This window comes from Deltaproteobacteria bacterium, assembly GCA_016208165.1.
Classification (GTDB): Bacteria; Desulfobacterota; Desulfarculia; order JACQYL01; family JACQYL01; genus JACQYL01.
The window spans coordinates 1-51,014 of sequence record JACQYL010000034.1; the positions used below are offsets into that span (position 1 = coordinate 1).

General features: G+C 55.1%; 41 protein-coding genes and 1 pseudogene. 14 read left to right on the top strand and 28 right to left on the bottom strand.

Translation table 11 applies throughout. The features are described 5' to 3' along the window. Positions 1-365 precede the first annotated feature (365 nt). The gene (locus tag HY788_07635; GenBank protein ID MBI4774035.1) at positions 366-2,303 is read right to left on the bottom strand and encodes a CZB domain-containing protein; all 1,938 of its coding nucleotides are present in this window, start codon (positions 2,301-2,303) and stop codon (positions 366-368) included. Positions 2,304-3,424: 1,121 nt separating this feature from the next. Between HY788_07635 and HY788_07640 the strand changes: the two genes are divergently transcribed. Continuing rightward, on the top strand, positions 3,425-5,116 hold the full coding sequence (locus tag HY788_07640; GenBank protein MBI4774036.1) for a PQQ-dependent sugar dehydrogenase: 1,692 nt from the start codon (positions 3,425-3,427) through the stop codon (positions 5,114-5,116). Between the two features lie 63 nt (positions 5,117-5,179). Here the strand turns inward: HY788_07640 and HY788_07645 are convergent, their stop codons facing one another. The 8 genes from HY788_07645 to HY788_07680 form a co-directional block, all read right to left on the bottom strand. After that, positions 5,180-7,237, bottom strand: coding sequence for a hypothetical protein (locus tag HY788_07645; GenBank protein MBI4774037.1), 2,058 nt, complete (start codon positions 7,235-7,237; stop codon positions 5,180-5,182). Between the two features lie 31 nt (positions 7,238-7,268). Next, positions 7,269-8,666, bottom strand: a complete 1,398-nt coding sequence (locus HY788_07650) for a sigma 54-interacting transcriptional regulator (protein MBI4774038.1) — start codon at positions 8,664-8,666, stop codon at positions 7,269-7,271. A 444-nt stretch (positions 8,667-9,110) separates the two neighbouring features. Next, entirely contained in the window at positions 9,111-11,690 is a 2,580-nt protein-coding gene (locus tag HY788_07655; GenBank protein MBI4774039.1) for a tetratricopeptide repeat protein, read from the bottom strand. A 585-nt stretch (positions 11,691-12,275) separates the two neighbouring features. After that, complete coding sequence (locus HY788_07660) at positions 12,276-14,249, bottom strand: thiamine pyrophosphate-binding protein (GenBank protein MBI4774040.1); 1,974 nt, start codon at positions 14,247-14,249, stop codon at positions 12,276-12,278. Positions 14,250-14,439: 190 nt separating this feature from the next. Next, positions 14,440-15,207, bottom strand: coding sequence for an SDR family NAD(P)-dependent oxidoreductase (locus HY788_07665; protein ID MBI4774041.1), 768 nt, complete (start codon positions 15,205-15,207; stop codon positions 14,440-14,442). A gap of 164 nt (positions 15,208-15,371) precedes the next feature. Beyond that, the gene (locus HY788_07670; protein ID MBI4774042.1) at positions 15,372-16,154 is read right to left on the bottom strand and encodes an enoyl-CoA hydratase/isomerase family protein; all 783 of its coding nucleotides are present in this window, start codon (positions 16,152-16,154) and stop codon (positions 15,372-15,374) included. 783 nt (positions 16,155-16,937) lie between these two features. Continuing rightward, complete coding sequence (locus HY788_07675; protein ID MBI4774043.1) at positions 16,938-18,296, bottom strand: sigma-54-dependent Fis family transcriptional regulator; 1,359 nt, start codon at positions 18,294-18,296, stop codon at positions 16,938-16,940. Next, complete coding sequence (locus HY788_07680; protein ID MBI4774044.1) at positions 18,293-20,560, bottom strand: GAF domain-containing protein; 2,268 nt, start codon at positions 20,558-20,560, stop codon at positions 18,293-18,295. Before HY788_07680 ends, HY788_07675 begins: the two co-directional genes overlap by 4 nt. A 371-nt stretch (positions 20,561-20,931) precedes the next feature. On the opposite strand from HY788_07680, the gene HY788_07685 reads away from it, so the two are divergent. The 3 genes from HY788_07685 (at position 20,932) to dctP (ending at position 24,229) form a co-directional block, all read left to right on the top strand. Next, the gene (locus HY788_07685) at positions 20,932-21,834 is read left to right on the top strand and encodes an alpha/beta hydrolase (protein ID MBI4774045.1); all 903 of its coding nucleotides are present in this window, start codon (positions 20,932-20,934) and stop codon (positions 21,832-21,834) included. Positions 21,835-22,200: 366 nt separating this feature from the next. Further along, positions 22,201-22,989: an SDR family oxidoreductase gene (locus tag HY788_07690; protein ID MBI4774046.1), complete on the top strand. Its 789-nt coding sequence runs from the start codon at positions 22,201-22,203 to the stop codon at positions 22,987-22,989. A 256-nt stretch (positions 22,990-23,245) separates the two neighbouring features. After that, a complete protein-coding gene (dctP, locus tag HY788_07695) occupies positions 23,246-24,229 on the top strand; it encodes a TRAP transporter substrate-binding protein DctP (GenBank protein ID MBI4774047.1) in 984 nt (327 codons plus the stop codon). A 148-nt stretch (positions 24,230-24,377) separates the two neighbouring features. Here dctP and HY788_07700 read toward each other — a convergent pair whose 3' ends face one another. From HY788_07700 to HY788_07735, 8 genes are all read right to left on the bottom strand, one after another. Further along, complete coding sequence (locus tag HY788_07700; GenBank protein MBI4774048.1) at positions 24,378-25,697, bottom strand: class I SAM-dependent RNA methyltransferase; 1,320 nt, start codon at positions 25,695-25,697, stop codon at positions 24,378-24,380. Between the two features lie 63 nt (positions 25,698-25,760). Beyond that, positions 25,761-26,012, bottom strand: coding sequence for a hypothetical protein (locus tag HY788_07705; protein MBI4774049.1), 252 nt, complete (start codon positions 26,010-26,012; stop codon positions 25,761-25,763). A 100-nt stretch (positions 26,013-26,112) separates the two neighbouring features. Next, complete coding sequence (locus HY788_07710; protein ID MBI4774050.1) at positions 26,113-26,616, bottom strand: hypothetical protein; 504 nt, start codon at positions 26,614-26,616, stop codon at positions 26,113-26,115. Positions 26,617-26,637: 21 nt separating this feature from the next. Beyond that, entirely contained in the window at positions 26,638-28,032 is a 1,395-nt protein-coding gene (locus HY788_07715) for a thioredoxin family protein (protein ID MBI4774051.1), read from the bottom strand. A 39-nt stretch (positions 28,033-28,071) separates the two neighbouring features. Beyond that, a complete protein-coding gene (locus HY788_07720; GenBank protein ID MBI4774052.1) occupies positions 28,072-28,428 on the bottom strand; it encodes a rhodanese-like domain-containing protein in 357 nt (118 codons plus the stop codon). Positions 28,429-28,509: 81 nt separating this feature from the next. Further along, a complete protein-coding gene (locus HY788_07725; GenBank protein MBI4774053.1) occupies positions 28,510-28,770 on the bottom strand; it encodes a hypothetical protein in 261 nt (86 codons plus the stop codon). Positions 28,771-28,782: 12 nt separating this feature from the next. Beyond that, positions 28,783-28,965, bottom strand: coding sequence for a hypothetical protein (locus HY788_07730; protein ID MBI4774054.1), 183 nt, complete (start codon positions 28,963-28,965; stop codon positions 28,783-28,785). An 18-nt stretch (positions 28,966-28,983) separates the two neighbouring features. Continuing rightward, positions 28,984-29,313, bottom strand: coding sequence for a winged helix-turn-helix transcriptional regulator (locus HY788_07735; protein ID MBI4774055.1), 330 nt, complete (start codon positions 29,311-29,313; stop codon positions 28,984-28,986). 386 nt (positions 29,314-29,699) lie between these two features. Between HY788_07735 and HY788_07740 the strand changes: the two genes are divergently transcribed. The 5 genes from HY788_07740 to HY788_07760 all read left to right on the top strand — a co-directional run bounded on the left by HY788_07740 (position 29,700) and on the right by HY788_07760 (position 32,719). After that, positions 29,700-30,017: a winged helix-turn-helix transcriptional regulator gene (locus HY788_07740; protein ID MBI4774056.1), complete on the top strand. Its 318-nt coding sequence runs from the start codon at positions 29,700-29,702 to the stop codon at positions 30,015-30,017. A 387-nt stretch (positions 30,018-30,404) separates the two neighbouring features. After that, positions 30,405-30,896 (top strand): thioredoxin family protein, encoded by a 492-nt coding sequence (locus HY788_07745; protein MBI4774057.1) that lies wholly within the window; start codon positions 30,405-30,407, stop codon positions 30,894-30,896. 105 nt (positions 30,897-31,001) lie between these two features. After that, entirely contained in the window at positions 31,002-31,421 is a 420-nt protein-coding gene (locus HY788_07750; GenBank protein ID MBI4774058.1) for a putative zinc-binding protein, read from the top strand. Positions 31,422-31,449: 28 nt separating this feature from the next. Further along, entirely contained in the window at positions 31,450-31,968 is a 519-nt protein-coding gene (locus HY788_07755; protein ID MBI4774059.1) for an arsenate reductase ArsC, read from the top strand. Between the two features lie 475 nt (positions 31,969-32,443). Beyond that, positions 32,444-32,719: a thioredoxin fold domain-containing protein gene (locus HY788_07760; protein ID MBI4774060.1), complete on the top strand. Its 276-nt coding sequence runs from the start codon at positions 32,444-32,446 to the stop codon at positions 32,717-32,719. 85 nt (positions 32,720-32,804) lie between these two features. On the opposite strand, the gene HY788_07765 is transcribed toward HY788_07760, so the two are convergent. From HY788_07765 to HY788_07795, 7 genes are all read right to left on the bottom strand, one after another. Beyond that, positions 32,805-33,992, bottom strand: a complete 1,188-nt coding sequence (locus tag HY788_07765) for a hypothetical protein (GenBank protein MBI4774061.1) — start codon at positions 33,990-33,992, stop codon at positions 32,805-32,807. A 40-nt stretch (positions 33,993-34,032) separates the two neighbouring features. Further along, positions 34,033-35,148, bottom strand: a complete 1,116-nt coding sequence (locus HY788_07770) for an SPFH domain-containing protein (GenBank protein ID MBI4774062.1) — start codon at positions 35,146-35,148, stop codon at positions 34,033-34,035. 221 nt (positions 35,149-35,369) lie between these two features. After that, positions 35,370-36,089, bottom strand: coding sequence for an ABC transporter ATP-binding protein (locus HY788_07775; protein MBI4774063.1), 720 nt, complete (start codon positions 36,087-36,089; stop codon positions 35,370-35,372). Next, positions 36,076-36,858: an ABC transporter ATP-binding protein gene (locus HY788_07780; protein ID MBI4774064.1), complete on the bottom strand. Its 783-nt coding sequence runs from the start codon at positions 36,856-36,858 to the stop codon at positions 36,076-36,078. Before HY788_07780 ends, HY788_07775 begins: the two co-directional genes overlap by 14 nt. Then, on the bottom strand, positions 36,858-37,883 hold the full coding sequence (locus HY788_07785) for a branched-chain amino acid ABC transporter permease (protein MBI4774065.1): 1,026 nt from the start codon (positions 37,881-37,883) through the stop codon (positions 36,858-36,860). The genes HY788_07780 and HY788_07785 overlap by 1 nt, the downstream gene beginning before the upstream one ends. Before the next feature lie 55 nt (positions 37,884-37,938). Continuing rightward, positions 37,939-38,865: a branched-chain amino acid ABC transporter permease gene (locus HY788_07790; protein ID MBI4774066.1), complete on the bottom strand. Its 927-nt coding sequence runs from the start codon at positions 38,863-38,865 to the stop codon at positions 37,939-37,941. Between the two features lie 70 nt (positions 38,866-38,935). Continuing rightward, entirely contained in the window at positions 38,936-40,102 is a 1,167-nt protein-coding gene (locus HY788_07795) for an ABC transporter substrate-binding protein (protein ID MBI4774067.1), read from the bottom strand. 449 nt (positions 40,103-40,551) lie between these two features. On the opposite strand from HY788_07795, the gene HY788_07800 reads away from it, so the two are divergent. The 3 genes from HY788_07800 (at position 40,552) to HY788_07810 (ending at position 43,931) form a co-directional block, all read left to right on the top strand. Continuing rightward, on the top strand, positions 40,552-41,499 hold the full coding sequence (locus HY788_07800; protein ID MBI4774068.1) for a lactate dehydrogenase: 948 nt from the start codon (positions 40,552-40,554) through the stop codon (positions 41,497-41,499). 526 nt (positions 41,500-42,025) lie between these two features. Beyond that, positions 42,026-42,973, top strand: a complete 948-nt coding sequence (locus HY788_07805; GenBank protein ID MBI4774069.1) for an HDOD domain-containing protein — start codon at positions 42,026-42,028, stop codon at positions 42,971-42,973. Further along, positions 42,951-43,931, top strand: coding sequence for a GAF domain-containing protein (locus HY788_07810; GenBank protein MBI4774070.1), 981 nt, complete (start codon positions 42,951-42,953; stop codon positions 43,929-43,931). The genes HY788_07805 and HY788_07810 overlap by 23 nt, the downstream gene beginning before the upstream one ends. A 77-nt stretch (positions 43,932-44,008) precedes the next feature. On the opposite strand, the gene HY788_07815 is transcribed toward HY788_07810, so the two are convergent. Both HY788_07815 and HY788_07820 read right to left on the bottom strand, forming a co-directional pair. Further along, entirely contained in the window at positions 44,009-44,251 is a 243-nt protein-coding gene (locus tag HY788_07815; protein MBI4774071.1) for a thioredoxin family protein, read from the bottom strand. A 295-nt stretch (positions 44,252-44,546) separates the two neighbouring features. Next, entirely contained in the window at positions 44,547-45,689 is a 1,143-nt protein-coding gene (locus HY788_07820; protein ID MBI4774072.1) for a hypothetical protein, read from the bottom strand. Between the two features lie 75 nt (positions 45,690-45,764). Between HY788_07820 and HY788_07825 the strand changes: the two genes are divergently transcribed. Then, positions 45,765-46,142: a hypothetical protein gene (locus HY788_07825; protein ID MBI4774073.1), complete on the top strand. Its 378-nt coding sequence runs from the start codon at positions 45,765-45,767 to the stop codon at positions 46,140-46,142. A gap of 879 nt (positions 46,143-47,021) precedes the next feature. Next, positions 47,022-47,321, top strand: a complete 300-nt coding sequence (locus HY788_07830; protein ID MBI4774074.1) for an Hsp20/alpha crystallin family protein — start codon at positions 47,022-47,024, stop codon at positions 47,319-47,321. Positions 47,322-48,231: 910 nt separating this feature from the next. Here HY788_07830 and HY788_07835 read toward each other — a convergent pair. Continuing rightward, positions 48,232-48,801 (bottom strand): annotated as a pseudogene (locus HY788_07835) (transposase). Between the two features lie 416 nt (positions 48,802-49,217). Continuing rightward, a complete protein-coding gene (locus tag HY788_07840; GenBank protein ID MBI4774075.1) occupies positions 49,218-50,759 on the bottom strand; it encodes an IS1634 family transposase in 1,542 nt (513 codons plus the stop codon). Positions 50,760-51,014: the final 255 nt, after the last annotated feature.

Sequence of the window (51,014 nt, forward strand, 5' to 3'; positions counted from 1 at the left end):
TAAGCTTGGGTGAATCCATCACCGGCTGGAGCAAGATATCGATTTATTTAAGAGAATCGCCCAGAAAACGACTGCTACAGCAAGTGCAACTGCAAAAGCAAAGTAACATAGTAAACAGTTCTTAAGTTAGCGCTTATGCCCGCCCCTCCCCAAAACTCGGCTGTTGAAACTCGGACCGGCCCATTTTTCGAACGCCATGGTCCGCCGCGAAGCGGATGCTTTCAGCAGGCTCGCCTAACGTGAGGGCGAAGGAAACGACGCTCTTCCCAAGGAAGATAGGGGCCTGAGACTCTCCAGTTCAGGGCTCCTGAACTCATTTCATCGTGCCCGAACCGCTTCTTGGCCGCTCCACGGGAAGTTCGCTCTCACGTCTCTCCCTCTTCATGGTCAGCGCAGTCCCCTCCAGCCGACTTAAGAACAGGAGGCAGGGCCTTCCGGTTCACCGGCATGGGAAGTCGCGGAACACGAGGTCTTGCTTCGCTTCCGTCGTTGCCCGTAATACCAACCAATCGACCGAGGTCCAGGATCAGCATCCTCAACTGATCCGCCTGTGAATTCATTTCCTCCGACGCACTGGCGGATTCCTCTGCATTGGCCGCATTATGCTGAACCATACCGTCCATTTCGTTGACCGTCTTGGTAAGTTGAGAAATCCCGCGAGCCTGTTCGCCGGACGCCGACGCAATCTCCCCTACAAGGTTCGCTATTTCGGAAACATTGCCGGCTACTTCCCTGAACGCGCTGTTGGTTTGTATGACCAACTCGGAACCATCAGTCACTTGCTTCACCATGCCTTCAATCAGCGTAGCCGTGTTTCTGGCCGCGTCGGCCGCCCGCATGGCCAAATTCCGCACCTCCTCCGCCACAACCGCGAAGCCTGCGCCCGCTTCTCCGGCGCGAGCCGCTTCAACGGCCGCGTTCAGTGCAAGGAGATTCGTTTGAAAAGCGATCTCATCGATCGTTCGGATGATTTTCGACGTCTCTTTACCCGCTCTTGCCATTTCGTCCATCGAAGCCGTTAAATCAGACATGGAGCCGTTGGCTTTTCCCACGACCTCGTTAACCCGTTTCATGAGATCGTTCGCTCGTGACGCGTTATGGGCGTTCTGTTTCGTCATCGAGGCCATTTCTTCAAGCGAAGACGAAGTCTCCTCGAGGGACGCGGCATGCTCCGAGGCGCATTCGGCCAAAGATTGACTCGAAGAGGAAACCTGGCCGGCGGCTGAAGCCACCATGGCCGAGCTTTCGCCCAGTTGGGCAGAGACTTTACGGAGAAACCTTCCCGTGCCTCGTGTAATGAACTGAGCGAGCAGTAGGCCCACAATAACGGCGACAGCGCCCACCGCAATAACATTGACTTTGGTGCTCCGGGCTGCATCCAACATGACCTCATCACCCATAATGTGATTTCTGGCCTCGATGCGGACTTCACGAAGAATGGCCTGAACGGATTTCAGGGCCGGAATGGTCTCGTCCGCATAGACGACATAGGCGTCCTTCATGTGCTTCATCTGCCCGTCCTGCCATTCCAGCACGTCGTCGAGAGCTTCAAGCGTCCTGGAGGCCATCGGAGCCGTGGTTTCGTTGAATACGACCAGAGCCTTATCCCGATGTCCCTGGTCCAGGAGTTCCTGGATCTCCTGCGCGCTTTCATGCAGTTTGTTATGAGGCTCCACAACCTTTGCGAGGGCCGCCGAAAACTCCGGGTATGTCTGCTTCAACGTATCCACGTCGGAGGACAGCAGCCATCTCCCGAGGCTGCATTTGGCGGGGTCTTTTTCCACGCCCAGTTGCGTCAGCGAGGCGTCCGTGAACACATCCTTTGCTTTGTTCACCCAGGCAAGGTGATCCGCCTTCTTTTCCCGCAAGAAGTGTCCAAGAGACCCGTCCGCCTGCCGGAAGAGCCGTCCGATCTCAATGGCCGATTCATGCAACTTTCGATGAGGCTCTTCCAGGCTCTTAAGCAAGGGGGACAGGCTCGGCGCCACAGTCTCGGCGCGCTTCCGGCCGTCCCCGTAGAGCCATTCGCCGAATCCGCATTTGTGATCGTCCGTTTCCACATGGAGCGTAGTGACATGATCATCCGTCAGCAGGGCATTCACTTGATTCGCCCAGTTGAGATGATCAATTTCCTTTTGCGCCAGATTGGCGTCCAGTTGGTTTCCAAGAATAACCTGTTCGGCGTTGCGTACTATGCTCCCCACTCCCGTAAAGCTCAGGATGGACACCGCAACCAATAGGGCCAGCACAACACTGAAGCCTATTGTGATACGTTTTCCTATGGTCATGTTCTTCCAGCTCATCGGGTTGTCACCTCCTCGAAGCAGGTTACTGATTGAAACTACGCAAATCGCATCCTATCCGCCTTGAATGGGGCGAGAACGCCGTCAGGCGTCCATCCAGGATCTGTGTCGCTCAAGTTACTTTGGTCCCGTGGGAACGTTGTATCGAAGTGTGGGGCGCCGTTTTCAGCGGAAGCAGCGTTTCCTTCCGGCTAAGTTCACGGCGCCCCTTCCGACGCCGCCCCCCGTCACCGCCATTTTCGAAGGGATGTAGAGCGCCCGGGAGGCGTCCACACGGTCCGGCCGGATAACTACCGGCCCCATCCACGATCATCTAAAAAGCAGATTCCCGTTCGACTACCTGATCGTTTGCCGAGGCGTTGCAACAGATAAAGCAAAAACTGTGCCTTAATTATGAATGTAGGTAAGTCATTAATATTAAAGGTAAAAAATTAGAGGAAGCCCAATTTACGACCGGGACTGCTCAATTTCTGCGCAATGGCCCGATCCGCGGATTCCTTCGTTTTCAATCAGGATGGCTGAAGACGCTAGGCCCTCAACGGTTTTCCCCCTAGTGGCTTTGCGACGCTGACTGCTCAGTTTCTGCGCTAGGGACTCGGGTGAGGCCTTTGTGCTACCGCTCCCGTTTCCCGAGCCATCTACACTCCGTTGATTCAAGGTTGCAGAGCATCAATGCGGACGTCGAGCAGATTCGATTCCCGGAGCCGGATATTCAAAGCGCAACGCTCCGGAACGATGGCTGTTCCCGTCCAAAACCAAGTTCCGGGTTATGGTCAAGCGCAGCGGACTGTCCGGGACTGCGGGACAGAATCCGGGAATTCCGGACAAGACAGACGTCGAAGGGAGAGCGAATTACAGACTCCCCGGGTTGGATTCATCCAACCATTCGTCTATGGATTGACAACCCAAGGGTAGATGCACATGTTCACATAAAAGGACGTATCCGCCAAAGGCAAGCCGAGGGAGGGCATTCAACCCTGGGGCGCTTACGTTTGCTGCATATGAAGACAACCCTTCATAAGAAAGTACGGATGATGACAAATAGCCAACGAAACACTCGCGCGCCGCGGGGGCTACGGTGCACGGCGCGGAGGCGCGCGTACCGCTCGCGCCGGGAGGTAATGGCCGCCATAGGTTTACTGTTTCTGCTCATCGCATCGCTTCCTGCTTTCTCCGCCGGCAACGCCCGATTCTCGGCTTTAAGAAATCCCACGGTGTTGGAAGACCCCATACCCGATCGCATTCAACAGGGCGGCATAGAGGTCAAACTCGCACCGGTGGCCACGGGCCTGACGGCGCCCAACTGGGGGGTCTACGCTCCCTCGCATCCGGACCTGCTGTTCGTTTCGGATCAAAACGGAACCCTCTGGAAAATCGAGCTGACGACCGGGGACAAGACTCCCTTTTTGGACATGAGCAGTCGATTGGTGGAACTGGGTGTCTTCGGTCCCGACTCCTTCGATGAACGCGGATTTCTGGGATTTGCTTTCCATCCCGACTACGCAGCCAATGGGCGTTTGTATACGTACACCTCGGAACCCGCCATAGGCGCCCCGGGTGAGGCCAACCATCAGAGCGTACTTACCGAATGGCTTGTCCCCTCTCCCGGAGATCCCTCGTCGGTCGCGGACGTCGGCAGCGCCAGGGAGCTGCTGCGGGTGGACGAGCCTCAATTTAATCACAATGCCGGAGGCGTGAATTTTGGCCCGGACGGAAAGTTGTATGTTTCTTTCGGAGACGGAGGGGGCGCCGACGATCGGGACGGTCAAACCTTTCTGGGAGAACCGATCGTGGGACACGGCGCCAAAGGGAACGGTCAGGATCCATCCAATCTGCTCGGAACCATCATCCGCATCGATCCCTCCGGAAACAACTCCTCCAACGGTGCATATGGCATACCCGGCGACAACCCGTTCTTAGGCATGAACGGATTTCGAGAAGAGATCCACGCCTATGGATTCCGTAACCCATTTCGTTTCTCCTTTGACGCAGAGTCGGGGGAGTTATACGCCGCTGACGTCGGGCAAAACAGTGTGGAAGAAGTCGACGTGGTTTCAGCGGGAGGCAACTATGGCTGGAACGTGAAAGAAGGATCCTTTTTCTTCGAACACAATGATAACAATCCCGGATCCGTAACCGACGCGCCCCCTCCTGACGCGCCGCAAGGTCTGATCGATCCCATTGCCGAATACGATCATGATGAAGGCGTTGCCGTGATAGGGGGCTTCGTCTATCGTGGAACCGGAGTTCCCTCTCTGTACGGCAAGTACGTTTTCGGAGAATTGGCGAAACCGGGTTCAGAAAGCGGCCGGCTGTTCTACCTCGAAGGAAGCACTATATTCGAATTTCCGTTGCTGGGACGATCGGAACTGGGACTGAGGCTGCTGGGGTTTGGTCAAGATGCCGACGGCGAGCTGTATGTACTGGGAAACACCACGGGAACCCCCTTTGGAAGCACGGGCGAAATCCTGAAGATCGTGTCCAATCCGTCCTACGACTTGTCCGGCGGGCTGTTGCACATAGACGCTCTGGACGTTTCCGACGCGACGGGCGCCGCCGTGTTCCGGGCGGACATGGCCGTCGAGCCCGGCAGCGACCCCATCATTTTCGGGGTCGTCGCGGCTTCGGTTCTGTCCGAGCGTTTCAAAGGGAGTGGCGCTTCCTTTGATTTCGAAACGGGAGAACTTATGTTACCCATAGTCGATGTCTTCGATAGCCAGGGCAATCTTGGGACCTATTCCGCCGGATTGAAGCTGCTCGCCGATCCCGACCGCATCCGGTTCGAGGTCACGGAAGCGGCTATGGTCCCTTGACCTGAAGCGCTCCATGGGGGCTCTTTTTTGCGGCGGATCGTTCGCTATGGTGCGATGACGGCGTCAATCAACAGCATATTTTTTCTGCTTCAGGTAATCTACGACCACATATTGCGCCAGGGTTTCTGAAGCGGAAAAGAATGCTTTGCCTTTGTTCTTCCTGCCCATGGCGGCAACGAATTCCCGTAGATCCTCGTCCTCGGACAACATGAAGGTGGTGATCCTCACGTCGTTTCTCGTGCATTTAGCCACTTCTCTCAACGTTTGGGTCACAATGAAAGGAAGCGTTTGGCCTTCCAGATAGACGACGCCGTCCATTACGCATGCCGTCGGTTCGCCGTCGGTGATCAAAAAGATATGCTTTTCCGAGCAGGGTTCCCGTCTCAGAATATCATTGCTCACACGAAGACCTTCCTGAATGTTGGTGAAGTCCGCGGGAAACCCGAACTCGCCCCGTTCTTCTTTGACTCTCAATTCCCTGTAAGGGAGGCTCTTCGGATGGTTTTCCAACTGAAACGGCATGGCCTGTAAAGAGACCAGGTCCGCGCCTCTGATTTCTTTCGCCAGGGTATAGAAACCCACAATATGCAACCGATCGCCCGGAAAGCAGCGCGAAATCAGTTCTTTCAGGCTCAGAGCCACCTTCTTTGCATAATAAAGCTTCTCGACCATGGAGCTGCTCACGTCGATCAATAGAACAGTGCTGGTCCGGGCATTGTATTCGGGCTCGTACAGTTGGAAATCACGGGGAGATATGGACACCGGAATGCCCCCGGAAGGATTTCTTTTCATTGCGGACAACACGGTCGAGGAGAGATCCAGATTCCACGGATCTCCGAACGCATACTCTTTGACCGCCCCGGAAAGCGAATGAAACGCGCGGTTGGATCGCAGGCTCCTTCTGGTCCATCCCCGGAGATTCATCTGGGAGAAGGTGTCTTGAAGAGCAAATTGCCCGATCTTTCGCAGCGCCTTGGCCGTGAGCATAAAACCGCCCGTCTTCTCCGTCAGGTATCCGCTCCTCTCGAGGAGTTCGATGATCTGGGCTAGCTTGTCCAACGACGATTCGGCGAGTTCACCAAGCACGTCCTGAAGAAGATCGGAATTGATTCGGGACAGGTCCCCATCGATGCTCGAGCTTCGGATGCTCTTTTCCAACTCTTCTAGCTTGAGGAGCTTCTTCGCAACGGTAAACGCATCGTCCAGTTGGATCTTACGAGAACCGCTAAAGGTATACTGCCTTCCTTTCGGGAGAGGCTCGCATTGTTCCAGTTGGTTCCATAGCGCTTCGAGGGCGATTTCAACATCGCCAAGTCCCCATTTCTCCAGCGTACATGCTTCCAGAGCCAAACGATCCTTGTACGGAAGACAGGAAACCAGCAACCTCAGCGCGGCGCGGTTCTTTTGAACGGATTCCAAAAACGCGCCCATACCGCCCTTCAAGTCGAACACGTGGCCGTATTGGCTGAAGAATGTAAGTATCCGCGATCTATCCTGTGTTCCAGGATCATCCACGACTCGGATCAGGTCTTCCAGGCTCCGCACGAGTTCCGCCGGCGCGAGAGCAGGTGCATCGTTTACCAGAAATTGAAGCCCCGACATCTTTCCCACGATGTCCTGAACGCGCTCGGACAGCCTTTTCCCGACTTCCGTGTCTCTGATTGAACCGCACAGAATCGTGTTCATCCGGTTCGCCAAATCGTTGGGAAAATCGACGATTAGCATCCGGAGGGCCTCATATGCCGCAACCTCGGGACCGACGGAAGCGTTTTCGAACGCAGCTCCGCCGTCATCGGATACACCGGGATCGGGAGTGGCCTCGAATTCGAGCAAGGCGGCTTCGAGATCGTTTCGTAGAGGATGAAGGACCCCGTCCATACCGTACGTTTCCAGAAGGGAGATCCTAAGCTCCTCGATCTGATTCAACATCTTGGAAAGACCGTCCACCCTCTGCTCGTCGATGTCCAAGAGCCCGTCCCACTTCAGCCGATCCATGGCGGATGCAAGGTCATATTTGCGTAATAAGCGCTCCGACAACGCTTTGAGCAGCGTATCGGCTCCAAGGGACGATGCCTTTTTCTTGGAATTCGGCTGGGGGCTGAAGTATCGGAAGACCGTCATAGGATGTTCGATCAGCTCAAGATCTCGAATTTCATGAATGCCTTGCGCGGTACCGCACGGTATCGTCCATTTTTTCTTTTTCCAGTTCTCCCCGGATCCTAAGACCCTCCAATACGAACTCCAGGCTCGAAGCCTTTTGCTCGGGAGTTCCGGCCTCTAATCTCGCGTGTATATCATCCAGGCCCTCGAATCGAACGCTCTGTCTTTCATACTCGGAACCGAGCATCATTTCGGAAACCACAACGCCGTTCGAGTCGCGAAAGTTCCCCAAAAACGGCCTGAAATCGTAACCGTTCCAATACGCTTCGAAAACGTTCGCCACCGCTCGATCCACCAGTTCCTGGAGGAGACTTTCTCCGAGAGCGTCGCCGAATCCCTCGATTTCGATTTTTCCCATGGTGGAGGCGGAGATAAACTCGAGATCGGTAATTCGGGGCACGGCCGAGCCTTCTCCCAGCCGGAAATGTCTGCGCAGCGCATTGGACAGTACGTTCTCCATGTTGTGAATGGACACCCTGACACTCACTCCCGAACGCTGATCGATTTCGCTATGAATTCTGGCCTGCCGCGAGATCTCCGCTACGATCTCCTTCATATACGAAGGCACGTCCATGTCGGCTTCCTCGGGAAACGTGCGCCGCTCCTGTTCCATAATCGTGATCTCGTCTTCCCTGAAAAGCGGATAGTGCGTCCTCACCTGAGAGCCGAAACGATCTTTCAACGGTGTGATGATCCTGCCCCGGTTCGTGTAATCCTCCGGGTTCGCGCTAGCGATGAAATAGACGTCCAAAGGCAGTCTGAAGGAAAAACCGCGGATTTGTACATCCCGCTCTTCCAATACGTTGAACAATCCCACCTGGATCTTTTCCGCCAGGTCCGGGAGTTCGTTAAGAGCGAAAATGCCTCGGTTCGACCGGGGAATCAGGCCGAAATGGATGGCTCCTGAATCCGAAAGGTATCTCCCCTCGGCTATTTTGATGGGGTCCACCTCTCCGATGAGGTCCGCGATGGTTACGTCCGGCGTGGCTAATTTCTCATTGTATCGATGTTCGCGGTGCACCCAATCGATCGGCGTGTCCGGCCCCATGTCCGCCAACATTTTCTTGCATCGATCGCAGATCGGGGAAAGGGGATCGTCTCGAATTTCGCAGCCGGCCAGAACCGGTATATACTCGTCCAGCAACGATATTAGAGCGCGCATTAAACGTGTTTTGGCCTGGCCCCGTTCTCCCAGAAGTACGATGTCCTGTCCTGAGAGGATCGCGTTTTCAATCTGAGGAATGACCGTATCCTCGAGTCCGATGATTCCGGGGAACAACCGCTCGCCGGAGCGGATCCGGGCGATCAGGTTCTTCCGGATCTCGTTCTTGACCGTTCCGGCGCCTAAGCCGCTGTCTTTAAGTTCGGATACCGTTTCGGGTCTTTTCATTCGATCTCCACCATTTCAACTTTCCGATGGTTTTCTGCACGTTCTCACTACAGGCGAAAGCGAGCCTCTCTCAGCCGACGGTCCCCATTTTTCGGGGTACGATTCGATTGAAATCGATGGTTAGGGATTCTCCATCGACATCGAGGACCGCAGGAATGCCGCAGACGTGGACTTCTTCGTGTTCAGATAGCTTTTTCGAGATATCAAAGGGACACTCTTCAATGATTCTCTTTATGGTTTCTATGGTTAAGTAATCAAAAACATCATATAATAATTCTATATTTACGGGTTTGACAGGTGGAAACACATATCGTTTGACAGTGTAGCCGCCTGAGAGCTCTCTGACTGCGGCAAGAAAATAGTAAATCGGGCTGATGGTATAATAACGTGGAATATGAAAAAGAGCTCTATTGGTCCGAATCGTGTCATATAGGTTAAGAGCCTTTAGGGAAACGCGCGGATCAGATTCTTGAACGTATGTTCCGCGGCCTGATAGTCGTGTAAGCTCCGTAGGCGTTCAGCCTCCGACAACTCGCCGGCGATCCGCTGAAAAGAGGGATCTTCCTGCACTGCATCTTCCTCGAGCCGATGGTGATAATCCACGAAAGACATCAGGTTGAGGGCGCTCATTTCCTCTCGAACAGTGGCGAATGCTCGTGAACAATCCCAATCCTGATTCCGATCCAACAGAAGGAAGATGCTTTCACCGAGGGCCTTCATCTCGGGACGCGACTCGGGCAGGCGGGTCCAGGCTTCAACAACGGCGCGTACGTCTCTTTCCGAGAAATAGCTGCGCAGGAACTCGAAAGGATCGTGGTTCGGAAACTCGACGATCAGATCCCTCACCTTCGGGTCGGCGTAACTGATGATCTGGGAAGCGTTCAACGCGTATTCGGGATACCCCTTGGGGACGCGATAATTATCCAGCATACCGAAGTGGCCTCGATCCAGGCCTTCTTCATTCCTCCAGTCGTACTGCTGATTGGCGATATCCTCGTTGGTGTATTTGTTGCCGATGTGTCCCATGATTCCGATTTCAATGGCCACATTGATCGGATAGGGGCATACCACGTAGAAGATCAGCGATTCGATCAGCTGCGGGATGGTGGTGTAGGGGGTTGTTATGATCGTGTTATTAAAGCAGAAAAACCCCATCCGCTTGGCGATACGGTTCAGCGGAATCACATGGGAATCCAGAGTGTAGCCTTTCTGGTTCTCATCAATGGTGCTCTGAGAAAGGCCGTCCGAGCCCACGTCCAGAGATTGGAAGTTGGCGGTCTTCAACCACGACAGCACCTCGAGATCCACGGTCTCGCTTCCGCGATAGAGCGTACGAACACTGGTTATAGCTGAAAAGGTATAGAATCGTTGAAGCCCCAGCTCGTCCACCATCATTGAAAATGCTTTCACGCGGTCTCTGTTGATCAGGAAATCGTCGTCTTCTATGACGATCATGATCTTATCGTCCGGCTTGGGAATCCGAGCGTTGTCGGCCGCTGCTTTGCTTTCCTTCAGCAGGGCCGTTAACGCTTCCTGCGTGATCCCTTCCGGCCATTCCATGGCCAACCGGAGCAGCAGGAATTCGATCATGGCCAACGCGCTTCTTTTCGCATCCGGGAGTTCGACCGGATCGTTGTTCCAGGGAAGCGCCATTCGATAGCGCTTGCCGGACCATTTGTTGCAAAACCGGCAGTCATATGGACAGCCGCGGGAAGTCTGCCAGTAGTAGATGGTTTTTCTCTTGTCCGGTATGGGGAGGTGATATTTTTTCGGAACGAGGGTGTGATCCAGGTGGTGAACGATTCGAGTGTTCCCCCTTTGAATGATCACCCCTCCGGGCAACGCTTTTATAGCGTTGACCTGACTTCTCGAGAGCCCCGCCCCTCTCGGAGAACGCCCCAGGGCTTCGGCCACCAGAGGAAGCGCCTCGTCCGCATCGCCCTTTATGAGTACGTCAAAATCCGGTACGAGGGCGGCGCACTGTTCCGGTGTTTGAGAGCTGGATCCGCCGATAACGATCTGTGCTTCCGAAAACCGTCGCCGAAGGTGTGAAATGACGTAACACGCCTCCTCGATCACCGCGTCCAACACGGATACGGCGAACACGTGCGGCGACTGTCCGGAGAACTCATCGAGGGCCGCAAACGTCTCCAGATAGTCTTCCATGTAATTGATGGAGCGAACATATGCCGCGGCGGCTTCGAATCCCCTCTGCTGAAGTCGATCACGCAGAATAGTCACTCCGTAATCCGAAGCGAGCCCCAACGATAGCACGAGTACGCGCGGCAAGGCCGCACTTGACGCATCTTCCGATTCAACGGCCTCGGCTTCATCACGGTCCGGCGCCGAGGAAATCGGACCCTGTTCCACCAATCTCCGAAGGCTTTCACGCTGTTTTTCCCGTTCCCAGGAAACTACTTCGTACGTCGCATCCAGCCGCCATTTCAGGGCTTTGTCCGGACCTTCCAGGAGAGACAGCCGCATCGGCGCATCGGCGAGATCCGGGTGGATGACCACGAACCCCGCCGGCTGCAGTCGAGGAACATCCATGAGCCCGCTCGGTTGAATCGCGCCGCTCCGGATGTGTTCATGAGTCGCGGCCAACGACTTCAGGAGCCGCAAACAGGCTCCGGGGGGCACATATGTGTTGACGCGGGCGCGAAACTCCCAACTGCCCGGAAATCCCAGGGAGTCGACGATGTAACCGCCTTTTCCGTCCGGAACCACGGCCTTGGACAGAAATCCCGCCTTACAATAACGGTTGGCCTCCAGGTCCTGGAGATCTCTGTTGATCCGCTCGGTGCGGTCCCACTGTAGCTGCAGACCGGAGTCCCAGGAATCACCCCGGCGCAGGGAACGAAGGACCGTGAGTGCATCCTCGTATCTTCCAAGCCGGGTGTACACGTCCGCCAGGTGAACGGCGGCCTTCTTACTGTTAGGATATGAACACAGCACTTCATCGAAGAATTGTAAGGCCTTGTGTAGCGGTCCTTGAACGCTGTATTTGATTCCTTCCTCCAACATACGGATGTTTCCTTATCCGGGTGAATGTGGATGGATATACGGTCGTAACCCCTTTAGCGGGGATCCGTTGGAACAGAATGAGAGAGTTTATAATGGCGTACGGCGCCCTGCAAGTGGTTGGTCAAGCACCGGCCCGCTTCACATCTAATAGACTTCGGCTTTCGCGTTCTGAAACCGACCCCTCGTCCACAGAGCCTCGGGTTTCCATTCCAAGGCCCTGCGTCCGACGAGCGATGGGAGTTGCCTGAGCCTACTCGAATCTTTACGCGCCTGTCCGGCTTATTCGGATGTTACCGAGAGCGGAAAACAGGTCAACGGAACGCTCGCATCTTTCCGCACGGCTGGAATCTGACGAGGTCGCCGGACAGCTTCACGTCGCTCCTCTTGAAGACAACGGCCTGAAATGGCTCCGGCTTCCAGATAGGCCACGCGAAGCCACGGATGAACATCCGGCTGAAGCAAACCTCCACCCCTGGGTCTGCCAGAAGCAAGAGGCGCTCCAACCGGAACCAAGAGGTTGATACAGCCGAAGCTGGTGGGCTGTCCGGATTTCGGTCTATGGGCCTGATGTTGTCCCTTTACGGATTATCTTTTTTTCCGTTTAGCAAAGGCTTCATCCGGCCAAGTGGGGGCGAAACCTCGGTACGTTGGATCGCACAGACCCAGATCCATGATCGTCTTCCTGCCTTCTTCCGGGAGGTCTTCCCATTCCAGGAAGCCACAGCAGTTGGTGAGGAAGGTCGCCCAGATCTCATTCATCGTTCGGCCTTCCACGTGGACTTCGATGAAGGCGGGCTTGGATTTGTCGCGCACGAAATCCAAAGCGCGCTTCAGCGCCGGTTTATACTCGCCGTCTTTTACCACAAATTCCGTGTGGCAGCCGAACTCCGCCATCATTTTGTCGTAGCGGATTCCGGGAAGAGTGGACCAGGAGTCCAGCATTTCGTTGCCGGTGGGAGAACAGGCCTTGGACCAGAAAAGCTTCCATCCTCCGGCCACCATGGTGTCGTTGTTCTCATGGATGAATACGCAGGGGATGTCCCATCGGGCGCAGGTCTCGATGTCCATTCCGCCGGCGCCCAACCCTCCGTCACCGATGAGACAGACGAGCGGAATGGACCTGTTGGTGGCCAGCGCACCACCGATGGCCATTCCAGGGCCGTGTCCGATTCCGATGGTATCACTGGCGTCCAGCACCCGGCCGGCCGTCCGGCATCGGTTGTGGTCCGTGTAGTACGAAGAAGCGGTGAAACCGTCAATCACGGAAATGACCTCGTCGTTCAGCTCTTCATGAATCACTTCGTACGTCAGACGACCGATGAGGTCCGGGTGCACCGGCGTGATACCTTTCATCTTCTCGATACGTTCCGCCACCTTTTTCTCATAATAGTCCTTGCTGTCTACAATGTACTTTCTCCACTCGTTCCATTTGTCCGGCGGGCGCTTGATGCCCAGGTCCTTTACGCACTCGATCATCTGCTTCAGCAGGGCCTTGATGTTGCCGATGAGTTCGAAGTCGGTGCCGAGCATGAGATCCACGTTCTCGCGACATGTTTGCGCCTGGATGTAGCGGGTGGCCTCTCCCCAGAAGGGCGGGTAACCATGCATTTCCAGGTAGCCCACGCGGAGGCCCAGAACCATGGCCCGGTCGCAGGCTCGCAAGAAGCGTCCTCTGGCGCGACCGCCGCAGTTCAGAGGATTGTACTCGTCGATGGCGCCTCTGGCCATTCTTCTGGTATGGCAAGGTATTCCCGTCAGTTCCACCAGTTCGCGCAGCTCTTCCTGGGCGTGGTCATACCAGACGCTCTCGCCGGCGATGATGCCGGGTTTCCCTCCCTCGAGCAGCCAGCGCACGGCCTGTTCCACCAACGCCGGGTCTTCATGCGTCATTTTGGGTTCGGTTCGCAGCAGGTTTCCGGGTCCATACAGATAAAAGGCCTCGATCAGGGGAACCCGGGACTTTTCATAGCTGGTGTCCCATGGAATCGAGATGGCGGTGGGCCCCATGGGCGGCGTCATGGCCAGCCGGTACATGCGCTTGAATTCCGAGAGCATGGATCTGGGACTGGTAATCCGGGTCGTCTTTTTGGTGATACCCTGAAACACTTTTTCCGCCTGGACAAGACCTTGGGCGAAGTACACATTGTCGGTCCATGCCGGGTGCTCGCCGCCGATGACGAGTATGGGAGACTGGGCCGCCATGGCCTGCGCCAGACCTGACGTGCAGTTGGTCAAACCCGTGGAGGGTCCGATGATCGTAGGCGCCGTGCGCCGCGTCATCCGCGCGTAAGCGTCCGCGGCAAAGGTGGCGCTCTGTTCGTGGCGTACGTGCACGCGCTTGATGCCCGCCTTCATAAAGAGACCTTCCATCGGGAATTCCGCGCCCGCCGTTATTCCGAATATGTACTCCGTGCCCTCCTGTTTGGCCATGTCGGCCATCATCGCGATAACGTGAGTTTCCTTTAGATACGCCTCGGGCAGTTCTTCACACTCGAACTCAGCGCCCGGCTTGAGCTGGTCCACGATCATACAGTCTTTTTCCGGTCCGGATGGTTGCATCTTGGTGTCCCTCTCTTTTTGATGGATAGATCCTTTTTCCGGAGAATTCTCCGACGACTAAATCCGTCTTCACTTCTGAATGTAGGATACTCTGAGCGTCGACCTCCTTTCTTTAATATTGGAATCCAACATCACCTGTTTACCTAAACGAAAAGACGTTTTCACGGGATGGTGTTCATTATTAGAAGTATTACTTGGGAGCCAAGCGCAGAGCTCCGTCGAGGCGCAACGTTGCCCCGTTCAGCATGGCGTTCTCGATGATTTGTCGAACCAGTTGGGCGAATTCCGCAGCTTTTCCCATTCGCCTCGGAAACAGACAGGTGGCGATAAGCGATTGTCGAACGGGGTCCGGCATCCCCCCAAGCATGGGAGTGTCGAACAGTCCCGGCGCGATGGTCACGTTGCGGATACCATAACTCGCGAACTCCCGGGCAATGGGAAGTGTCATTCCAACCACGCCCGCCTTCGAAGCGCTGTAGGCCGCCTGACCGATTTGACCTTCGAAAGCCGCGCCCGATGCCGTATTGATAACGACACCCCTTTCTCCGTCTTCGTTGGGTTCGTTCTTCATCATCTGTTCAGCGGCCAGCCGTATAACGTTCATGGTGCCGATCAGGTTGATTCTCACCACCATTTCGAAGCCCTGAATACTGAGCGGCCCTTTTTTCCCGAGTACTTTTGCCGGCGTTGCCACTCCGGCGCAGTTAACCGCTACGTGTATGGCTCCGAAACGTACCATGGTCTCGTTTATGGCAGCCTGGACCGACCCCTCACCGGTTACATCCGTTTTGCAGAAGATGCAGTCATTGCCGAATTCCGCTGCAAGGTCGGATCCCTTTCCCTCCGCCAGGTCGAGTATGGCGGCCTTGGCGCCGGCTCCAACGAGGTTCCGTACGCAGGCCTCACCCAGCCCGGACGCGCCTCCGGTAACAATGGCTACACACCCGTTGACTTCCATGCTTCTCTTCTCCCCCAGTACCTCTCAGACCGGTATGCCCGGTAAGGAGGCGGCTTTGCGACGGCCTGTTCCCGGCCATCGCCGTTCAAGTGCGTTTGCTCGCTCCGTTTTTCCTCTGGACGGCCGGTTGTGTAAGCCTGCCATATCTCCGACTCGGGAAGCGGCTATTTCCCCGCAAACGTAGGGCGCCGTTTCTCGCTGAATGCCCGAATTCCCTCTTTCGTGTCATCCGTATGAACGAAGAGGTAGGCAATCCCGTCGAGTTCCTGAGCCAAGCCTTCCGCAAGACTTTCCTCGCCGGGCGCCCGCAGGCATCTTTTGATCCGCGCGATGGCCTGAGTGGCTCCCCGGGCAAGTTCCTCAGCCAGTTTAACAGCCTCGGGAAGAAGCTGGTCCTGAGGGAACACTTTATCTACGAGCCCGATGGAAAGGGCCTCGGGTCCCTGCAAGGTGTTCCCCCGGAAAAGAAGCTCGGTCGCTTTGCCGCGCCCGATAAGGCGCGGCAGCCGTTGTGTTCCGCCGGCGCCCGGCAGCAACCCAAGAGTAACCTCGGGAACCCCGATCAAGGCCTTGGAATCCGCCATGTACCGGAAGTCACAGCTGAGGGCCAGTTCGCATCCCCCACCCAGGGCATGACCGCTCAAAACCGCTATGGTGGGCTTGGGTAATCCTTCAACGCGGTTGCAGATTTTCTGAGCGTTCGCGATATATTCACGAAATTCCTGCTCGTTGAGGCCTAACAAATACTTGAGGTCCGCGCCGGCCATAAAGATCTTGGGCACACTGCTTTTGATCAGTACGGCCCGGCAACCCGCATCGTTTCCGACCGCTTGCACGGCCGCATCGAATTCCTGCAGCAGTTGCACGCTCATGGCGTTGGCAGGCGGAGAATTCAGGGAGATGTAGGCGACTCCGTTTTGCTTTTCCCACGTCACCAGCTCAGACATGTTCGATCCTCCTCTCTGATGGTCAGTCGACTTATCGAGCCAACCAGGCCGCTCCCAGCGATCCGGTGAACGGGGCTGAGGCGGAACAAAAGCCTCGAGTCCGGCCCTTTTTTCCAGCCGACGCACGACTCCCAAGTTCTGGGCTATGCCGCCCGTTATGACGAAATCCTTTTTCAGACCCATGGCCTTGTTCAGCTTGAACACGCGCCCGGCCACGGAATCATTGGCGCGTTTTGAAAAGAAACACGATCGCTTAAACTCGCGATAAAAATAGTTTGAGGATCAAAATTGAGTTCGATAGAAACTTCATAGACCTTGCTTTCGTCTCGAGAAAGGCCCTCCGAGCCTTTGGAGAACCCATTCAAGAGCCGTGCCGATGGGGTTAACTTATTGACTTTACAGCTAAAATAAGGCACTAGGTTTCCCGTGACACCCAAATCGCGAGGTAAGACCGAAAAGGTGGGCCGAATTGAACCACTTTTGAACGTAACAGCGAGGGCTCGGCGGCTCGGCGGGCATTCAGCCGCAGGAAAAAGGGTGGGCCGTTTCGACCCATGGGATTGGTTCAGAATGACCCGGTTGAAAGGCAATCGCTCGATGGAGCCTCCCGGAGAACAAACGGCTGTTTCATCCGAAAACAGTCCTTATTCTCTTCTGCTGAGGAAAACATTGGAGGAATTTCCCTCGGACGCCTCTAAATTCCCTAAGGCTCTTCAAAGCTCTGTCACACCACCCAAAGAACCCTTCGCCAAAGTGTGCACCGGAGTATGGGAACGCTTCGCCTCAGTTTTTCCCGAGTTTCCGTCTGAGACGATTTCTCGTAATGCCTAAATGACGGCAGGCAAGGCTCTTGTTGCCCCCCGTGTATTCCAGCACTTTCTGAATATATATGGTCTCCAACTGGTCCAAGGGGAGAATATGGCCTTCGGCCAGTGGGAATGGAAGATCGCCCGGGTTCTCGGGACTCTTTACAGCTCCGCGAATTTCAGGCGGCAGGTCGGCAGCAAGAATCCATTGCCCTTCCGCCAGGATGATGGATCGTTCGATGACGTTTTTCAGCTCCCGAACGTTTCCCTTCCAGGTATAGTTTTCGAGAGCGTCCATGGCTTCCGAAGAAAACCCTTGAATACTCTTACCGAATTCACGGTTGAAGGTCTCCATGATATGCTTCGCCAGGAGGGGAATGTCTTCCTTTCGTTCTCTAAGAGGCGGAATGAATATGGGAAAAACATGAAGGCGATAATATAGATCCTCCCTGAAGGTTCCATTTTCCAGCCCTTTTTCGAGATTCCTGTTGGTGGCCGCCACCACGCGCACATTCACCCGTACCGGTTTAACGCCCCCCACCCGATAGTATTCCTGTTCCTGTAAAAATCTCAGGAGCTTAACCTGGGTTCCGGGAGAGATGTCTCCAACCTCATCCAGAAAAATGGTGCCGCCTTCCGCGGATTCTATAAAACCGATCTTACGCTTGGTTGCACCCGTGAAAGCGCCTTTTTCATACCCGAAAAGTTCGCTTTCCAGGAGGCTTTCCGGCAGTGAAGCACAATTTACCGGGACAAAAGGCATGTCCCGTCTGGAGCTGTTGTAGTGAATGGCCCTGCACAACAATTCCTTCCCGGTTCCGCTCTCCCCCCGAACGATCACCGTCGAGTTCTCCGTCTGGGCCACTTTCAAGGCTTCCTCACAAGCCTTCTTCATGGCAATGCCCTGGGTCACGATCTTCCCGAATTCGTATTTTCTCGCGGTGCTGTCCTTGATGCTTCTCAATTCCTCTTTCAGGCGAAACAGCTCGGTGGTTTTCTGTACAGTAAAAGAAAGCTCCTCTATATCAAAAGGTTTGGTGATATAGTCCTGTGCTCCTTGTTTGATGGCTTCCACCGCGGATCTGATTCCCCCATAAGCCGTGATGAGAATCACCAGGGCCTCCGGGTTGACTTCCCGGATCTCGTGCAATACGTCCAGACCGTTACCATCGGGCAGACGTACGTCCAACAATACGAGTTCCGGGACATATTCCCTGTACGCCTCGATGGCCTTGCGGGCGCTCTCTGCGAGATATACCTGATACCCCTCCCGCTGAAAGTGCTTCTTCAGCGAATCCCGAAGGAGTTTCTCGTCGTCTACAATCAGCAATTTCATGATTTCAACCGAACGAAGAAGACACTTCCCTGTCCGCACTCGGACTGGACGAAAATCTCGCCGTCATGCTCCTCGATGATCTTCTGGCAGATCGTCAGTCCAAGACCCGTACCTCGATTCTTGGTGGTGAAAAACGGATCGAAGATCTTGGAGAGATGCTGGGGCGAAACCCCCGATCCGTGATCCAGGACACGGATTTCCACCCCGCTTCTCCCTTCCTGGGCCTTTCCGTTCATGGACTTTGCATGCAGCTCTATGGCTCCGCCGTCCGGAGTGGCCTGCACCGCGTTCAGTAACAGGTTCAGGAAAACCTGTCTCAATTTGTCCGGATCCGCATGAACGGCCGGCAGTCTGTGTTCGAAACGTTCCACGATGGTAATATTCTTTTCTCTGATCGTCTCCTTCATCGGCGTAACCGAATTTCGCAGCACTTCCTTCACGTCCACATTCACCATATTCAGATTGATCGGCTTTGACAGCTGAAGGATTTCATGGATCAAAGTCTCCATCCGATCCGCTTCTCCCAGCACCGCGTCCATGATTTCTCGCTGTTCATCCGTAAGCGACAACTCCTGCAGCAAAGTCTGTATGGCGGCGTAAATGCCGCTTAGCGGATTTCTAAGCTCGTGCGCCACGCCGGCCGCCATGGTTCCTATGGCAGCCGTTCTTTCCATACGATTCAAGGAATCTCTCATTCTTTTCTTCTCTGTTATGTCCGAAATAAACGTAGTAACACCGCACAATTTCTTTTCTTCATCGTATACTGCAAATGCGCTTATTTCCAACACCAGAGCTTCATTTTCCGCGTTATATGTAGCCTCGGTTTCAACATCTTTATTGGTATGAATGGTTTCATATATTACGTCGGATATAAATCTATTATCCTTATTAAATATACTTTCAACGGGTCTATTTCCCAAGTTTGATGATGTGATGTTACATATTGCTCTCGCTCTTGGATTGATAGATCGTATCCTGCCTTCTGCGTCTGTGATCAGAATCCCTACGGCTATACTGTTTCTAAGATTATCTGTAAATCTCTTCTCCAATAACAGTGCGTTGTAAAGCGTCATATTCTCAATCAGTTTACTTGCTTGAGAAGCGTATATCTTTAATACTTCCGTTGCAGTATCGTCGAAAACTCCACGGTCGGAATGATCCAATTGAATAATTGCGGCAACACTATCTTTATACACGATGGGCAAGAAAATGGCGGAACCCTTGGGTTGCGAAAGCGGAAGGGACACGCCGGACTCCTCGACATCAGGAATACGGACAGCTCTTTGTTTCTTGAACAGCTCGTCGAACGGAAATAGCTCGAGAGGGGCCTGGGGGTGGTCTTCCAGGGAATTCGAGTACCCCCGGCTGCTCGAGGCTTCCGCGCACAGAGACCCGGAATTGCATTTCCAAAGTATGCCACTCGTTGCTCCGCTGACCGTGAGGGCCCCCTCGAGGATCTTCTCGATCAGGTGATCCATGTCCACCATGCTGTTCAGTTCATGGTAAATCTCCTGAAGTTTGGAAAGGTAGTCGATCTTGCGCTGATTTTGTTCGTATAGCCGGGCGTTTTCAATGGCGATACTGGCGTGGTTCACAAATAACATAAGGACTTTAATGTCTTTTTCCGTGATTCGAAACTGGCCGGGATACCGTTCAGCCCGGACGGGAAACCGCTCAATCCCGATGATTCCGAAGGTTTCACCCTTGGACCTCAATGGAACGTACAGAACCGAGCCTCGACCTCCGTGCTGGAGAGATATTTTCAGGTCATGTCGGGTCAATTCGGGACCTTCGGATGGATTTTCGACGTACGTGAAGGTCGAGGATTTTGCGGCCCGGATTTCGATGCAATCATGACGATAGATATTGAGCGGTTTGGAGCGGACGATGCGTTCGCTGTCCTTGCTCATGCCGGCGGTTCCGTAGCAGCTCAGGTTCTCTTTCTTCTTGTCCCACAGATACACGATTCCCCGATAGTACCCGAAACAGTTCAGCACATTGTTCAGAATCGTGCTCAATACCTTATCCAGGGTGATGCCTTCCAGGGGCAGGGGACTGACGTTGTTGAGGCTTGCAATGAGCTTGCTTCGCTCCATCACTTCGGACGCAAGCTCCCGGTTTTGTCGTTTCAGAGCCTCGATGAGCCCGTACACGCTTCCTTCGTCACCGGGCGGCCGGCCCAAGTCCGAAGCCGCATCCCGTTCCGGCGCCTCATCCTCGCGGTCCAATCCGAAAGCCAGGGAGTTCAGATCTAGAATACACATCGCCGACTCCTACGTTTGGTATTGGCAGTTGCCGAAACATAATGGCGGACTTCCTGCCCCATCGTCAAGCGGGAGCAGATTCAAGAAACGTACCACTTCGTAACACTCGACCTCGCCATTTCGTTTCCCGCGCTGTCGCATCGAGAGAGTGCTGCCTGCTCAGGCATGCATTTTGCTTAATACCTGACTGTTGGTCCAAGTGCGCGCCTCTAACGAAGTCGGTGAGATGACGCTCCACGATCTGCGAATTCCAAGCCCGGACCACAAACCCGTTTCAGGGCCTAGCCGTTTACACGACGAGCACAGGCCATCCTATCGGATACGAGGAAGGGGAATGCATCCTTTTAAACTTCCAAGGAGAGGAAACGACTATGCGCAGAAACATTGAATTCAAGACGGAAGACGGCGTCACGTTGCGGGGCTGGTTCTATCCCGGCGTAGGCGCAGCCGGAGCGGCGCCCACCATTATTATGGCTCACGGGTTTTCCGCCACAAAGGAGATGTACCTGGACAAATTTGCGGAGGTTTTCTCGGAAGCCGGGCTCAACGCGCTGGTGTACGATAACCGCAACCTGGGGGAAAGCGACGGCAAACCAAGACAGCACATCGACCCTTGGAAACAAATATCCGACTATCGGGACGCCATCACCTATGCCGTCAGTCTCAAGGAAGTGGACGAAAACCGGATCGGCGTCTGGGGATCGAGTTACAGCGGCGGACATACCATCGTTGTGGCAGCCATCGATCGGCGGGTCAAATGCGTGGTATCTCAAGTGCCTTTGATCAGCGGTCTCAGAAATGTGAAAAGGCTCATTCGTTCTGATGTTCTCCCAGCGGTACGGGCGAACTTCGATATGGATCGGGCTTCACGATACGCTGGAAATCCTCCGGCCATCATACCGGTGGTTGGAGTAAACCCCGGCGATCCATGCGCCTTGCCCACGGAGGACTCACGTAAATTCTTCCTCGAGACCTGTAAAACGCTGGCGCCTTCATGGCGAAATGAAGTTACCTTGCATTCGGTGGAGCTGTTTACCGAGTACGAGCCGGGCTGGTATATTCGGAACATATGCCCCACCCCGTTCATGCTGATAGTAGCTTTGGGAGATACGCTCGTGCCCTCGGAGATCGCCTGCGAAGCATACGAGCAGGCCCTGGAGCCCAAGAAATTGCTCCTTCTGCCGGGAGGCCATTTTGATGCTTACGTGAGTCCGGCCTTCGAGATTTCGAGCGCCGGGCAACGAGATTGGTTCGTGAAGCATCTTAAACCGTAGGCAGTACGTATTGATTCTTTGAAGTGAAATGCGCAACCGGGCCGACGGTCGTCGCGGATGATCCGTAGCGGCGACCCGGTTCTTTATGAGTGACCGATCGCGATGTTTACGGGGAGCCGGGTGGAGCTTTTTCGTAAGAATTGCACCCGGACTCCTCCCCCAAAACACGAATTCGGATTGGCGCTCCGCTGAAGATGAATATGATGGTATAATAATAAATGAATGCCATCATCAAATTCGCCGGATGGACATTCCGTGGGGATCTATTTTTTTTCGACGAAGTTAACTCTACAGTGGAGGAAATTGATGGCTGGTTGTTCCATGGACACGGAAAATCGCACCCCTAACAAGCAAAGAGAAGTTTTCTTGACTCTGAAGAATAACGGCCTCAAGGGCCGGGTGGCCATAATCGCCTCTCATCGTTCCGGCAAATGCATTCCAAGCGAATTGGCGCAGATACTCGTGGCGGAGGGGGCCATCGTTTATGCTGTGGACACGCATCAGAGAATAGTCGACATTGTGGCAAAAGAATCCGAAGCAGAGTTCGGAACACCCGTCAACACCAAGGTGCTGGACTTTTTTGATGCGGAGCAGGTGGAAGGCTTCATCCAGGAAGTGAAGAAGCGAGAAGGACGCGTAGATATTCTCGCTACGGATCTCGGGTTGCTGGAATTCATGGATCACCTGAAACCATTCTTCGAACAGGAAAGGACGGAGTGGAGAACCCAGTATCGCAATATATTTGAAGTCACCCTCCTGTGGACCAGAGCGGTTGTCCCGGTCATGATGGAAAACAACTTCGGTCGCATCATTCACATGGTTTCCGATTCCGGCCGAATCGGGGTGCCCAGGATGTCCATTTACGGCGCCTTCAAAGCTGCCGTGAGTTCCTTCTCGAGATCCCTGGCTCAGGAACTGGCCCGCTATAAGATTACGTGCAATTGCGTGTCCCTGGGCATACAGGAAATCGACGAACTCAAAAGATCCAGCAAGGAGGCCATCACCAAACTCGACAAGACCCTGAAACTCGTGCCCTTGAGGCGATACAGTGAACCCGAGGAATTGGCGTTGATGATCGCCTACCTGGCCTCGGATCTGGGCTCCTATATAACGGGACAGACTATCAGCGTATCCGGAGGGCTCGTCATGACCTGAAGCCCTGAAAGAACAGCCGTGGGACCCCGAAAACACCCGGCTCTGCACTCGGAACCGTTGTTGTCAAAACGCGTCACTTAGGGCTCCGTAAGGCGGTTTGGACATTAGGACAGATTGATAGGGGCTCTTCCCCGGCGTCCGGATTGAAAGCAGAAACTTTCTCTTTGACTTGATAACACCACGTTTGACATACATATGAAACTGTAACGGCCGAAGTCCATGGCCGTTTCAGACGCCTGCGAGGAGATTACTAGACATGCGATCCGTATCGAGTGCTTGTACATGGTTCCTTTTGCTCGCCTGCATCTGGACGGGTTCCGCCGGCGCGGCCCAGACCGTTAAACTGGCGGTGGTGACCAAGCCCGGCAGCGCCCAGGCCATCTGTGCGGAAAAATTCGCCGAACTGGCGTCCGCCGCATCTCAGGGCGAATTGCAGGTGGAATTGTTTCACAGCGGCTCCATGGGAAACGAAACCGAAATCCTGCAAAAGCTCCAAGGTGGGCAGATCCAGATAGCGGTGGTGACAGTGGGGCCCTTCGATGAGTTCGTGCCTGAAACCCGGGTGGTGGAGTTTCCTTTCCTATTCAAGAACCACGCCCACGCGGATCGGGTCCTGGACGGCAAACCGGGACAAACCGTGCTGGATGCGCTCGAAAAGGCGGGATTCAAAGGCCTGGCCTTTTCAGAAAACGGCTTCCGTCATCTGACGAACAACAAGCGTCCCGTGCATGACGCCTCTCAAGTGAAGGATCTCAAGATCCGTGTCATGAATTCCGCACTTCAAGAGGAACTCTGGACGATTTTGGGCGCCCGGCCGATACCGCACCCGTGGCCGATCGACGAATTTCTCGCCGCCGGCGGCATAGACGGGCAGGAGAATCCCATATGGGTCCTTTGGGAATATAGATTCGATAAACTGCAGAGGTATCTCACCCTTACCGGGCACGTCTATTCGGCTCACATTTGCGCCGCCAACCTGAACTGGTTTGAAAGCCTCCCGGCGGCCCTCCAGGGTACGGTCCGGCGCGCCATGCAGGAAGCCGCTCTTTATCAGCGCTCCTATAACCGCGGTCATGAAAAAGAGTACCTGACAAGGCTAAAGGAGGCCGGGATGCAGGTAGACGAGCACCCCGATCTCGACTCGTTCCACGCCAAGACGGCCGATATCGCGAGCCTGCCCTTGTTCCGGGAACCCGACGTGAAACGTCTGCTCGACCTTTTCATGAATGCATCTCGGTGAGCGATGTTTGACCGCGGTAAAGGCCGGCAAAGAGTACGGCCGGAGTTTCGCTCGATTCTTGCGCCGCGGCGAGGAAGGCTCCTTGTATCAGCGACAGGATCGGGATCGAAATCGACTCGCACCCTACCCCGCGGAATTCGTCAAGTCCCTACCTAGTAAGGTAGTTTATGGATTCCACGTGATACGTCTGGGGGAACATGTCCAGGGGAAGAGACCACTCGAGTCGATAACCGGATTGGGTCAGCACGTTCAGATCCCGGCAGAGCGTGGCCGGTTCGCAGGAAATGATCACCACGTGAGGCGCCTTCAGATTGGCAATCCGGGCGATTTCCGCCTTCATGCCCGACCTCGGTGGATCCGCCACGACAACGTCGTAGGATTCCTTGGGCTTGGGAGGGGCCCCCAACGCCCGAGCCGCCGTCATGCACCGTACTTTCACCTTTTTCAAGTCATACCTTCGTATGTTTTCCAGAGCGCTTTTGACCGAAGGCCTATACACTTCAAACGCATCCACGGAATGGCCCCGGAGCCCCATGGGTACGGTGAAATTCCCGGCTCCTGAAAAGAGCTCGATCACCCTCAAGGAAGGACCGATCCGATCCAGTATTCCCAGCACCTCCCGGATCATGATCAGGTTGACATCCCAGTTGGCCTGCAAGAAAACCCCCGGGAGCACGAGCAGTTCCGGAGGGGCGGCGCCGCCGTCCGTCCCGCTTGTTGCAAGGGGAAAAGGGACCAATGCTTCCGTTTTCGGCTCGGGAAACAACCATTCGGGATCACCTTGTCTTTCCTTGCACCAGACAAGGCTCGCGATGGAAGGCAGACCCTCGAAGAGGCCCGCGAGCCGCTTGCCGAGGGAAGGCGTAAGCGGCGACGACATCCGCAGGCATACTTGAACCGACGTGCTGCCGGGAGCCGCTGAAATCACCAACTCGGATACGTTACCGTCAAAAACGCTTCGAAAATGCTCCCTCCGCAGCGTTCCGATAAGAAGGTTCGTCGCCTCGGTCGCCAGCAGACAACGCTCCACTGAAACCAAACGATGGGAACGGGTTCCAAAAAAGCCGACCCGTCCCTGACGCACCTTGAGGGTCAGGCTTGTTCGGTATCCAAACGGTCTGGGAGAGGCCTCTATCGGCCGGATGCGCGGAGGCAGAACTCCACCCTGGCGCTGCAGAATCTCGGTAAAGAGCTGCTCTTTAAAGACCGGCTGAGCATCGTCGCGAATGTGCTGCCAATGGCATCCTCCGCAATCAGCGAAATAGGAGCAGGGAGGGTTGAGTCGGCGGTTCGGGGAAGGGTCAAACACCCGGACCAGCCGCCCCCAAGAATAACGCTTCTTCTCCTGAAGCGTCTCGAACAGGATGTGTTCCCCGGGCAGGGTATACGGCACGAAAACGACTCTCCCGTCCTTTCGACCGACACCCACGCCGCCGTGCGCCAGCGCCGTTATGGTCATCTCTTCCATAATCAACGGCTCGTTCCATTCCGTTTCGGGCGAGCCGATTCCTCCACAAGGCGCCCCCAGTTTTCAATCGAACAGACGTGCCATGAAGCCTTTCTTCTCAGGATCCGGCTGCGGGAGTCCAAGGAGCCGGCAGATCGTCGCCTCGAGTTCGTATTCCGAAACATCCGCTCCCTCGACCACGATCTCGTCGCCGACCATGACGGCCGGGGCCGCGGGCAAATCGAGTTCGAAGTATTCATCCGTCATGTACTCTGCTCTGGGTTTGGAAATGCTTTCGATTTCAACGTCGTATTTTTCGCCCAACCTGGGCATAATCTTTTTAAAATGCTTTCACGGCTTGCCGTTGGGCTCGTTCATAAAAAAACGAACTTTAATCATATCACCCTCTCTTTCGTCGTTTCAATTGGAATGGACGTTAGAACTTCTGTTCGCGAATGCTGTGGTAAACAGCCTTGCACATGGGAGAAATACCTCCCTTTTTCCCTTCCGGATTCTTGAAGCCTTCCGAACCTCGGAGACTCTCCAGATAATCTCGCGGTTCCGCCAGAGTGAGAAAGAACGGCTTGGCAGATGGAGGTTCGATCTTGAAAAGCCAACCGCTGCCGTATGGGTCCTCGATGACTTTTTGGGGATCGTACGGCAGTCCTTCGTTCGGATGAATTACCCCGTCCACCGGTGCGTCCAGATACAGCAACTTCTGGGTGATGGCCACTCCGACGCTCTGACCTATGGCAACGGTTTCTCCCTCGGACACCAGCCAATTGAAGTCATTGAATCCGCCCGCCAGCGTCAGCGCCGGCTCACTCAAACCGAAAACAATCGTCTCGTTTTCCAGTTTGGCCCATAATCCCGTTTTCTTGACATAGCGCCGATCTTCAGGAATTTCGACGCGCTTGCCTAAGAACTTGTCGATATGCACGGATATCTCCTTGTTTCCTGTTTATCCGTCGGTTAGACGTTTAGTACTGTTTTCCGGACCTGGGATCGGAGATTCCTTGACCCGGTCCATCCGCCGGAGGAATTGCTCCGGAGGCTCGAAATCCACGAGACGCAAATCCCGCCGTTCTTTTCCCTGGGCGTCCAGAAAAATGATCGTGGGCACTCCCTTGATTTCAAAACGGTCCAACAAGCTTTCTTCCAAAATTTCCTGTTGTGCGTTCCCGGAACTGGTCAGATCCACTTTGATCATAACAAACCGTTTTCTTGCCCGATCGACGACCTCCGGATGACGAAATACGGCGTCTTCCAATTCACGGCAAGGAGCGCACCATTCCGCATAGAAGTCTATGATGACAGGCTTGCCGGTTTCACGGGCCTCGGCGACAATCTCCTCCGAATAACGGTTCCACTGTGCGCCCGGACCCTGCAGAATCCAGCCTCCGACCCAAAGCGCCGAGATACTCACACCGATCACCAGAGTTACGAGCCTGATCCAGCCAAAGAGCCTTCCGGTCGAAGGAGTCTTCTCCAGCCATCCCAGGTGAAGACCCGCCGACAGGCTCACCGCGGACAGGCCAAAGATGGTCGCCGTCTCCGGCAGCAGGGGCCGGATAAAGTAAACGGCCATAGCCACCAAAACCCAGCCCATGAGTTTGCGAATCCATACCATCCATTGGCCGGATCGGGGAAGTTTATCGATAAGTCCTGAAAATAGGGCTAGAAAAAAGAGCGGGAGCCCGAGACCCACGCTCAACGTGAAAAACACCAGGAAGCCGATCCCCGGGGAGCCCATGCCCGCGACCCAGGTGAGCAGTCCCAGAACAAACGGTCCAAGACACGGGGCCGCAACCACCCCTAAAGTGATTCCCATGAACAGGGAGCCGAAATATCCGGCGTAGGATCGGGAAGCCGCCTGGGTCAGAGACGAAGGAAGGCGAAGTTCCCAGAGACCGAACAGGCTCGAGGCAAACAAAACCAGAATCGCAGCTACCAGAATAAGCACCACCGGGTTCTGTAACGCCGCCCCAAGAAGCCCGCCGCTCAATGCCGCAATGACGCCCAGGACCGAGTTGGTGATGCACAAACCTCCGATGTAAAGGGAACCGTGGACGATCAGCTGTCCCCGGCCGCCCCCGGACCGGCCACCGAAATAAGCCGCGGTGATGGGAATCAACGGATATACGCACGGAGTCAGGTTGAGAGCGATTCCGCCCAGAAAAACGCCCAGAAGGGTCCAAATGATGCCCAAGCCGGACAAGGTCCCAGGGGCTCCGGATGATTCGGTTAACCCGGGGGCCTCCAGAGAAGACCGCTCCACAGGCATACCCGCCGCCTGCCAGTCCGGATACCCTTTGGGGTCACGAAACACATTGGTGTAGCCTGATTGAACGGCCACCCGGGCCGCCGAGTCGCTCCGGACTCAGGTCAGTCCCGCTCAGTAGAAAACAACGAATCGTTCCTTATCCGGCCCGAGGAGGCGTTCCAAAGACTTCTGTTTCCGCCAACGGGACCACCATGTCGGCTCCATGGGAAAGTTTACCGCACCCTTGATGTGGCCGGCGCGGTATTCCCATTCCTGCCGTGTATCCACAAGCAGAAGGCTCTCCGGATTCTCCCGATACCGTTTCCCCAGTTCCTCCGTACGGATGAGTTTGTAGCCGCCTTTTTCGGCTTCGCTGACCACGTCTTCCCAGGAAGCCTGCTTAGGGCTCAGGGAGCGGCTGGTGTACCAGAGCACGCCCGCTACCAGCAGGAGGGCTGAGATTAACGCGAAAAATACTTTTTGGCTCATAAAATCCTCGTTGTTCTCATCGTTCCCAACCGAATAGACTGCAGCCCTCGTCAAGACGCGATCCCAAAGAGATCGGAACCGTCAGAGTTTTTCTTCCTTCTGCAGTTTCTTTAGAAGAAAGTTGGCGCCCGACCGGGATAGTCCCAGTTCTTTCGACAAGGTATCGGAATCAATAACGGGGCTCCGCCTTGCCAGTGAAAGCACTTCGCGCTCGAGTTCTTCCAGCCAATCCTCGAAAAGCACCAGCAGATCCGGTTCGGCAACGGACATGAGCAGCTTGGAACGGGCGACTTTATCCATCAGGGTCTGACACATGCGTGTTGGATCGACACCTTCGTCCATGCATTCCGCCAGTCATAGATGAACCATGCTGCCGATCTTTTCATCTTCCGCCTCTCCGAAAAGGTCCATCACGAATTCGATCCGGGCCCCCTCATCCAGCACGGGGAGCAGTTTTTTCATCGTGCTCGATAACATGGATAACGCTGCTTCCGGCTCCATGTCCTCAACGATGGTGTCTATTGCGGTCGTGTCCATACTAGGTCTCCCGGAATTTTAGAAAGTGTCTCTGTGCGCGAGGAGGCGCGTCGCAAGATTCGACAAGGCTTTCAAGATACCTATGGTATCTCTGTCCGCCATCTCGTAGTAGACAAAGGGACCCCGGCGTTCCACTTGAACCAGCAACGCATGTCTCAATTCCTTCAAATGATGCGACACGAGGGGCTGGGAGAGATGGAGTTCTTTCACGATGACCGAAACGGGCTTTTTGCCACGGCTTACGGAAAAAAGGATGCGCAACCGGTTTTCGTCGGACAGGGATTTGGCGAGAAAGGCCACGTCGGCATAGTTATCACCCGTAAGTGGCTCTTCGGGCTCGAGGTCGATCCTGAGTTCTTCATGTTCATCAGTGGCGCCGGTTCTACTCACGAGAGTCTCCCGGATTCATTCCGTTGATGCGTTAAAAGGTCGTCATCCGAAGGTTCTTTGGCGAACCGCACCTGCGGACTTTTGCCGGACGGTTGCGGATTCGCCGGGTCCGATGTCGCGGGCAACCCTACAGTGACGAGTGGTGCTGAATTCGCTGTACGCGTTGGATCACAGGCGCAGCAGAGTCATCCATCAACATATCAATGTGTATTTATATCTTAATCGACGGCGCATTGTCAAGCCTTTCGGTTGATTCAAATCTGCGGCTCCAGACAGGGCTCTATTCATTCTTGACAAACCATTTCTATATGGCTATTTTGCCATAAAACCAAACGGAACCCGTTATGACCCTTCAAGACCGAGACATCTTCAAGATGAAAGCGCACGTGGCCAAGGCCCTGGCGCACGAAAGCCGGCTCATCATGCTCGACGCCCTCAAAAACGGCGATATGTGCGTCTGCGATTTGACGGACCTGATAGGGGCGGACCAATCCACCGTGTCCAAGCACCTGTCCGTTTTGAAGAACTCCGGCATCCTCAGTGACCGCAAGGAAGGAAACAAGGTCTACTATCATCTCGATACGCCTTGCGTGCTGGACTTCTTCACCTGCGCTCTGGAAGTGATCCGCCGGCGCACGGAGACGTTTCGAGTGATCCGGTAAGGACCGGATGCGGGTGTGGTTCTAAGAAATGGACATATGACCACAGGCCCGTCCTATGTCCGCAAGCCGCCCGCTCTTCTTCGAGATCGGCCGGTCCCGTCCTCGCCGAATAGGCCGCCGACCGGAAGCGTCACGGCTGCGGACAAACTGCGGTGCTTCGTTTAATCGTCATTGTTCCGTGAACGATCGCACGCATGCCATAACAGCCCGTTGAAAAAGCCGGGTTATTACAGGCCGCTGAAAAACGATGAGATGCAAGGCGCGCAAATTCCTATGAATGAGGCGTACATAGAGTACGTCGCAGTGACGAGGGATGAAGCGCAACGCCGCAGATCGCGTTTTTCAACGGCCTGATAGGGGTTACGGTCAGGATAGGAGACAACGGCCATGACGGAGGATGTGACCCGAATTCGTGTCGGGAAAAACACAATCGGCATCACCGGTCTGAAAAGCGTGCTGGAAGAATTGGCGACATCTCACTCGGAGACTTCCGATGACGAAGTCCGCCGACTGATGCTGGACCGGCTGAGCCGCGACAACTACATTCCGAACACAGCGAGAGACGAATACGGTAACGCGTTTGTTCGCGAGTTCCGCAAATTCCTCGGGCAGGCCCGCGAAGAACCTCCCGAGCGGGAACTGACTATTCAGGTGCTGGGGCCGGGTTGCTCCCAGTGCGAACGTCTGGAACACATCGTTATGCAAATCCTGACGGAGATGAACCTTGGCGCCTTCGTGGAACACGTGAAGAACGTCAAAGAAATAGGTGAATTCGGGGTAATGGGCGCGCCCGCGCTGGTGATCAACGGGAAAGTGGTGTGCGTGGGGAAAATACCTCCCGTTGGTAAAATCAAAGAGTGGCTTCTCGAAGCCAAATGACCCGATGAGAAACGATACGAAGCATCAGAGAAACCAACGGAAATCGGAGTCCCGAAACCATAAGGCCGGGAAGCCGCTTTTCGTCTAAGGTTCAAGGAGGACGTCATGGCGCAGGATTGCTGCACTCCAAGCGGAAACATCATGATATTGGCCTGCTCCGGAGGATCAAACGTGGGCCAGCTTTCCAACCAGGCCGCGGTGGAGCTTACCCGGGAAGGGTTTGGAAAGATGTTTTGTCTGGCGGGCATCGGGGGAGGTCTAAGCGGTTTTGTCCAGTCCGCCAGGGACGTACCGAGTCTGGTGGTCATCGACGGCTGTTCCGTTGCTTGCGCCAAAGCTACCTTCGAGCAGGCCGATGTCCCGTTGAGAGGGTATCTGGTGATTACCGATCTGGGTATCGAGAAAAACAAGGATTTCAATCTGAAGCCCGAAGACCTGGCCCGGGTGAAGCAAGCGGTGCGCGACGCGGCCAAAAGTCAGACCTCGGCGGCGGCGGGCGAGGCGACTTCGAACTGCTGCTGCTGAAGGGAATTAAACTCGAGAGTGAAGAAGCATGAAAGCCCCCCATAAGATCCGCATAGTGTATCTGTGTACGGGAAACTCCTGTAGAAGTCAGATGGCCGAAGCCTGGACCCGTGAGCTGAAAGGCGACCTTGTGGAACCCTATTCCGCGGGCATCGAGGTTCACGCGCTGGACCCTCTGGCGGTTCAAGTGATGGCCGAGGTCGGTTTGGACATTTCTCACCAGAGATCCAAGCATATCGACGCGGTACGGCATCTGACCTTCGATTATGTGATCACCCTGTGCGATCACGCCCACCAGACCTGTCCGGTGTTTCCCTCGGACACCAAGGTGGTCCACAAAGCATTCGACGATCCGCCCGGGTTGGCCTCCAAATCACGAACCAGGGAGGAAGCCGTCCGGCATTACCGGAGAGTTCGGGACGAGATCAGGGCCTTCGTGGAAACACTTCCGGACGCTCTGGAAGAATCGACGGAAACGAAGGATCCGATATTTGAAGCCGGAATTAAAGGATTTTTAAACGATCTGCCCGGCAAGCGCACGAAATAGAGAAGGCCGTCAGGCCGTTCAGCAACGACTTGGAACCGCTTGGTTGGTCGCACGCAAGCAGATTCAGCCACAGGGTTCGGTACCCCGGGGCAACCTGCGGCCTTGGCCTTGAAGGCCTTCATGGACCTTCCCGCTTGGGACCCATGTTCGGAGCTCAGACCCATGGAAGTCCCCGAATCTTAAAGAACGACACAAGCACAAGTTCTTGGCTTGTTCGAGAAATATATGTATAACCGGGCGGCGCCCTGCATTCCGGGCAAAAATGCCATGCGCGGGTTCGCAAATCGGTGAATCGGCCGGGCCTGGACCTGAATCCCCGTGAGCTTGAACGCTCCTAGATCCTTTCAATATCCGGAGGTATGCTGTTGTGCGTTTTCGAGTCTTGTTTGTCTTAACGATCTTACCGTTGTTGTGTGCAACACCTTCGCTGTCGGCCTCGGAAGCGTCAGCCGACGTCGCTCTTCCCGTAGAGGGGATGGTGACCATGATCGATTTCGGCGCCGACACCTGCATTCCCTGCAAGATGATGAAACCGATTCTCGAAGAATTACACATGGAATATAAGGGTAAAGCCGCCATCGTTTACGTCGATATCCGCGGGCGATCGGACATTCCGCAAAAATACCGGTTACGCGGCATACCCACTCAAGTGTTTTACGATACGTCCGGTAAAGAGGTGTACCGTCACGTTGGATTCATGGATAAAGCATCCGTCGAGAAACAGCTGCAAGACATGGGCGTTCGCAAGTAGGCGGGTATCCTCCAAGAACGAGAACCGAAGCCCGTGATCGAATCGGTTTTCTTGATCGTTCATAAATGGTCCGATTCCAAACCATTCAGATGTTCCTTCCTATGCGGATAGCGCTTCTGGAAAGACTCACCAGACTTTCCGCCTGATACAATTCATTTCCCCTGGGTTCGAAAGGCACGAACACAAGGGCGGCCCTCTGTAAACGCGTGTGGATTTCAGGAAGGAGGGGAAAGATGGACTTTTTGGCCACCGTCAAGTCGGCCAGCACGATTTTGCGGACATCGCCGGCTTCCTTCAGGGGCAGCGTGGCAGGGACCATTGGAGCGTCCGGAAGCCCCCTTTCAAACTTTCTGACGGGTTGGACACCGGTCAGGTGCCTGCAGAGCCTTAGAAAAAGGACCGGATGCACCTTGAAAGCAGGCGCCCAGAAGCGAAACCGAATGCTTTCCCACTCGCTCTGGGCTACTTTGGGCAGGTTGAGCGTTCGCACCAGGTCCGCGTAGGACGCCAACCGAATTCCCTCGATTCGCGGTTCGATCATCCAGAAGGGTAGAAATACGCTTCCGGGCTCCCGGGCCGGCCAGACGGCGAATTGAACCTGCTCTAATTCCCCTCCCGAAGTCGTCCATACGGAATTACAGTGCCGGCAAAGCAATACGTGACTGTCCATTTCGCCGGAAAGGTCCCACCCGCACCGGGGACATAGCGCCGGGAGGAAACCCGTCTGCCACTGCATTTTTGCTTCCGCGGACTCGAACGCGACTTGCATTGCGTCATCCGCCGGGGAAAGGGGCGAGCCGCAAACCGCATCGTACAGCCGATTTTGCTCAAAGTACACGGGAGCGTACACCATACCCAGCGACTCACCAACGAACTGCTGATGGAGGACCGGTTCGTTCACACTCGGATCGCCCGAGGGACTTTCAAGCTGAGACAGAACGTGCTCGAAGGAACGGTCCGGTCGGAGGAACACGCCGGGGGTGCGCGGGCTGACGAACCTCAAGTTCAACACTTGCGGTCTGAAACCGAGAGACAAAGGCAAATTGCCCAAGTGCGTGGCCGAACGGCTCATATCGATGATTCGATGCTCGATCTTCTGACCCTTGCAGGCGAACCGCATGCCTTTGAAACGCCAGTAGGGAACATAGAAGACCTTGTCCGGAGACGGGTCGGGGGGAGGAAGATAGGTGCGAAAATAATCCGGCGTGGTAATCAGGAGCTTGACGCGGCAAAACCCGCACAAAAAGAGACGCTCACTCTCCTCGAGCGTCACGGGCGCCCCACATTGGGGGCACTGCCAATCTATATTCCAACTAGAGCTTTTCACCGCACTGATTGCAGAAAACAGCGTCGGACAGATTCTCGGTTCCGCATTTTCGGCACGTCCTCACGGGCGGCGCTTCTTCCACCGGGTGGCCGCATTTGGAGCAGAATTTCGCATTGGGAGCGAGGTTTTTTCCGCAATGCAGGCACTGGCTGAACACCAACATCTGGTGGCCGCATTGTGGACAAAACCGCGTATTGTCGGTCACGGGTTGCGAGCATTCCGGGCATTTGAGCGTTTCCTCCCCGGGACTCCGCCCGGCTCGCAGGTACTCGGAAAACAATCCGGGCATCATAAAGCCAAGCCCCATACCCAGGGCCGAACCCGCGCCATCGGGTGACTCGGAGCTTTTCTCGAACGCCATGGCCGCTTTCATTTTTAGCAGCTTATTGAGGTCGTCAAACACGTTCAGACGGCTTTTGTCGTCGATGGCCTTCTGAACTTCCGGAGGCGGGGTGATGGCATTGATGTAAAGGCCGGCGAGGCCGAGGCCGAAGTGGGCGAAATCCTCCTGAAGCCGCGTCCTGAGGCCGCCGGAAAGTTCGTCGTATCGGCCGGGCAAATTCAGGACGCTGTCCAGATGCTCACCGAGATGATCGTTGAAACGGGAGACAATCACACGGCTCAGATACTCTTCGATTTGATCGGTCGTGAATATACCCTGCGTGCCCACCAACCGGTTGATCAACAGCAGAGGCTGGACGATCCGGATGTTGAAGACACCGAAGGCCCTCAAGCGTATGAGTCCCAATTGTCCGTCCTTGAACGCCACCGGATCCCGCGTTCCCCACGTCAGATTGGGAAACGTCTTCATGTTCGCGAACCACACCTCGGCTCGAAGGGGGCTTGTCATGCCCCACGGGATGGAGAGGATCTTCGTCAGAATCGGGATATTGGCCGTGACCAGGGTGTGCCGCCCGGGCCTGAAAGCGTGAATGGCTTTCCCGTTGTAAAAGAAAACAGCCACCTGGCTCTCACGTACGACGAGCTGGGCTCCGAATTTGATTTCCCCGGAACCTTGCTCAGGGATTCGGTGCACGATCTCCTTTCCCGATTCATCAAACCACTCGATGACTTCCAGAAAGATAACGTTATTGGTTCCCATGATCTCCCACTCGCTGCAAGCTATCAACGGTTGCTTGGAAAAAGGGCCCGACTCCGGACTTCAAAAAGGAATGCCGGTTCCCGGCCGGTACGCAAAGCGGAACCCATAGATTACGGTCCCTTAAACCATATCGGATTGCACGGCAATTACTTTAGTCTTATGGATTAACTGGAGGAGCCCCGCAGCAGGGAGTGTTCCCCAATCACCCTGTCAACTCATACCTATCCCAGGTAGGCCCTTTTCACTTCCGGGTTTTCAGCGAGGTCGCGGGCAGGACCCTCCATCACGATGCGGCCGGTTTCCATAACGTAGGCGCGGTGGGCGTAGGAGAGCGCAAGGCGGGCATTTTGTTCAACCACCAAAATGGTCGTGCCGGTTTCGTTGAGTTCCTTCAATACGCGAAACAGCTCCTGCATGAGCATGGGCGCCAGACCCATGGAAGGTTCGTCGAGCAATATGAACGTGGCCCCGGACATAAACGCCCTGCCGGTGGCCAGCATCTGCTGCTCGCCGCCGCTCAACGTATCCACGCGCTGGTGCTTCCGATCGGACAACCTTCGAAACAGAGTGAACACCCGATCGTAGTCCTTGGATATGGCCTCGGTGTCTCTGCGGGCGTAGGTAGCCAGTTTGAGGTTTTCCAGGACCGTGAGATTACCGAAAATTCGCCTGCCCTCGGGAACGAGCCCAATATGGCGCCGCGCCACAACTTCGTGAGCCGCCACATTGAGGAGATCCGCGCCTTTATAGGTAATACGGCCACTCGTCACGAGGGGAGCTTCCGGAGGAGGCAGCCGCATAATGGTCATCAAGGTGGTGGACTTACCGGCCCCATTAGCGCCCAGGAGGGCAACGATCTCTTGAGGCTCTACATGGAAGGAAACACCGTGCAAAGCCTCTATGGCGCCGTACCGCGCGTGTAGTTGCTCAACTTGAAGCATGGGTTGATTCCTGACCGCCGAGGTAGGCTTTGATCACGGCCTCGTTGCGGCGGATATCGGAGGGCGTGCCTTGTGCGATGGTTTTTCCGAAGTCCAGCACTTGAATCCGATCACACAGGGACATGACCACCCTCATTTGATGCTCGATCAGCCAGATGGTGAGACCGAAACGCTCCCGGATCCATCGAATGGTCTCGATAAGTTGTCCGGCTTCACCCGGATTCATGCCCGCAGCCGGTTCATCCAGCAGCAGCAACCTAGGACGCACCGAGAGGGCCCGGCATAACTCAACCCGACGCTGCAGCCCGTACGCCAGATTCCCGGGCGCCTCGTCCGCATAGTCCTCGAGATCCAGGATCTCCATCAGTTCCCTCGCGGACCTGCGAACACGGCCTTCGCACTCCCGGTACCGTTTGGTCCTCAGGATCGCATCCAGAAATCCGTAGCCCAGCCGATGGTGCTGAGAAATACAGACGTTTTCGAAGACGGTGAGCGTGCTCCACAAACGGATATTTTGAAATGTACGAGCGATCCCTAAAGCGGTCACGGCATGAGGGCGCAAGCCCGCAATCGTTTTCCCCAGGAATCGGATTTCACCTTCCGATGGCTCGTAGAACCCGCAGGTGAGGTTGAACAGAGTGGTTTTTCCCGCTCCGTTGGGTCCTATGAGACCCAAAAGCTCACCCTCTTCGAGTTTCAGGTTGAAACGCTCCACGGCCCGGAGCCCGCCAAAATCATGGGTGAGACCCAAGACCTCCAGAAGGACCATCAGCTTGTCGGCTCCTTGGCTTGAAACCATCGCCGAAGTTTTGGAAATACATCGGATAGCTCCCTGTTTCCCATGATTCCTTCAGGACGGAACAACATCAGCACGATCAGCATCAGCGGGACGACCACCCACTTCAGCACCTGTAACGGCCGGAGCAGCTCGAGCAACAAGGTGAACACGACGGCGCTCATCACCGACCCGCTCAACGAAGCCATGCCTCCCAGGTAGACCATCACCATGACTTCCGTTGATTTGAGGATCGTAAACGATCCGGGATTGATATATCCGAGGATATGGGCGAACAGTCCTCCGGCCACTCCGGCCAGACCGGACGAAAGCATGAAGGCGATCATCTTTATTCGGCGGGTATTCACTCCCATGATTTCAGCGGCGATTTCATCATCTCGAATAGCTACCATGCCTTTACCATACGTCGAATTGACGAAACGGCGAATCAGCCACACCGTGATCCCCACGGACACGAAAATCCAGATCATCACCCATGGAAGGTCGATCGCCTCGGTCATGGATTTTACCACCTTGCGCATTCCCATGAATCCTCTGGCGCCGCCGATCGCCTGGATGTTCTCGATCGAACTCTTGACGATGTAGTTGACCGCTAAAGTGATGATGGCCAGATAATCGCCCCTGGTGCGAAAGGAGGGAACGGCCACGAGGAGCCCGGCCAACGCAGCTCCGATCCCGCCGATCAGGAGCGTTACCGGGAAAAGAAAGAGGGCGCTGCTCGGGGGAAAAAGGGGCGGACCGAAAACCTGATCGGAAGCAAAAAGCCAGACGTTCAATATGGATGCGATGTAGGCCCCGACGGCCATGAATCCGGCGTGCCCGCAGGAGAATTCGCCCATATAGCCGTTGATCAGATTCAGCGACGAGGAGAGGATGATATTGATCCCGATGAACATGATGACAATCTGAACGTAGGCATTGATGCCGTTCCATTGGGTCAAGGTCAACACCACGATGGCGGCAAGTGCGTACAGAACAAATCCAACGCTCGGTCGCATGAAATCCTTTCAACAGCCTTTCGTGCACAGCGAGTCGCCCGGAGAGCGATCCGCGCTAAATTTTCGTACTCCGTGCAACGCCGAAAATCCCGGTGGGTTTAAAACTCAGGAAGATCAACAATACAAAAAACGCGATCAGATCTCGAAGCGTGGAAGGAAAGAAGGCGGCCACGAAAATCTCGACGAACCCCAACAGAAATCCTCCGACAAACGCTCCCCGGATTTCCCCAATTCCTCCAACAACAGCCGCAATAAACGCTTTCCAGCCAATGAGCGCTCCCATGTAGGGTTCGAGCACCGGATAGGCCGCGGCGAACAGGACTCCGGCCAAGGCCGCCATGGACGAACCCAGCACGAACGTAAACACGATGACCGTGTCCACGGGTATGCCCATGAGCGGAACCGCGAACCGGTCGTAGGAAATCGCTCGCATGGCCATACCCAGTTTGGTCTTTCGGACGACGGCTTCCAGAAGCAAGAACACGATGACGGTCGTTACAATGACCAATAACTTGACATTGGTGACGACCACTCCTCCCCACTGATATACGACTTTCGGAATCAGTTCGGGAAAGCTGCGCCGGCTCGCTCCCAGGAGGGCCAGATTCCCGTGTTCGAGAATGAGACCCGCCATCAGCGCGGTGATCACGAGATATAGACGGCCCGCCCCTCTGCGCCGGAGAGGACGGTATGCTACGCGCTCGAGGGTAACGCCCACCCCCGCGGTGAGGACCATGGTGACCAGGACGGTGATTACGAAGAGCACTTCATTGGGGAGGCCAAAAGGAATATGATACGAGTAGGAGCCGATCAGGAAGGTAGCCACGAAAAATCCGATGTAGGCTCCCACCATAAAAATGTCGCCATGGGCGAAATTGATCAGCAACAGCACACCGTAGACAAGGGTGTAGCCGAGGGCAATAAGGGCGTAAAAACTGCCCCATTGAAGAGCATTCAGCAAGTTCTGAAGAAAATGGTCCAGGGACAATAGAACGCTCTCTGTTCGAATCCGATAAAAGGGTTCCTATCGATCGAGAAGCACGATGCCGGAGTCACGGGCACACGGATTTGTAAAATTCGTATTCGCCCTTATCGTTGATTTTCACCACAACGGCGCATTTGATGGGATCCCCCGTCGTCGTGAAACTCATCTTGCCGGTAACTCCCTCGAAGTCCTTGATTTTCGCCAGCTCGTCTCTTACCGCCTTCCGGTCGTTCTGAAGGTTGCCCGTCAATCCCCTCGTGTTCCGGATGGCTTCGAGCAAGAGCCGGATGGCGTCCCAGGTCAGGGCGGCCACGTCATTCGGCACTCGTCCGTACTTGGCTGAGTACCGGTCGATGAATTCCTTTGTAGAACCCTTTGCGCCCACGGGAGAGTAGTGCGTGGTGAAAAACAACCCTTTGCAGTCGTCTCCGCAGAGCCCCATGAGGTCTCCGCTGCCCCAACTGTCGCTGCCCATGATGGGCTTTTTCCACCCCAGTTCGTGAGCCTGTTTCACGATAAGAGGCACTTCACCGTAGTATTGAGGGACGAACAGCACATCGGCGTCCGATTTGACGATATTCGTGAGCTGAGCGCTGAAGTCCGTGTCCTTGGTTGTAAAGGTTTCGAATGCAACCACGGAACCGTCCCCGTGCCGTTTCTCGAATGCTTTTTTGAAATCGTTCGCCAGACCGTTCGGATAGTCGCTGGCAATGTCGTAAATGACGGCGGCTTTCTTGGCGCCGAACTCTTCGGAAACGAAATTCACGGCGACCGGTGCTTGGAACGGATCCAGGAAACAAGCCCTGAAGACGTAAGGTCGGTTCAATGTGGTGTTGGGATTGGTGGACCAGGGAGAAATCATCGGCGTCTCGAATGAATCGGCCGTTTCACCCGCGGGTACGGCCTGTTTGCTGGCCTGAGGGCCGATAATGGCGAGGACTTCGTTCTGGGTGATGAGCTTCAGCATCGCGGCTGTGGCGGATTCGGCCTTCTCCTCGTTGTCTTCGTACACAAAGTCGAGGTCGTAAACATCCTTTCCCACCTTGACGCCGCCCGCGCCGTTGACCTGCTCCTTCAGCATTTCAGCCGCCTCCTTCGAGCTTTCACCCACGTCCGGAATGCCGCCCGTCATGGGCAAATTGAACCCGATTTTCAGGGACTTCCCCCAGGCGCCGCAAACGCACATCAGAGTTACGGCCAGCACCACCACACCACCCACCAAAAGCCTTCGCATGGCATCCTCCTTTTCCCGGCATCCTGATCCCAACAAAAAAACCGGCTACAGCCTCTCATGGACAAAAATCGATACCCGGTGACGTTCGCCATTCCGAACACAGACGCCGTCGATTTTCAAGTCCAAAATCAAAGCAGCAGGTCCGATATGTGAAAGCGCGTCTCCGGGAAGGTCGCTTGCGGGAACGGTCCGATCCCTCACCCGCTCCCATACGTCGATCGTACGGATCAGGGAATTCGTCCGGATTCCCGAGCCGGCGCCGATCGAAGAGTCTTTACCCCGGAATTCGTCTCGGCTACAATCCGGTCCGGAAGCGCGGCCCTCCGAGATCCCCGGAGGTCCGAATGCCGTCCGCATCGTTGCCATGAAATCAGCACGGATCCTGTTACGAGGCTCGCCCGGGATCCTTCGAGCCAAAACCCTCACACCCGGACCAAGGAGGTCACGTCATGAGGATCCTGTTTGCCGCTCCGGAAAACGCGTGGGGCGGATTTTTCGGCTCCATCCGCGAGGAACTTCCCGAATTCGCCTTTGAGGCCTCGGGAAAATTCTCCGTAGAGACCCTGCAAGGGTTCGATATACTGATCCCTACCATGTCCCCCGTGACAAAGGATCTGATCGACACGGCGGATCGCCTGCAGCTCATTCAGCAATGCGGATCCGGTTTGGAGGGCGTGGACATCGATGCGGCTCGGGCGCGGAATATCTGGGTGGCGAACGTGCCCACCGACAGTTCCGGCAACGCCGACTCCGTCGCCGAATTGGGCATTTATATGATGGTCGGGCTTTCCAGAGACGTTCGGGGAATGGAACGAAGCCTTCGAGATCGTCGAATGGGAGAACCCCGTGGAAGAGCCCTTTCCGGCAGGACCGTCGGACTGATCGGACTCGGCGGAATCGGCCGGGCCATGGTGCAAAGGCTCAAATCGTTCGGCGTTCACATCATTGGCGTCAAGCAACACGATCCGGCCAAGGCCGGGAAAGAACTGGGTCTGGATTGGGTTGGAGGGCCGGAAGATCTGAAAAAGCTGCTCGAACGTTCGGACTTTGTGGTGCTTGCCCTTCCGGTGAGTCCCTTGAGCAGGCGCATCATCAACCGGGAAACGCTCGCTTTCATGAAACGAGATGCGTATCTGATCAATCTGTCCAGAGGCGGCCTCGTGGATCGCGATGCGCTGGAAGAAGCCCTGGCAAAAGGTCGCATCGCAGGAGCCGGCTTGGATGTCTACTGGGAGGAACCACCCGATCCCGCGGATCCTATCTTCAAGTACAACGTATTGGCCACTCCTCACATCGGCGGATCCACCGATGTTTCCATGAACGGAATCGTGAAGGCGGTTGCGGAAAACATCCGACGGGTGGAGAGGGGCCTGGAACCGTTCCATGCGAAGAACTGAGCCAACGACCGATCAGGATAGGGACGCTCCCCCTTGGTCTTACAGCTCGAGGTCATATGATTCCACCCGGAGGGAGAAGCCGTCCGCTTTTTCGCATCGCGGGCGGCAAGGCGGCGCCCCACCGGAACAGGGACGTCGTTCTTCGCTTCCGAGCGCCTTGCCCGGCCTTTGCCAGGCGAAACTAAACCAAGACCCCTGCTCGATGGTCGAACCCGAGTAGGCCTGATTCCGAAACGGAAGACAGCGAAAAGCGCCCGGCGAGTCTGGTCAGGCTGGCTTCCCATCCGATCTACGCGGCCGGTGTGATGCAAATCGCGCCGACGAATTACTTTTTTGTAATCTAAAGCTCCATGCCGTTCTCTCTTCCGTCTTCCGAAACGACTTCACCCCGGCTGAAAACGGGCAAAAACGTGCTTGACGGGTGATAAGGAACTGAATTCATTAGGACCCGACTTATTGTGCTTTTCTTTCCACCCTTGGTGGCACGGTGGTTGCGAGATTTCTGCTTGGATGGGCTCGCTCGGTCTTGGAACCCAACGGACTTCCCAAAGAAGGCGAGGAGGCGTTGTCGAAGAAAGATCTCAACTCTCTGCTTGATGAACGGCGGCGGCATGTCCTGCAAATCGAGCGCCTGGAGGCCATGCCTCATGTGGTCTGGCAACTTCTGGAAGCGCTTGGAAGTAGTCACACGACCGCGGCCAAACTGGAGAGTATCATCGAACACGATGTAGCGCTGGCGTCCAAGTTACTGAGTTTGGCCAACTCGGCCTATTATGGCTTTCAGCAAAGAATCACCACCATACGGCATGCCGTGGTGCTTATCGGCTACAGGGAACTGCAGTTCTTGGCTTTGGGCAGCGGATTGGCCGGGGTTTTCGATTTCAGGAAGACGCCTCGCGGCTTTAACGCCGAAGCCCTATGGGTCCACTGCATGGCTGTTGCCTGGGCGGCGAGCTTCATTGCCGAGGCTACCCGCCAGGTAGCTCCCGGCGAGGCCATGATCGCCGGGCTGCTGCATGACGTGGGTAAACTGGTTCTCGCCACCTGTTTGAAAGAAGACCTGGCTGCCCTTCTGGACCTGGAGGAAGGTGGCATGCCTTATTATCTGGCGGAAGAAGAACTTGGATTGGAACACACGCGCATCGGCTACTGGTTGGCCAAAAGGTGGAGTCTCCCGGAAGTCCACACAATGGTTATTCAGGGACATCATCGTCCCCAAGTGAAAAACCCTTACGTGAAGGCTGTTTGTATCGTTGCCTTGGCCGACCGGCTCGTCAAGGCGCTTCGACTCGGCATGATCCATGACTCCCGGCCGTGGAATGTTTCCATGGCGCTGAAGGCCTTGAATCTTTCCGAAAGAACGTTTCGCGAAATAGCGACCCACGTCGGGCGGATGTTACCATCCATGCAGCATCTCTGGCTGCAGCTTCTGGGGAAAGGGGAAAATCTCCGTGATCGATCCGGTCGAGGTTGAGGGACTGGTTCAGGAGAACCGGCGGCTCAAAGAACAACTCGGCGATTTGAAGACCGAGAATGAAAAACTGGTCGGACAAAACCGAGGTCTGTTCGATATCCTGCCCAACATGGGGATCCGACTCGAGTCTTCCGTTAGAATGCTGTCCACCATCTCGCAGCTCACAGCCGTAACACTCGAGGGTTTCAGTCTGCGCAGCGCGGTTACCGAGATTCTGGAGATTCTGGTCCGCGAACACAATGACATCGAAAACTGCTCCGTGCTGCTGTACGATCCGGCGGAAAACCTGCTCCGGCTGCTGGCGGCCAGGGGCGCCGTCGATCTGTTGGGGGAACAAACCGGTCCGTATAATAGAAATCTCACCTTCAGGATTGGAGAAGGAATAGCAGGGCGCGTATTCGCCGAGAACAGACCTCGATTCTGGGACGAGACTTCTTCCGACCCCGGACTTCTCAAACGGAATTCCGGCTCGTTCACCCCTCCGGCCCTGGCGTGTCTGCCGTTGTCGACCAGGGATCAGACCATTGGAGTGCTGAACGTTTCCTTTGGAACTCCCGAGCCTCTGCCTTCCCATCGCAAGCGAGATCTCTCCATCATGAGCGGCGTTGTGGCCAACATCGTTCAGACCCTGTTGCTCAGGTGCGAGGTTGACGAGAAATCGGCTTCACTCCACGCCAAGGTGCTGGAATGCGAGCGGGAGATCATCGACCGACTCCGGGTGGAAGAAGACCGGGAACGCTTAATAGGAGAGCTTCAAAACGCCCTTGCCGAAGTCAAGAGATTGAGCGGCCTTCTGCCGATTTGTGTGAACTGCAAGAAAATACGGAACGACGAAGGGTATTGGGAACAGGTCGAGTCCTACATCCGTAAACATTCCGAGGCCGAATTCAGCCACGGAATCTGCCCCGAATGCGCCAAAGTGCTCTATCCCGAGTTCAGGTCTTCGCACTCCGAATAACGTCGTTGCATCGAGGCGACCCGTCCGCGTCCGTTAAATAAGGCGCGGGCCGGCCTGAACCGCCTATTCGCGGCCCATCATCCCCCCTCGAGAAGACCGACGATTTCTTCCGTTTTGAAGAGCCTTCCCTGAGACACCACGACGCCGCCGATCACCATGGCGGGACTGAGCAATAGTCCGAATTCCCGGAGCACGTCTTCCGATAGGATCCAACGCTTCTTGATTTCGGCTTCCACTCCGGCATCGGCCACGGCCTTCTTGACGTTTTCAAACAGTTTGGTGCAGATCTCGCACGGCGGCTGAATGGCGATCACCTCGATCCGGATCAACGTCGCACCTCCGAATTTGCGGAACGGTACACCTGCCACACGGTGTGGCGCCGGTACGGTCGGGCTTCATCCCCCCGCCGCCGAGCGGTCGTTTCCCGGGTAGGATAAACGCCGACCCCGGCAAGTACGGATGTGTCTTCACACGTCATCGCCCGCCGGTCCCGGCGGGGCATCCAACATTCCTTGAATTTCTCCGGATTCCGGATCTCGCTGCGTTCGTCCGGAATGACGTCTTTGAAATCGCGTACCGTATCGGGAGCCCCTGTCCTTCCGGCAATCCCACCACTTAAACTCCTTCACGGATGATGTGAGGAGGATTTGGATACGCGGGACTGAAGCACTGCAGGTTCACGATGTCAAACCGGAGGCCCGATCGCCGGCAGACTCCGGCAATCGAATCACGCACCACGGCGTCCAGCTCGTCCGGATCGATTTTCACCCTCGCGTTGAGCACCAGACTGACCTGACGCCGCTCTCCCAGCGGGTCGCCGCTGACGGCCGGTTCTTCGCCCAGATGGGTGACATTGGCCCAAAGCGCCTTTCCCCCGGCCGTAATGACCAGCTTCAAATGCCCTATCTCCGCGTCTCTCTCCCGGAAAGCCTCCGCCAGGGATTCCGTCAGAGCAAGGGCAAACGCGTTCACATCAAACGATTCGTCCGCGGAGACCTTAACCGCTGCATTCAACCAGCCCAGGACCGCCTCGGCGGTGGCATACCGATCATAATCGATCTGTTTGAGGACGGTGTTCGCTCCGGGCGCGGCGGAAAGGAGATGCTCCAACCAGTCATCCATGCCCTCGCCCTCCCGGGCCGACACCGCCTTCACGGATTTCTCCGTGAAACGTTCTTCCAGAGCGCACACCAGCCTGTCTCTCTCATCGCCTCCGAGAAGGTCAATCTTGTTGAGAACGATGACGTCCGCCTCTTCCAACTGCTTTTGAAACAGGTAGGAAACCTCTTCGGGAAACGATGTCCGGGTTTCACCCAACAGCAGCTCGCGCATTCGAGCCGGATCCACCATGGTCGAGAACGGTGCAAACCTGAAGGCGTCCCTGTAACGAATCTTTATGGGATTGGCCACTGCAGCCACGAAGTCGGTGCAACTTCCCACCGGCTCGCCCATCAGCACGTCCGGGTGGTGGGCGAGTATCTTCTCCATCTGAATGATGAGGTCGTCGAACTTGCAGCAGAAACATCCTTCGACCACCTCTTCCACAGGAACGCCCAGCTCCGTGAGCATCCGTCTCGCAATGACCGTATCCACCAAGTTCTCGCTCTGATCGTTGGTGACGATCCCCACCCGCATGCCGCGCCGGATCAACCGCTTGGCCAAACCCGCCAGGGCCGTGGTTTTGCCGGAGCCTAGAAAGCCGCCCGCGAAAACCAATTTGACGGGTTTTTCCACCGTCAGTCCTTTGTGACCGTCCATGTTGAGTCCTTTTTTCTTTGCACTTGAAATCTCAACAGCCTTGCCGTGCTTCCACCGTTGCCGGAATTGCATGGGATGAATCGAACACCTGCGAGAGCTTTCGGTGTTTTTGGGGGAAAGAACCGGTGGATTGTGAAATCTTACCATGGAAGCGCGTTTCTCTCAACGTTTAGCAGAGTCTTCTCCCGCATACGGATGTCCCTTCCCGTAGCTGCCGGTCATCAGAACCTGGAGCGCCTGATCGCGTGGTTCAACATGCGCCGGAGCCGTATCACCGGCGGGTACATCGGCGACCATAAACAGGTCCGGCGGTTTCGGAACTCCTTGAAGCCGCGCAACCCTATCGACATCCATGCTGTAAAGAAAAGAGGGGATATTCCCGGCGTCGTGCCGGGAAAGGTCCGGGAGACCGTCTACGACGTGGTGGGAAAAGGTCCATGCCCGGCGGAATGACTACCAGACCGTGGAAATCCGAAACCTCTTCCGTGCTGACACATGTGTTAGATGTTTCTTCGTCAGTTAACGTCCCAACAGGGCCAACCGCTATCTGATTAGTGTTAAGTTGGAAAGTTTCTTGCTTTACCTGACACATATGTTAGATATTGTCTTTTAAGTGAACGATCCAACAGGGCCAACTTTTATTTGAGCACCGAATATGCGGTTTTTCTCCCCGTGCGACGCGCATCATCTATAGTTTGCAGACGCGCAGCGAGAATATGCACCTACACTTCAGAAGCTCTCTAAGCTGCCCAGGTGCTTCCGTTTTTCAACTCTACCCTCTCGAGGCCTCTCGGCTCTCCGGGGTTTTATGCATTTTGTGTTGAAGCCGGACAGCTTGTTTGTTTCTCGCTTTTCTTTGTCTCTTTACTTTTAAAGATCGGACGTTTCCTGAAAAAGTTTAACTCATTTTTTCAGAAGACAAAAAATGAGTTCTCCGCCTGCCACGAAAACCACGGGGCGGGGCTTCTTCCCCTCAAAATACCCTATCAGGCTGTTGAAAAACGCGATCTGCGGCGTTGCGCTTCATCCCTCGTCACTGCGACGTACTCTATGTACGCCTCACTCCTCGGGATTTGCGCGCCTTGCATCTCATCCTTTTTCAACGGGCTGCTGTGGGGGCCGCTGTCCTACTTTCTCGTCCGATTGACAGTACATGACTCCTGATTATGTTACGGACAGATCAGCGAGGAAGCGTATTGGGCTGAAACCTGCAAAGCGCTGAGATGTTCGTTCCGGCCGATTCCGGCGAACGACTCTCAGCCCATCCGAAAAATAGAGATCGATGCGCTTTCAACAGCTTGATCGAAAGCAAACGAAAGGAGTTGATCCGGAATGGAAGAAAGAATGAAAGTATCTCCGGACGTCTGTTCTTGGGTCGATACCGAACATACCAAACTGTTTATCGAAGCGGTCATCCCCGGCGTCAAGAAAGAGGATATTCATTTGAAGATGCATGAGGACAGCATGTACCTCGACGCCCCCAGGGACGAGATTGAATATACATCCACGATGGCTTTTTGCTGTCCGGTGAACGACAAGGCCGCCAAGGCGCATTACGAGAACGGACTGCTGAGAATCGAAGTCCCGTTCAAAGACCCGATGGAGGACGCAACGTCCGTTAGTATCAACTAATGGCTGTAACCGTATAATAGAACTTCCGGCAAGATCGAGAAGCCTGCCGGGAAAAAGGACAACGTTCACGGGGAAGGACCTGCTTTCAGCGGATTTTTCCCCGCGCGCATTTTGCGGTCGGGGGCGCGCGTAACAGACCCGAAAGTTGTTGCGGGGCGCGTTCCAGCCATACTGTGACAGCCCGCACCCCGTGAATACCTACAATTCCGAGAGCCGGTGAACGAAATTCAACGGATCATCATCGGACCGGAACATCTTCCGTCTTTCGATCGCAAAGAATTCCTGCAAAGCCTACAAACATGCACATCCCCTATAGTGACTCATCAGGGGAAAGCCGGATTGATCGATGTTTAAGCGATTGGTGACGACGAGTAGAAATGATGTTGGTTCGTCTAGTCAGCAGGATGGGTGATTTTTAGGGCAAGTTGGGCGGGTACTGTATCTTGTGGGCGGCAATACGGAGACCGACTCTTCGTTGCGGTTCATCCTGTGATGTCGGCCTAATAAGGGTCAAAATGAGACTTGATCCTTTTTCCCCTGGGAACGCCGAGCCCCAGCTCGGCCCAACTTCGTGCCCGGGGCGGCGAGCGAACCCGAACGGCCACGAGGACTAAGCCATCTTGAGTTCGGAACTTCTTGCAATAATAAAGAAATAATGGGGACGTCCATACCTTTAAACCATTTTTCTCCAATCAAACTGGATCATTATTCTTTTTGTTTACCCCAGTCCGACAAGCGACTTGCCGCCGGTTGACTGATCTTGAGCCTGCCGGCAGTCTCGGTGGCGGTCGTCCCAAGCTTTCGATGCGCCAATAACATAAGAGCACCCGAGCCTTGACGGTTTGCGGCGATTTACCGGGCGTCGTCAATACATCCCGAAGGAATGCGTGTTGGAAATTATGTTCCATCGTCACGCCAATTGCGGGGCAGGTTTAAAACCAGCCTTTACGACAATATTCGGATTTTCCCGATCCGTTTCCCATTGCGCAGGGTTATTGACGATGTATTCCCTAATCCGGTTCAGTTCGTCATCGTTGCGGATGATATGTTCGTAATAATTGCGCTGCGATATTTTAGCGCGTGGGGTGCCTCGAAGATGGTTGATGCGTTTTGTGGATACCGTTTTGAATGCGCCCACCAAACGACCGATGGGTTTGCGGTTTTCCGTAGGGGCGGTTCGTCACGGATCCTGAGCCCCGTCGAAGGGCGAACCGCCCTTGGTAACGCCGGTAATTACGATAACCCCATGCACATGATTGGGCATGATGACCCGTTCATCCAATTCCACATAACCGTGTCGTGTCGCCAGCCATTCCCACGAGTCTGCAACCTCTTGGCCGAAATCGTTCAAAACTGTTTTCCCGTCCACGGCGTCCCCGAACAAACATTCCCGGTTCCTGGCGCAAATGGTTACGAAATAGACCCCGGCCTGTGAATAATCGTATCCGTGCAATCGGATGGATCGTCGGTTATGTCGCATCAATTTCCACTGCGAGGGCGGTTCGTCACGGATCCTGAGCTCCGTCGAAGGACGAACCGCCCCTACAGACCGGCCGTCATCCATCCTATTATCCCCTGATCAAAAGGGCCGCGTCTGTCCCCCTCAATTTTGTAAAGGCATCTTTCTCATCATTGTCGGTCTGTTTGAATTAAAAAATTTTATGCAGCTTATGTGCCAAATGCAAGAACAGATTTATTTTACTGGGATTCGGCCATTTCGGCTCAAGATCGATACCCGGCTATTGCGCAGAAATTGAGCAATTGGTTGGGCATGTTGCTCAATAATTGAGCAATATACCCCTGACCTCCAAAGTTTGACACTTATAGAAATAATATATTGTAATATCAATAGGTTATCTATACGAGGATGGCCGTTTTTACACTACAAACTCCGTTTCATGGCAGCGACGAGGGAATGGGAGGCGCACCAATCGAGACGAGCAGTTGTTTTTGTTCGTTTGTCGGCCTAGTGAGCACGCGCGTCTTGCTTCCCTTGGTTACCAGTTCCCCCATCTTAATCCGCTGGAGTTGGAAAAGGGCTTTGGGTACGGAAACGGTTTTGAGTTTTCTGCGCATCCACCGTTCGATCTGCAGGGCCAGTACACAAACAAAGATGTGAGCGCGAATCCGCTTTTCCGTCCAGTGATATACCGGACGGATCAGTAGCGTGCTCTTCAGAGACCGCCACCCACGCTCGATCTCGGCAAGCTCCTTATAGCAGCCTACCACTTCGTTCAACGGCAGAGTGAGGTCCGTGGTCTCCAGCATCAGCATGCCGTCGACCTTGTTTTCCCACTCCAGCACCTTTCGGTCTTTGGTGACAGTGACCTTGTCGCCGGTCGGTTTCAAGTGGTAAAAACGAAGCAGGTTGTGATCGCGAAGGTGGTCGCGGATTCGGTCGTATGTCCCGGACGGCGTTGGCTTTCTACCTTTCGCGTTTGGATGGGCCAGTTTGTGGAGCGCTTTCTTGATCCATGCGTCTGAAGCCTCCAGACGGCTTTCCCGGCCCCTCCTGGTCTCAAGGGCGATCTCGGGGGAATAGGCGAGGACAAAACGTACGCCTTCCCGCTCCTGCTCCAGAAATTGCTCCTTGTCGCTTTGCCTGTCGAATCCTTTTTCAAGCGATCCGATGATCTCGGCGGCCAACGCGTTCCGTCGGACCGGATGCGCCACGATGAATCCTAATTTTTCACCGAGCAGCCCGTCGAGGTTGGCATCGGACAGCATACCGCGATCGCCCACGAAGACCACGCGCTTCAAGTCGAACCTCTTTTTAAGGTCCATAACCACTTCCAATACGGTCGACTTGTCCACCGTGTTGCCGGCGAATACATGGTGGCACAGCGGGATTCCCTCGCGCGTCACCACCATTCCGATGACCACTTGGCGCTTGTCAAAGCGGCCGTCCCGGCTGTAACCATATCTGCGAAAGTCACCATCGAGCAAAGAGCGGTCGCCCTCGAAGTAGGTCGAAGTAATGTCGTAGAAGACCAACTCCAACGGCTCGGATTCTCTAAGCAGCCGCTTGGCGATGAACGGTTCCGCCTTTTCCTTGACTTCAAGTAAACGGTCCATGGCCCGCAACAGGTGATGATAGGAAGGCTTGTCCCGGTCGCTGTAATGCACCGAATCCAGCCAGTCCAGAAGCGCAAGTTTGCTGCACGGGTCACAGACTCGATTGACGACCAGCATCCGGATCAGTTCCGCAGCCGGAAAGGCGGCCGAACCGGCAATACCGGCGCGTCCGAGAGCCTCTTTGAATCCCAGCCGATCCCATACACTACCAACCGCATGAACGTGGCCGAAGTCGCGTGCGGAAAACAACTGAGCTTCTTCCTCCACCGGCTGTGGCTCCCCAGCCGCACGAAGGAACCCGTTTGCAAGATTGCGAAGCGTCTCGGTCCCCAGTTTTTCCAGCGGCCCCAGGTTTACGATCACTCGGTTTCTCGGGGCTCCTCCCCGGACGGGATCTCGGAAGCTCTCGCATATCTGCACGGAGCTGTACGCCTTGCCCCGATGTTTCTGTCGATGAACCCGGACAAACATAGCCTACATAATACATTATTAAGCACATTATGTCAATATATTAATGGTTTAATTATACACTACATATCCGACACGACAAAATCCAACTTTGATCCAGATTCCAATATGTTATGATAGATTTATCGGCCGCCAAGTGTCAAACTTCGG

Excerpts from the sequence above, each read along its gene's own strand:
- HY788_07635 (MBI4774035.1), bottom strand. The coding sequence starts at position 2,303 with ATGAGCTGGAAGAACATGACCATAGGAAAACGTATCACAATAGGCTTC.
- HY788_07640 (MBI4774036.1), top strand. The coding sequence starts at position 3,425 with ATGGCCGCCATAGGTTTACTGTTTCTGCTCATCGCATCGCTTCCTGCT.
- HY788_07645 (MBI4774037.1), bottom strand. The coding sequence starts at position 7,237 with ATGACGGTCTTCCGATACTTCAGCCCCCAGCCGAATTCCAAGAAAAAG.
- HY788_07650 (MBI4774038.1), bottom strand. The coding sequence starts at position 8,666 with ATGAAAAGACCCGAAACGGTATCCGAACTTAAAGACAGCGGCTTAGGC.
- HY788_07655 (MBI4774039.1), bottom strand. The coding sequence starts at position 11,690 with ATGTTGGAGGAAGGAATCAAATACAGCGTTCAAGGACCGCTACACAAG.
- HY788_07660 (MBI4774040.1), bottom strand. The coding sequence starts at position 14,249 with ATGCAACCATCCGGACCGGAAAAAGACTGTATGATCGTGGACCAGCTC.
- HY788_07665 (MBI4774041.1), bottom strand. The coding sequence starts at position 15,207 with ATGGAAGTCAACGGGTGTGTAGCCATTGTTACCGGAGGCGCGTCCGGG.
- HY788_07670 (MBI4774042.1), bottom strand. The coding sequence starts at position 16,154 with ATGTCTGAGCTGGTGACGTGGGAAAAGCAAAACGGAGTCGCCTACATC.
- HY788_07675 (MBI4774043.1), bottom strand. The coding sequence starts at position 18,296 with ATGAAATTGCTGATTGTAGACGACGAGAAACTCCTTCGGGATTCGCTG.
- HY788_07680 (MBI4774044.1), bottom strand. The coding sequence starts at position 20,560 with ATGTGTATTCTAGATCTGAACTCCCTGGCTTTCGGATTGGACCGCGAG.
- HY788_07685 (MBI4774045.1), top strand. The coding sequence starts at position 20,932 with ATGCGCAGAAACATTGAATTCAAGACGGAAGACGGCGTCACGTTGCGG.
- dctP (MBI4774047.1), top strand. The coding sequence starts at position 23,246 with ATGCGATCCGTATCGAGTGCTTGTACATGGTTCCTTTTGCTCGCCTGC.
- HY788_07700 (MBI4774048.1), bottom strand. The coding sequence starts at position 25,697 with ATGGAAGAGATGACCATAACGGCGCTGGCGCACGGCGGCGTGGGTGTC.
- HY788_07720 (MBI4774052.1), bottom strand. The coding sequence starts at position 28,428 with ATGAGCCAAAAAGTATTTTTCGCGTTAATCTCAGCCCTCCTGCTGGTA.
- HY788_07725 (MBI4774053.1), bottom strand. The coding sequence starts at position 28,770 with ATGGACGAAGGTGTCGATCCAACACGCATGTGTCAGACCCTGATGGAT.
- HY788_07730 (MBI4774054.1), bottom strand. The coding sequence starts at position 28,965 with ATGGACACGACCGCAATAGACACCATCGTTGAGGACATGGAGCCGGAA.
- HY788_07740 (MBI4774056.1), top strand. The coding sequence starts at position 29,700 with ATGACCCTTCAAGACCGAGACATCTTCAAGATGAAAGCGCACGTGGCC.
- HY788_07745 (MBI4774057.1), top strand. The coding sequence starts at position 30,405 with ATGACGGAGGATGTGACCCGAATTCGTGTCGGGAAAAACACAATCGGC.
- HY788_07750 (MBI4774058.1), top strand. The coding sequence starts at position 31,002 with ATGGCGCAGGATTGCTGCACTCCAAGCGGAAACATCATGATATTGGCC.
- HY788_07755 (MBI4774059.1), top strand. The coding sequence starts at position 31,450 with ATGAAAGCCCCCCATAAGATCCGCATAGTGTATCTGTGTACGGGAAAC.
- HY788_07760 (MBI4774060.1), top strand. The coding sequence starts at position 32,444 with ATGGTGACCATGATCGATTTCGGCGCCGACACCTGCATTCCCTGCAAG.
- HY788_07770 (MBI4774062.1), bottom strand. The coding sequence starts at position 35,148 with ATGGGAACCAATAACGTTATCTTTCTGGAAGTCATCGAGTGGTTTGAT.
- HY788_07775 (MBI4774063.1), bottom strand. The coding sequence starts at position 36,089 with ATGCTTCAAGTTGAGCAACTACACGCGCGGTACGGCGCCATAGAGGCT.
- HY788_07780 (MBI4774064.1), bottom strand. The coding sequence starts at position 36,858 with ATGGTCCTTCTGGAGGTCTTGGGTCTCACCCATGATTTTGGCGGGCTC.
- HY788_07785 (MBI4774065.1), bottom strand. The coding sequence starts at position 37,883 with ATGCGACCGAGCGTTGGATTTGTTCTGTACGCACTTGCCGCCATCGTG.
- HY788_07795 (MBI4774067.1), bottom strand. The coding sequence starts at position 40,102 with ATGCGAAGGCTTTTGGTGGGTGGTGTGGTGGTGCTGGCCGTAACTCTG.
- HY788_07800 (MBI4774068.1), top strand. The coding sequence starts at position 40,552 with ATGAGGATCCTGTTTGCCGCTCCGGAAAACGCGTGGGGCGGATTTTTC.
- HY788_07820 (MBI4774072.1), bottom strand. The coding sequence starts at position 45,689 with ATGGACGGTCACAAAGGACTGACGGTGGAAAAACCCGTCAAATTGGTT.
- HY788_07825 (MBI4774073.1), top strand. The coding sequence starts at position 45,765 with ATGAATCGAACACCTGCGAGAGCTTTCGGTGTTTTTGGGGGAAAGAAC.
- HY788_07830 (MBI4774074.1), top strand. The coding sequence starts at position 47,022 with ATGGAAGAAAGAATGAAAGTATCTCCGGACGTCTGTTCTTGGGTCGAT.